Raw genomic sequence first — 57,671 nt, 5'->3', positions numbered from 1 at the left:
CATGACCATGCAAGGCCTCGCGAAGAACCGAGAACTTCACCGTAAAGCCGGTGGTGAACCTCTCCCGCAAAAGGTCGATGTATTTCTTTGCGAAATCCATCTCCTCCTGCAGGGGAACGACGATCTTATCCTCGTTCTGCAACATGTAGCGATAGGTTCCCGCCAGCTTGCGGATGAAGCTGCTGGCCCGCTCCGTCTCCCCCTCCTGCACCAGGAAATCGAGGATATTGAGCGAGTTGAAGAGAAAATGCGGATTGATCTGCAACTTCAACCGGTTGTACTGGTACTGAGCCATGCGCCGCTCGCCCCGCTCGCTGCGCAGCGCTGCCCTGGAGGTCGTAATATAGGCGGCCAGCTTGAACATCGTGATAATGACGATATTGAAGAGCAGGATCACCGCATAGAGCTTCAGGAAGGAGAAGGCCTCGAAAGCGGCGTTGTTGCCCGTCGGGATGTTGTAATAGGCCATGAGGGTGACAACGACCGAAAAGAGAAGCGCGAAAAGCATCGTTACGACACTCTTCACCACGGAGCTCCTGAACAGGCGCGAACAGAGGTTGACAAAGATGATGTCGCCGCACAGGAGGAGCATCACGGCAAACACATTGCTGAACGAACGCTGGATTTCGACATGAATCCCCTCGCTGGCAAAATAGGAGTTGCTGAACAGCAACGTATAGCTGATTCGCAACAGGAGGATGGCGGTGGCGAAGAGCAGCACCTGGAACACGGAGGGCGACCATCTGAACTGATTGTTCGAGGCCAGATTACGCATGCTCCCGAATCCATAGACGGCCCATCCGATCAGTTCCGTGACGATTATCGTGGTGATGGCAGCGGCGAGCGTCTCCTGAGGCACCAGAAGGCTGACCAGCCGCGCTCCGTAGTTGCCCAACAGGTAGCCGAAAAAGCATCCGGCCATGGTGAGCGTGGCGATAATCTCGCTTTGGAGCCTTCGTCTCAGGGAGAGGATGACGATCAGCGCAACGGTGAGGATGGTCAGGGGCACATCGTCTATATAGTTCACACACTGGCTGACGATCACCACCAGGGCATGGGCGAGGGCGAAAAGGTGAATAATGGCGGCAGGCGATATCGAAAACAGACGCATACGCAACAAATCTTAAGTTTCAAAGATGTGAAAAAAAAGGCATTTTTCCAAATTTTTCGTCACCGCCCCGAGGCGCTCCCCCGCGGCCGCGACACTCAACGGAAACTATCGCCCGTTCATCCCCCGAATATGACCGTTCGGCAAGGTCGGAGCCGGTTATTTTGCCTGTCCATATTTTTTTGATTTTCTTTGCAATACACCTGAACGACACTAAACCAAACGAATCCTGATCCATGAAAAAACCCAAACTATCCTTCTGGCAGATCTGGAACCTGAGTTTCGGATTCCTCGGCGTACAGATCGGCTACTCCCTGCAGAACTCCAATACCTCGACCATATTCGAATCGCTGGGCGCCGATGTCTCGCAGCTGAGCTACTTCTGGCTCGCGGCCCCCATTGCGGGTCTCATCATCCAGCCCATCGTGGGGCTCTTCTCCGACGAGACCTGGACCCGTCTCGGACGACGCATCCCCTTCATCCTCGGCGGCGCCGTCATCTCGGCCGTCGCCCTGGCCCTGATGCCCAATGCCAGCCTTCTGCTGACGCTGGCCCCGCTGGCCATGGGCGCCTGCATCCTGCTGTTCATGGACCTCTCCTTCAATGTCACCATGCAACCCTTCCGCGCCCTCGTGGCCGACATGCTGGACGACTCGCAGAAGACCAAGGGCTATGTCGTGCAGACCTTTCTGATCAACCTCGGAGCCGTGGCGGGCGCCGTTCTGCCGCTGATTCTGACCCGATTCGGAGTCTCGGAAGAGGCCGTGCCCGGCCAGGTGTCGGAACACATCGCCTGGTCGTACTACATCGGCGGCGCCATCCTCCTGCTCACGGTGCTGGTCACGACATTCCGCACCAGAGAGTATCCGCCCGAGGAGTTCGCCCGCTACAACGACGAAACCCCGGAGGAGATGCGGGAAAAAACCTCGTTCGTGGAACTGATACGCCACACCCCGAAGGTGATGTTGCAGCTGGGAGTGGTGCAATTCTTCTCGTGGGCGGCGCTCTTCCTGATGTGGACCTATCTGAAATCGGCCATTACGGGCGTGGCCGTCAACCACCAAACCGGTGAGCTGTTGAGCGAAGGCGAGGTGCAGACCTGGGTCGGGGTCCTCAACGGCATCTATCCCATTCCGGCCTGCATCGCCTCCTTTTTCCTGACGGGAGTAGCCTCGAGGTGGGGCAACAAACCGGTATATGCCCTCTGCCTGCTGTCCGGCGCCGCCGGATTCGCCGGGCTGTGCTTCACCAGCGACCAATATGCCCTCATGCTCCCGATGGTCGGCATCGGCATCGCCTGGGCCGGGATCCTGGCCATGCCCTACTCGATTCTGTCGCGCGCCGTGGAGGCCCGCAGGATGGGCGTTTACATGGGGATATTCAACTTCACCATCACCATCCCCCAGATCATCGTCGGACTGACCGGTGGAGTGATCGTCGAGCATCTTTTCGGCTCCTCGGCTTCGGCCATGATCGGACTGGCCGCAGCGTTCATGTTTTTGGCCGCAATATCGGTTCTATTTGTTCGTGATCGATAAAAATTACATCTTTACATCCTCTAACAAAACAAACGACATGCAGGGAGCAGGCCCACGGCATCCGTTCCGGCGCCTTCCCCTGCCAAAAACCGAATGACGGATTATGATTTCCTGCTGTATATTCGATTTGGACGGTGTCATTGTGGATACCGCCAAATACCACTACCTGGCCTGGGTGGAACTGGCCCGAAAACTCGGATTTGAATTTACGCCCGAACAGGGCGAGCTCACCAAGGGTGTGAGCCGCATGGCTTCGCTCGACATCGTCCTGCGCGCCGGAGGCATGGAGGACCGCTTTTCCGAAGAGGAGAAACTGCGCATGGCCGCCGAAAAGAACGAATGCTACCTGCGTTTCATCTCCCGGATGACGGCCGACGAGGTTCTTCCCGGAGTGGACCGGTTCCTCAAGGAGCTGCGCGACAAAGGCATCAAGGTGGTATTGGGCTCGGCATCGAAAAACGCCCGGGTCATTCTGGACCGCTGCCGCCTCACCCCGCAGTTTGACCGGATTGTGGACGGGACGCTGGTCTCGAAAGCCAAGCCCGACCCGGAGGTCTTCGCCAAAGGAGCCGAACTCGTCGGCATCGCTCCCCGGGCCTGTGTGGTCTTCGAGGATGCCGCGGCGGGCATCGAGGCGGCGACACGCGCCGGGATGCGCTCGGTGGGCGTCGGCGGCAGTCCCCTGCTGGACAAGGCCACCCTGCAATTGAAGTCATTCGAAGGATTCACCTTCGAACAGCTGCTCCGGCATATCGACCGATAAGTAAAAACCGTTAAAACAAAACCCCATATGAATGAATTTTTGAAGGTAAATCCCTGGCTTCTCGTGGAAGAGGGATTTGCACCCGAACGTATAAAGTCTTCCGAATCGCTTTTTGCCCTGGGCAACGGCGTCATGGGCGGAAGAGCTAACTTCGAAGAGAAATACTCCGGAGAATCGCTCCAGGGAAACTACATCGGAGGCGTCTACTATCCGGACAAGACCCGCGTGGGATGGTGGAAAAACGGATATCCCGAATACTTTGCCAAGGTGCTCAACTCGGCCTTCTGGATCGGGGTCGACATCCGGATCAACGGCGAGGAGCTGGATCTGGCCCAAACCGAAGTGCTGGATTTCCATCGCGAGATGGACATGCGCCGTTCGGTGCTGACCCGCAGGATGCGTGTCCGCATGCACAACGACACGGAGGTGGAAATCGAAGCCGTCAGATTCATCTCGCTGGACCGCCGCGAACTGGGAGTTGTCCGTTACAGCGTCATGCCGCTGAACCGCGATGCGCAGGTCACCTTCGCCCCCTATATCGATGCCGACGTCCGCAACACCGACGCCAACTACGACGAGAAGTTCTGGGAGGAGGTCCGCACGGAATCCGACGCCGTACAGAGCCGCACCAAAAAGAGCGGCTTCGAAGTCGCATGGGCGCAGGCCGTCACGCTGGAGGGTGCCGAATTCCAGGTTGAGACCCGTCCCGAAAGAGTCTGCCACACGGCCACGGTAAATTGCCGTCAGGGCGAGAAGAAGACGCTCTTCAAATACGTGGGCATCAGCTCGTCGATGAACCATCCCGGGGAGGAGTTGCTGGCAACGGCCCGCAAGGTGGCCCACGAGGCGCAGGAGACGGGATTCGACGCCCTGCTGGAGCGTCACGAAGCCGCCTGGGCTGCACGCTGGCACAGTTGCGACGTGACGATCGAGGGGGACGACGAAGCGCAACAAGGCATCCGATTCTGCATCTTCATGCTGCTGCAGACCTACACCGGCGTCGATACCCGGCTCAACATCGGCCCCAAGGGATTCACCGGCGAGAAATACGGCGGCGTCACCTATTGGGACACCGAGGCCTATTGCTTGTCGTTCTACATGGCCACGGCCGGGCAGGAGGTCGCCCGCGAACTCCTGAAATACCGCTACAACCAGCTGGACAAGGCGATCGAAAACGCTGGGAAGCTCGGGTTCGGGGAGGGTGCCGCCCTCTACCCCATGGTGACCATCAACGGCGAGGAGTGCCACAACGAATGGGAGATAACCTTCGAGGAGATCCACCGGAACGGGGCCATCGCCCACGCCATCGCAGAGTACATCCGCTACACGGGCGACAAGGCCTATCTGGCGCAATACGGTCTAGAGGTGCTGATCGCCATAGCGCGCTTTTGGGCACAGCGGATCACCTGGTCCGCGGCCAGAAAACAGTATGTCTTGCTCGGCGTGACCGGTCCCAACGAGTATGAGAACAATGTCAACAACAACTGGTACACCTCCTACATCGCCTGCTGGTGCCTGCGCTATGCCGCCGAGGCGGCCGAATGGGTCAGGCGGAACTACCCCGAAGAGTATCGGCGCATCGTGGAGAAGCGCAACTTCGACGCGGCGGCCGAGTGCGGGAAATGGAGCGAAATCAATGCGAAGATGTATCTGGGCGAGGACCGCGAGCTGGGGATCTTCCTCCAGCAGGACAACTACCTCGACAAGGAGCAGATGACGGCCGAGCAGCTCGATCCCGCGGAGCGTCCCATCAACCAGAAGTGGTCCTGGGACCGCATCCTGCGCTCCTGCTTCATCAAACAGGCCGACGTATTGCAGGGGATCTACTTCTTCCAGGAGGATTTCGATGTGGAGACCATTCGCCGCAACTTCCATTTCTACGAGCCCCGCACCGTGCACGAATCCTCCCTCTCGCCCTGCGTACACGCCATTCTGGCCACGAAAATCGGAGACATGGACAAGGCCTACGAGATGTATCTGCGCACCTCGCGTCTGGACCTCGACGACTACAACCGCGAAGTGGAAGAGGGCTGTCATGTCACCTCCATGGCCGGTTCGTGGAAATCAGTCATCGAAGGATTCGGCGGCATGAGCATGGAGGACGACACCCTCGCCTTCACGCCCCGTCTGCCCTGGGCCTGGAGGGCGCTGACCTTCAGAATCAACTATCGGGGACGCATCCTCTCGGTGAAAGTCACCCACGATGCGGTGCTCGTCGAGAACGAAGGCTCCCCCGTCACGATAAAACTCTGCGGAGAGACGCTGCTGCTGGACAAACAGGCAACGCGCTCCTTATGACCAACCCCGGGAAACCAAACTTCGAACAAAATGAACCTTCTTCAAAAAATCCATACCAGGATGGCCCTGTTGCTGGTGCTGTCGGTCCTGCTGTCGGCAGCGGCCTGCTCCGACGACGACCCGTTGGCCGACGGCGGAAAGGATCCGAACGGCCCGACGAGCGACATCGTGGACAAGGTGTCCCAATACGAGGCCCGCAAATTCGACGGGCAGAAACGCGGCGACGTATTCTATGAAATCTACGTCCGGTCGTTCGCCGATTCCGACGGCGACGGCATCGGCGACCTGAGAGGCGTCACCTCAAAGCTCGACTATCTAGACGATTTGGGTGTGGCGGGAATCTGGCTGATGCCGATCTACGCCACAGGCTCCGAACACGGATACGACGTCGTCGACTACCGGGAGGTGTGCCGCGACTACGGCAGCATGGAGGATATGGAGCAGCTGATAGACGAGGCGCACAAGCGCAAAATCAGAGTCATCCTCGATTTCGTGCCCAACCACACCTCCCTGCGCTGTCAGTGGTTCAGGGAGGCCTGCCTCTCCACCGACAACCCCTATCGCGGATTCTACCACTTCTCCACCACGAAGTACGACCGCTGGTACCCCGTCACCAAGGGCACCACCTCCTACTTCTACCAGGGCGAATTCGACCGCAGCATGCCCGACCTGAACTACGGACCTGCCGCAACCTGCGCATCCAGCCCCACCTTTAAGGCCATGACCGATGCGGCGAAATTCTGGATCGACAAGGGGGTCGACGGATTCCGGCTCGATGCCGTAAAGCACATCTACAACAACTCCACCTCCGACGAGAACCCGACCTTCCTGAACAGGTTCTACACCGAGATCAACCGCTATTTCCAGGGCCGCTCCGCCCTGGGATTCAAGGAGGTCTACATGGTCGGAGAGTGCTGGATGCAGACGGAGCAGGTCGCCCCCTACTACAAAGGCCTGCCGGCGCTGTTCGATTTCGACTTCTGGGACAAATACCTGCTCTACGCCATCCAGAACTCCCACGCCAAATGGTTCCCCAAGGACATGATAGACACCGAAAGGGCCTTTGCAGCATACCGCACCGACTTCATTCAGGCCTCCAAGCTCTCCAACCACGACCAGAACCGCACCCGCTCGGCCATCGGCGGTTCGGAAGCCCTCTCCCTCCAGAAGGCCAAAATCGCCGCGGCCGTGCTGCTGACCGCAAGCGGCTCGCCCTACATCTATTACGGCGAGGAAATCGGCATGCTGGGCGACAAGGCCCGGAGCGACAACGGAAACACCGGAGACCGCAATGTCCGCACTCCGATGCTGTGGGCCCCGTCGGCAAACGACCCCGTACGTCCGACATGGATCAAATCGGTGATCAACAACGACACCTCGGTCGGCAGCGTGAAGAGTCAGGCCGACAACGAAAAATCGATCTACAACGTATATCGCAAATTCCTGCGCCTGAGAAACACCTATCCCGCACTGGCCCAAGGCGACATCACCCTGCCGGAGGATTTCGATGTGGCCGACGCGAAGAACAAGCAGGTGATGGCCTTCTGCCGCAGGTCGGGCGAGGAACGGCTCCTGGTCATCCACAACGTCGCCGACCACCCCTCGACCTACACCATCAACCACGCCATCAAACAGCCGATTGCCGACATGAACCGCGTCACGGTGAAGCGCATCGACGACATGCGGCATGAGGTGGAACTGCCGGCCTACTCCTCCATCATCATCGAATTGTAATACCGACCGACAAAAAGATCCCAACCATGAACCTGTTACACCGCATGACACGAGCGGCCTCATTATGCGCCGCACTCCTCTTCACGGCCTGCTACACCGCCCCCGGGCCGCAATCGGCACATTCCCAATGGAGCTACCGGTCCGTAGTCTATGAGATGAACGTCCGCCAGCAGAGCCGCGAAGGCAACTTTGCCGCCGCCGAAAAACGGCTGCCCTTTCTCAAGGAGCTGGGGGTTGACATCATCTGGCTGATGCCCATACACCCCATCGGCGTCAAGGAACGAAAGGGAACATTGGGCTCCTATTACGCCATCCGCGACTATCGCGCCATCAATCCCGAATTCGGCACCATGGAGGACTTCGAACGGTTTCTGAAGAGCGCCCACAAGCTGAATCTCAAGGTGATAATGGACTGTGTGGCCAACCACACGTCGCCCGATGCGGCGTGGGTGACCGAGAAGCCCGCCGAATGGTATCACCGCGACTCCACCGGAAAACCGATCGTACAATACGACTGGACCGACATCTCAAAACTGAATTACGACTGCAGGGAGGTGCGCGAGGCGATGATCGACCAACTGGAGTTCTGGACCGCAAAAGGGGTGGACGGATTCCGCTGCGATGCCGCCGCCGAGATGCCCGACGAATTCTGGCAGGAGGCCATCCGTGCCATCAAGGCGCTGAATCCCGAAGCCTACATGCTGGCCGAGGGCGAGGGCACCCACTTCCATCGGGACGGATTCGACGCCACCTATGCCTGGGAGCTGCACCATCTGATGAACGACATTGCCCAGGGCGAAAAAACGGTCGACTCCCTGCGGACGCTGCTCGCAAAATCCGCCGGGGAATATCCCGAAACGGCATTCCGCCTGATGTTCACCTCCAACCATGACGAGAACTCGTGGGCCGGGACCGAATTCGAACGGATGGGCGATGCCGCAGCGTGCATGGCCTCACTGACCTATCTCCTGCCGCAGGGGCAGCCCCTGATCTATACGGGGCAGGAGGTGGGATTCAACCGTCGTCTGCAATTCTTCGAGAAGGATTCGATCGACGACTGGACGCCCAATCACTGGACCGAATTCTATCGGAAGCTCAACGACCTGAGGCACCGTCACCCGGCACTTCAGGCCGGGGAGGCCGGCGGCAAAATGGTGGAGATCGCCAACAACAACCCCTCCCGTCTGCTCTCCTTCGTCCGCGAGGCCGAAGGGCGCCGGGTCATGGTCCTGATGAACCTCTCGCCGGAGATTGTCGAGGCCCGTTTCGAGACCCGGGCCCATGCCGGAGAATATACCGACGCCCTGAACGGCGGAAAAGAACGTATCGGCGGGCAGCTGCTAAAGGAGATGCTCCCCTGGCACTATCAAATCCTCTACTTTTAACCATATGAAAATACACCATTATCTGACAGGGCTTATGATGCTGACCCTATGTTCCTGTTCCTCACAGGCCTCCTTCCAACCCGACGCCATCGCCGACGCGGGAGAGCGCATCCAACACGTGGAGCCGCTCTCCTGGTGGGTAGGCATGCAGACGCCGCTGCAACTGCTGATACACGGAGACGACATCGCCGCCTGTCAAGTCGGCATAGAGGGGCTGGACGGCGTGGAAATCACGCAGGTGCACACCGCGCAAAGCCCCAATTACCTGTTTGTCGATGTGCGAATCGCCGAGAATGCCCGGGCCGGAACGTGTTATCTGGTATTCTCGCGCGGCGAAGAGCGCTTCAAGGTGAAATACGAGCTGGAAGAGCGTCGGCCCGGCTCCCGCAACCGGGAGAGTTTCACCACCTCGGATGCCATCTATCTGCTCATGCCCGACCGCTTCGCCAACGGAGACCCCGCAACGGATTCGACGCCCGACACCGTCGAGAAGGTGGCCCGCGACGAATTTTTCGGCCGGCACGGCGGTGACATCCAAGGCATGATCGATCATCTGGACTACATCGCCTCAACGGGATTCACGGCCGTGTGGGCCACTCCCCTGCTCCTCGACAACGAGCCCCAGGGCTCCTATCACGGATACGCCTGCGCCGACTACTACCGCATCGACCCGCGCTTCGGCTCCAACGAACTCTACCGCGAGTATGTCCGCAAGGCACACGAAAAAGGGCTCAAGGTGATTATGGATGTCGTGCCCAACCATTGCGGCAGCGCCCACTGGTGGATGAAGGACCTTCCGTTTGGGGACTGGATACATCGGTTCGAGACCTACACCGGCTCCAACCACATCTTTTCCACCAACATGGACCCCAATGCCTCGGCATACGACCGGAACATCCACGAAAGCGGCTGGTTCGACTACTCCATGCCCGACATGAATCTCGACAATCCGTTCCTGCTCAAATACTTCCAGCAATGGATCGTCTGGTGGATCGAATACGCCGACCTGGACGGACTGCGGGTCGACACCTACCCCTACAACGAAAAAGAGCCCATGAGCCGCTGGTGCCAGTCCGTCATTAGGGAGTATCCCGCCATGAATATCGTGGGGGAATGCTGGACGACGGATGTCCCCCAGCTGGCCTACTGGCAGGGCGGAAACCCCAACAGGGACGGCTTCGACTCCCACCTGCCCTCCATCATGGACTTCCCGCTGATGGAGGCCATGCGCCACGGCATACCGAGCGACTCGCTGCGCTGGGACGAGGGCATGATCAAGGTCTACAAGGCGCTCTCGGATGATTTTGTCTATCACGACCTCTCGCGCATGATGATCTTTGCCGGCAACCACGACACGGAACGCATCGCCGACGAGCTGAAGGGCAATCCGGGCCGAATGAAGATTGCCATGACCCTGATTGGCACATTGCGGGGTATTCCCCAGATTTTCGCCGGCGACGAACTGATGTTCCACTCCAAGGACCAGTCGCAGGGCCACGGAGGGCTGCGGGTGGACTTCCCCGGCGGCTGGGAGGGCGACCCAGTGAATCTCTTCGACCCCGAACAGCACAGCGGCGACGCTGCCAAACTCTACCGGCACACCCGCCATCTGTTGAACTGGCGACGGAACCAACCGGTCATCCACAACGGCAAGACCCTCCATTTCGCCTCCAGAGACAATACCTATGCCTACTTCCGCTACGACGACCGGAAGGCCGTATTCGTCTTCATCAACAACTCCCGCGGCAGGAAGTCCATACCCTGGTCGCATTATGCGGAGATCACCGCGACACTTTCCGACGGCAGAAACGTGATGACCGGCGAAAGCTGCGAACTATCGGATACGACAAGCGTCCATGCCCGCGACGTGCTGATCGTCGAATTTGCGAGGAAGGGGCGCAACGATTAACTAATCGGATCCTCTTGCGGATCAATCGGAATGGCGGATAGTTTGTCTATCCGCCATTTTCCGTTTTCCAGAGCCTCCGGGCTGCAGGGGTGCAGGAGAGTCGGGGCACAGCGACGCAGAACGGTCGGGGCGCAGGCGGCTGTCGAAGCGCAGCGGCCGTCGGGACGCAGGCGGGGAAAATGCGGGGAGCATCCCGACAAAAAAAGAAGCCAAGCATTGAACAATCAATTGCTTGGCTTTTTCCATGGTACCCGGAGCCGGGGTCGAACCGGCACGACATTGCTGTCATTGGTGTTTGAGACCAACGCGTCTACCGATTCCGCCATCCGGGCCTTTCCGCGAACATTCCGCGGCAAATCGGTTGCGCAAAGATAGGCGATTTTCGTAACTTTTCAAAAAATACGGCTATTTTTCGAAAAAGAGTCTGATTTTTTTCGCCTTCGCCGCTCCGACCAGCGCCGAAAGTTCCTCGATATTGGCCGCACGGACCTTTTCCACCGTGCGGAAATGGCGCAACAGGGTCTGTATCGTCTTGTCCCCGACCCCTTCGATCTGCTCCAGTTCACTGTGGATAAACGCCTTGCTGCGCTTCTGACGGTGGAAGGAAATGGCGAAACGGTGCACCTCCTCCTGGATGTGCGACAGAAAGTGGAACAGGGGCGAAGTCGGCCGGATGCCCACCAGCACGGGCGGAAAGCCGTAGAGCAGTTCGGCCGTGCGGTGGCGGTCGTCCTTGGCCAGTCCGGCGACGGGAATCTCCAGCCCCAGATGCTCCAGCACCTCGTGAATGACGCCCATCTGCCCCTTTCCGCCGTCGGCGATAATGAGGTCGGGCATTTCGGCTCCTTCGGCCATCAGCCGCGTATAACGCCGAAAGACCACCTCCCGCATCGAGGCATAGTCGTCGGCCCCCGTCACGGTCTTGATGTTGAAATGGCGGTACTCCTTGCGGGAGGGTTTTCCGTCCCGAAACACCACGCACGAAGCCACCGGATGGGCCCCCTGCAGGTTGGAGTTGTCGAAACATTCGATGTGCCGCGGCTGTCTGTCGAGGCGCAACTCCTTTTGGACGGCATTCATCAGCCGCTCGGTGTAGCGCTCGGGATTCCTGATTTCGAGGTTTTTCAACTGCTCGGCGCGGTAGATGCGGGCGCTCTTCTGCGAAAATTCCAGCAATTCGAGTTTCTCCCCGCGCTTCGGGACCGTGAAAGTCACGCCCCCGAACAGCAGTGTCGTCGAGGGCAGGAACGGCACGATCACCTCGCGGGCCAGTTCGCCCCCGGCGATATTTTCGACAATGTGCTGGATGGCCAGCGTCAGCATGTCGCGCTCGTCGCCTCCGACGCCCGTCGCCAGTTTCACGGTCTGCACGCCCACGATCGAACCGTGGCGGATGCGCACGAAGTTGCACCAGGCCACATCGTCGTCGGGCAGCAGCGAGAAAACGTCGACATCGACGATCTTCGCACTGACGATCACCGACCGCCCGGCATAGTTGTCCAGGGCATCGAGCCGCTGTTTGTAGCGCTGCGCCAGCTCGAACTTCAGCTCCCCGGCCGCACGCTGCATCTCCCCTTCAAGGTATTGGCGCACGGGCCTCAGGTCGCCCTTCAGCACCGAAACGACCATGCCGACCAGCTGCGCATACTCCTCTTCGGACTGCAGCCCGACACACGGGGCCTTGCAGTTGCCCAGGTGGTATTGCAGGCAGACCGTATATTTGTCTTTGGCGATCAACTCCGGGGCGAGGTTGAACTTGCAGGTCCGCAGGGGGATCATCTCGCGGATGAAGTCGAGCACGCTGCGCTGCATCATCACCGATCCGTAGGGGCCGAAATACTGCGATCCGTCGCGCGTCAGGATGCGCGTCGACTGCACGCGGGGAAAATGCTCGTGCCGCACGACGATCCACGGATAGGTCTTGTCGTCCTTCAGCAGGATATTGTAACGCGGCTGGAGGCTCTTGATCAGCGAGTTTTCCAGCAGCAGGGCGTCGGTCTCACTCCCCACGACGATATGGCGGATCTCGACGATCTGCCTGACCAGCACACGCACCTTCGCGCTGTGCTCCTTCGACTGCACGAAGTACGACGACACCCGTTTGCGCAGGCTCTTGGCCTTGCCCACATAGATGATCGTCCCCGAGCGGTCCACAAACTGGTAGACGCCCGGCGACAGCGGCAGCAGGGCCACCTGCTCCTTGAGATCCGGTTTTTCCGTTTCAGCCATACGCCCGGCAAATTTAGCAAATATATTGCAAATCGGAAAGTCTGTAAAAAAGTCGCATTTTTTGTTTCATACGTCGGAAAATCATATCTTTGCACACCACTTTACACGACACACCAAGCCTATGAGAAAACTATTGCTCCTGCTCCTGTCCGGCATGCTCTCCGGTGCATGTGTGGACAATGACTACGACCTGACAAACGTCGACTCCGACAATATCGCCATCGGCGATGAAGAGTCCCGGTTCTGCATCCCGCTGGTCAAGGTGCTCGTCTCCAAGGACGAGATCAGAAACAGCAACGGCAACATCGAAGAGATCTTCCGCGAAGCCGACATCTGGTTTCCCGCGCAGTTGCCCGACGGCCAATTCGTCGACCTCGTCAAATTACGGAACGACTCCTCCTATGCAAACACGCTGTTCGAAACGCTGTGCGTGGAGATGCAGACCAGCGATGACAAGCTCTCATCGGTCGTCGATCTGATCTGGGTCAAATACGCCGCGAAATTTCTGCCGCTCCTCAACCTGACGGCCCCCGACGAGCAGACCTTCAAGACGGCATTCAAAACCGCCTACCGCAACAACGCAGCGCTGCGCGAACGGCTGGTGGCGGAAATCACCGCATCGGCCCGCGGCTACCTGACCACCGCGCTTCAAATAGACCGGCTCGAATACGAAGTCGGCCATATCGACATCAGCAGCGACATCGTGGACATGCTCGCCGACAACCTCGACCCCAAGGGCACGCCCAATGCCCGCAACACGCTGTTCCTCTACGGGCAGATCACCAGCGGACTGCCCCTTTCGCTGCACCTCAACCCGATTTTTTCGCCCACGGAGGTCTCGTTCCAGGTCGAAGTCGGCGCAAACAGGGCATCGAACGAAATTCCCGAAACACAACTTTTCGCCGAGGACCTGCGGCAGATCGTCGAGGGCATCACGATCCGGACTTCAGTGACGCTCACGGAATACTATCCCGGCAAAGGATTCAGCAACGACCAACACCAGATCGTCATCAGCCTGAGCCTGCTCAAGAACGGAGGTCTGAAATTCGACATCTAAACCGCACCCCATCATGAAAAAACTATATACCCTCGTCGCTGCAGCGCTCCTGGCGACCGGAGCCGCAGCCCAAAACCCCACAGCCTATTTCATGGAGGGATCGACCTTCCGCAGCCAGTTCAACCCGGCCTTCGCCCCGCTGCGCGGCTACGTCAACATCCCGGCCCTCGGTGGCATGAACATCAACGTGAGCGGCAACATCGCCCTGGACAACATCCTCTTCTCCCGCAACGGCAGGCTGGTGACGCTGCTCGACAGCTCCGTGTCGGCCACCGACGCGCTCTCCGGCCTCAAGCGGAACAACATGCTGGGCACGGACTTCCGCATGAACGTCATCGGATTCGGCGCCTTCACCGACAACCACAAGAATTTCTGGTCGTTCGACCTCAACGTGCGGGTCAACGAAGACACCAACCTGCCCTACTCGCTCTTCGAATTCATCAAACTCGGCAAGGAGAACCGGATCCGCGACTTCGGCGCCTCGATGGACTCCTACCTCGAGGCGGCTTTCAGCTACTCGTTCCCGCTGATGGACGACCGTCTCTACATCGGCATCCGCGGTAAATTCCTCGCCGGAATCGCCCGCGCACGGGTCCACTACGACCGCTTCGACATCTCGCTCCGCGAAGACCGCTGGGCGGTGCTCTCCAAGGGAATGCTGGACCTCACGGCCGCCGGGTCCGAAGTCGGAACAAACCCCGACAGCGAGAACTTCGAAATCGGCGACCTCAAAATCAAACCCACCCAACCCTCGGGATACGGATTTGCCCTCGATCTGGGCGCCACATACGACATCCTGCCCAACCTGCAGGCGTCGCTGGCCGTGACCGACTTGGGATTCATCAGCTGGGGCAAGAAACACTCCGTCAGAGGCATCTCGACGCGGGAAGCGGAATTCACGGGCACCACGGTGCCGGAAAACAGCGCGGAACCGGTTCCGGATTTCGACTTCGAAATGCTGAAATTCAACCAGGTCGACAAACAAAGCACGACCAAGATGCTCCACGCGACAATCAACGCCGGACTCGAATACGAAGTGTGGCGCCACAAAATCGGCATCGGTCTGCTCTACACGGCCCGCGTCTGGACCTACAAGACCCGCCACAACATCACCGGATCGGTCAATTTCCACCCCGTGCGCTGGTTCACTCTGTCGGGAAGCTATTCGCTGATCGACAACCGCGCCCGCGCCGTCGGCCTGGCGCTGAATCTCTGCCCCGGCTGGATCAACTTCTACCTGGCAACCGACATGCTGACGTCGAAGCACACGCCGCAGTGGGTCCCCATCAAACAGAGTTCGATGAACGTGACGCTCGGCATGGGTATCCCCATCGGCAAGCGAAGCCACCGCATCGCGGCCTACGTGCGCGAAGGCGACAAACACTGACCGGCTTTCCGCAAACGCCGGATCCCCGGCTCAATGAGCCGGGGATCTGACCTGCAAATACTTCCCGCAGCCGGGGCGGGCCCCCGGACAGGCGGCCACAAGGCGAAAAAAAGCGGATTTTCCGGGCAAAGCAGGTCCTACGCTTCGGATTTTTAGACGCACCCATATCACTTTCGGGCAAAGCAGTTGCAAATCCGGAAACTTTACCTATCTTTGCGCCGTAAGAAATTCGGAACTGTTTTCCGACATCTCCTCCATCCTCAAACATATTGCGGCGGCCCTGAAAATCTGTGTGAAGTTGCGTCACTACTTTTGAATTCTTCAAAAACGGGCCGTCGCAATCTTTTCTTCTGTCTCGCTCTCAGCAAAAAGCATACCGTTTTCACCGTCGGCCTCCAGCCGTTTCAGCGCCGCGCGCGTCGCCGCACGCCCCGCTTCGAGAATCTCCCTCGAGCGGTAGAACTCGAACATGCCGAAGCTGTCGGCGGGAAGTCCGACCATGATGTCGGGTTGGTACAGACGGCACATCAGCTGCGTGATGCGCTGCTGCATGATCTGCGACGAAGCGATCAGCACCTTGTAATAATTCAGCGACGCATTGGCCCGGTGGACGGAATCAGCCCCGAACCGGGCGCTGACATCCACGGCGACCAGCAGGTCGCCCTTCTCGCGCCGCACGCGGTTCAGCGGCAGCGGATTGACCGTGCCGCCGTCGATCAGCACCCGCCCCTTGCGGTGCACGGGCCTGAAAACCGAAGGTATCGAAATCGAAGCCCGGATAGCGTCGTACAATCCCCCACTGTCGAGCACCACCTCGTCGCCCGTCAGCAGATCGGCCGCCACGGCGGCAAAAGGTACGGGCATCTGCCCGATCTCCACATCGGGGACCAACTCCTTCATCGCCTCCATCACCCGATCGCCCTTGACCAGTCCTTCGGTGCTCATCGCAAAGTCAATCAGGCTGAAAACCTTGTATTTATCGAGTGCGCACATCCACTCCTTGAACGGCTCGAGATAGCCCGAGGCATACACGCCCCCGACCAGCGCCCCCATCGAGGTCCCGGCCACGGCACCGATCTCAAATCCCTGTCTCTCCAACTCTTCGATGGCCCCGATATGGGCCACGCCCCGGGCGCCGCCACCGGCCAGCACCAAAGCCACTCTTCTCTTTTTCATAGACTCCCATTCATTAAGGCTCCTTGTTCCACACGCAAGGTCCGAAAGCGGACCTGCACGCATCGTGCCGCACATCCCGTGCCGAGCCCCATCCGGACGACGCCCCGGCACAGCCGCCGCAAACAGACTTCGCACCGGCCCCGCCAGCATCCCGGACAGGGCAAAAACGACATCCCGCCGGCCTCACCGAAGGGCTCCCTGCCGACGAGGGGGGGGGCCTCCGCGGAGGGCATTCAATCCGTTATCACATAATCCATCACCACATCGTGCGGCTCCACGGGCAGCTCCCCGACCAGCCGGAAGGCAAAGCACACGCCGACTTTCACGGCATGCACCCCCGGCCGGGAGAGGTATCTGTCGTAGTAACCCCGGCCGCGGCCGCAACGGGCTCCCGCGGCGGTGAACGCCGTGCCAGGAACAACCACCAGGTCGATCTCCGACGGGTCGCACGTCTTCGCCTCCGGCCCCGGCTCGGCGATGCCGAAAGCCCCCGGGCGAAGTGTCTGCGGGTCGTATTCGCAAAACCGCATCACCTCCCCTTCGACGCGCGGAACCACGATGCGCTTCACGGCACTCCACCGCACCAGCGTCTCCGCCGTGTCCGGCTCGTCCGGAAGCGAGCAGAAAACGCCCACCGTCCGGGCCGCATCGAAAGCCTCCAGCCGACCGACCCGGTCGAATATCCGCCGCGAGGCTTCGGCACGCTCCGCAGCGTCCATTCCGAGATTTCGCCGACGCATCGCGGCGCGCAGTTCTTTTTTGGTCATAAAACTCTCCTTTCTGACATGAAATTCCCGCCTGTTTTTATTGTTATTCCGCAAACAATGGCTATCTTTGCGTGCGTAAACAGAAAAGCACCGGAACACAAATCATTAACAAATATACAAAATTAAAATCATTATGAGCTGTTTTCTATCTAATTCCTCGCTTGGCAAGAAGTTAGTAATGAGCGTGACGGGCGTGTTCCTCGTGCTCTTCATCCTCTTCCACATGTCGATGAACATCACGGCGATCATCTCGCCCGAAGCGTACAACATGATTTGCGAACTGCTGGGCGCAAACTGGTACGCACTGGCCGGAACGGCCGTACTGGCACTGGGCGTATTCGTCCACTTCTTCTACGCAGTCGTCCTCACGCTGAACAACTACAAGGCACGCGGCACGCAGCGCTACGCCGTGACGGTGCAGGAGCCCGGCGTGACGTGGGCCTCGAAAAACATGCTCGTACTGGGCTTCATCATCCTGGGCGGCCTGCTGATCCACCTGTTCAACTTCTGGTCGAAGATGCAGCTCATCGAGATCCTGGGCGGGCACGAGAACTCGCTGGGACTCCACCCCGCGGACGGAGCCGCACTGATCGCCTACACCTTCTCGAAATGGTACTACGTGGTGATCTACCTCGTATGGTTCGCTGCCCTGTGGTTCCACCTCACGCACGGCGTATGGTCGATGTTCCAGACCGTGGGCTGGGCCAACGACACGTGGTACCCCCGCCTGAAGTGCATCGCCAACATCGTGGCCACGATCGTATTCCTCGGATTTGCCGCCGTGGTGCTCGTCTACTTCTTCTGTCCCTGCATCGCAGGCGCATGCTAATCACTCCATTGTAGAATAATAAACACACAAACGATATGGCTTTAAAATTAGATGCTAAAATTCCTGCCGGTGCTCTGGCCGAAAAGTGGAGCAACCATAAGACAGCTATCAAGGTCGTAAGCCCCGCCAACAAGCGCAAGCTCGACATCATCATCGTCGGTACGGGTCTGGGAGGCGCCTCCGCAGCCGCTTCGCTCGGCGAACTGGGCTACAACGTCAAAGTATTCTGCATTCAGGATTCGCCCCGCCGCGCCCACTCGATCGCCGCTCAGGGCGGTATCAACGCCGCGAAGAACTACCAGAACGACAACGACTCGGTATACCGCCTGTTCTACGACACGATCAAGGGCGGCGACTACCGCGCCCGCGAGGCCAACGTCTACCGTCTGGCCGAGGTCTCGAACCTGATCATCGACCAGTGTGTGGGTCAGGGTGTTCCCTTCGCCCGCGAGTACGGCGGCCTGCTGGCCAACCGTTCGTTCGGCGGCGCACAGGTATCGCGTACGTTCTACGCCCGCGGACAGACGGGACAGCAGCTTCTGCTGGGTGCCTACGCAGCCCTCAACAAGGAGATTGCCGCCGGTTCGGTGAAGAGCTACCCGCGCCACGAGATGCTGGACATCGTCATCGAGGACGGCGAGGCAAAGGGTATCATCGCCCGCAACCTCGTGACGGGCGAGATCGAGCGCCACGGCGCCCATGCCGTCGTGATCGCCACGGGCGGCTACGGCAACGTCTTCTTCCTGTCGACCAACGCCATGGCATCGAACGGCTCGGCCGCATTCCAGTGCTACCGCAAGGGTGCCGGCTTCGCCAACCCCTGCTTCACGCAGATTCACCCCACCTGCATCCCCGTACACGGCGACCAGCAGTCGAAACTGACGCTGATGTCGGAGTCGCTGCGCAACGACGGCCGCATTTGGGTTCCCAAGAAGATCGAGGACGTCAAGGCGATCCGCTCGGGTGCCAAGAAGCCCTCGGATATCGCCGAGGAGGACCGCGACTACTATCTGGAGCGTCGCTACCCGGCTTTCGGCAACCTCGTGCCGCGCGACGTGGCTTCGCGTGCAGCCAAGGAGCGCTGCGACGCAGGCTTCGGTGTGAATGAGACCGGTCTGGCCGTGTTCCTCGACTTCAAGACCGCCATCGAGCGTCTGGGCAAGGATATCATCAAGCAGCGTTACGGCAACCTCTTCGACATGTATGAGGAGATCACCGACGTCAGCCCCTACGAGCAGCCGATGCAGATCTTCCCTGCCGTACACTACACGATGGGCGGCATCTGGGTCGACTACAACCTGATGACCACCATCCCGGGCCTCTACGCCATCGGCGAGGCCAACTTCTCCGACCACGGAGCCAACCGCCTCGGTGCCTCGGCCCTGATGCAGGGTCTTGCGGACGGCTACTTCGTACTGCCCTACACCATCGGCGACTACCTCTCGCACAAGATTCAGGCCCCGAAGGTGAAGACCGACACCAAGGCCTTCGACCAGGCCGAGAAAGACGTCAAGGAGAAGATCGCCAAACTCCTCGCGATCAAGGGCAAGCAGTCGGTGGACGACATCCACAAGAAGCTGGGCCACATCATGTGGGAGAACGTCGGCATGGCCCGCACGAAAGAGTCTCTCGAAAAGGCCATCACCGAGATCCAGGCCCTGCGCAAGGAGTTCTGGAAGGACGTGAAGGTCGTAGGCAAGGAGAACGAATTCAACGTCGAACTCGAAAAGGCGCTGCGTCTGGCCGACTTCCTGGAGCTGGGCGAGCTGATGGCCCGCGACGCCCTCAACCGCGAGGAGTCGTGCGGCGGACACTTCCGCTCGGAGCACCAGACCGAGGAGGGAGAAGCCAAGCGCGACGACGAGAACTTCGTATATGCCGCCGTATGGGAGTACAAGGGCATGGATCAGGCCCCGGAGCTCACCAAGGAGCCGCTGAACTTCGAGTTCGTACACCCCGCACAGCGCAACTACAAAGATTAAGGCCATTTGACGTTGAACTTTAATATCGAATCGAAACCATGAATTTTACATTAAAGATATGGCGTCAAAAGGACGCTAAATCCAAAGGAGCTTTCGAGAGCTACAAGGTGGAGAACATTTCGGCCGACACCTCGTTCCTCGAAATGCTCGACATCCTGAACAACAATCTCATTCACGAGGGCAAGGAACCGGTGGCCTTCGACCACGACTGCCGCGAGGGTATCTGCGGCATGTGCTCGTTGCACATCGACGGACAGGCCCACGGCCCCAGCCAGGGCGCCACAACCTGCCAGATCTACATGCGCAAGTTTAAGGACGGAGCCACGATCACCATCGAGCCGTGGCGCTCGGCGGCCTTCCCCGTCATCAAGGACCTCGTGGTGAACCGCTCGGCCTACGACCAGATTCTGCAGGCCGGAGGTTTCATCTCGGTGCGCACGAACTCGGTTCCCGACGCCAATGCCATTCCGATCTCGCAGGCCGACGCCGAGGAGTCGATGGACGCCGCCGCCTGCATCGGCTGCGGAGCCTGCGCCGCAACGTGCAAGAACGGTTCGGCCATGCTCTTCGTCGCCGCTCGCGTGTCGTCGCTCGCCAAACTGCCCCAGGGCCGTGTCGAGGGTGCACGCCGCGCCAAGGCGATGGTCGCCAAGATGGACGAGTTGGGATTCGGCAACTGCACCAACACGGGAGCCTGCCAGGCCGAGTGCCCCAAGCAGATTTCCATTGCGCATATCGCCCGCCTCAACCGTGAATTCCTCGCCGCAAAGTTCGAGGACTAACGACTGTCGCGAAAGCGAGAACCAGCAGGCCGGAGCATTTCGCTCCGGCCTTTTTTTGGACAGAGGCGGGTGATATGCGCGGCGCGCATCCCAGCAGACACTCCCCTCCCGAGCCCAAAATTTCAGCCATCCAAAATCGGGAAGCGAGAAAAAATCAAAAAAAATAAATACTTTGTATTGCATAATACTAAAACTATTCCTATATTTGCAATGTAATAATAGTAAAAACCCGAAAACAGAAAACCGCGACAATACTTTTACGACCATGAAAGAGACTGTAAACGTAAACATCGGCTCCGTGGCATTCACCCTCGACGAGGACGCCTACCGGGTATTGGGCAGCTATTTCGACGACATCCGGCGGCGCCTGCCGGAGGGTGACACCGAGACGATGAGTGACATCGAAGCCCGTGTGGCGGAGATCTTCCGCGAGCGGGTCGCCTCGCCCATGCGGGTCATCACACTCGACATCGTCCGTGCGACGATGGCCCAGATGGGCAACCCGTCCTATTTCGGCGAACCCCGCGATGCGGAGCAGTCCGGGCCCGCCCGGAAGCAGGACGAGACCGAATGTGCCGGCCAGCCGCCTCTGCGCAAACTCTACCGCACGCGTTCCGAGCGTTCGATAGCCGGCATCTGCGGGGGTCTGGCCGCCTATTTCGACTCCGACCCGACGCTGATCCGGCTGATGATGATCCTGCTGACCCTCTTCGGCGGACTCTCGATCTGGGTCTACATCATCCTCTGGGTCGTCATTCCCGAAGAGCCGGCCCCAAAGTTCAATATCAACAAAAAAAATCGATAAATGATGACAACGAACGAAAACAGACGGTTGCTCCGTTCCCAAGACAGCATGATCGCAGGCGTCTGTGCCGGTCTGGCCGAATTCTTCGGACTCGACACCTCGCTGGTACGCATTGCAACCCTGCTCCTGATCTTCTTCGGAGGTCTCTCGCTCTGGGTCTACATCATCCTCTGGCTGATCGTCCCCAAAGCCCCCAAAAGATTAAACGAATAGCACCATGGCTGAAGACAACGTAAAGGCGCAAATGCGCAAAGGAATTCTGGAGTATTGCGTCCTCGCCATTCTCTCCCGCGAGGACTCGTATGCTCCGAGGATCATCGCCGAGCTCAAACAGGCCGAGATGATCGTAGTCGAGGGTACGCTCTACCCGATCCTCACCCGGCAGAAGAACGCCGGACTGCTGACCTACCGCTGGGAAGAATCGCCCCAGGGTCCGCCTCGCAAGTACTACACGCTCACGGACAAAGGCCGCGAATACCTCGCAACGCTCGACGAAGCATGGGATGAACTCGTCGGACAAATCCAACTCATCCGCCACGGAAAAACCGAAAACAAGTAACCCTTATAAAACACAGTCATGAAAAAACTCCTGCTGATAACCGCTCTGATCGCAGCCTGCCTCTCCGTAACCGCCTATGTCACCTGCGTCGCAATGCCTCTGCTGGGCAAAAACATCAAGGGCAGCGGCAAGATCGCCACACGAACCGTTTCGGCCCCCAAATTCAACGGCATCGAAGCATCGCACGGCGTGAAAGTCGTCATCTCGGACAAGGTGTCGGACATCCACATCGAAGCCGACGACAATCTGATCGACCTGGTGGTGGTCCGTGCCTCCAAAGACAAACTCGAAGTCTCGTTCGATCCAAAGATAAACAGGATCCAGAACGCCAACGCCACGATCACCGTCCCGGCCAACCGGAAAATCCGCTCACTCGAAGCTTCGAGCGCCTCGAAAATCGTCGGCGAGACGACACTCAAAGCCGACAAATTCAGCATCGACGCGTCGAGTGCCGCCAACATCCAGGTTGCGGTAGAGGCCACCGCCTGCACCATCGCGGCATCGAGCGCCTCGAAGATCGAGGCCACGATCGAGGCCGAAAGCTGTTCGCTCGACGCTTCGAGTGCCTCGAAAGTCATCCTCGAAGGTTCCGTCGGGACGTTCCACGCCGACATGAGCTCGGCATCAAAACTCAATGCCGGAAAATTCACGGCCGTCACCGCCAAACTCGACACGTCGAGCGCCGCAAGCGCTTCGATCGACTGCAGCGGAGAACTCACCGCCTGCGCGTCGAGCGGCTCGTCGATCCGCTACTCGGGCGACTGCCAGACATCGCTGGAAAAGTCGAGCGGCGGCAGCATCCACAAACTCTGAATCCCGAAATGACGCGACAAGCATGAAAGAGGTTAAAAAATGCAGCATCTCGGGCGTGGCGTTCACGATGGACGCCGACGCTTACCAGGCCCTCGAAACCTACCTCGAAAGCCTCACGACAACCTATAAGGACACGGCCGACGGCGCGGAGATCGTCGCCGACATCGAAGCCCGCATCGCGGAACTGATCCTCTCGACGCAGGACAACACCCGCGTCGTGGAGAAACCGCTGATCCAGAACATCATCCGACAGATGGGCACGGCCGAGGACATCTCCCGGGAGAGCGTCGACCACGACCTGCACTGCGACACGCCGCGCATCCCCCGCCGGCTCTACCGCGACACGGAAAACGCCAAACTGGGCGGCGTCTGCGCCGGAATCGGCAAATATTTCGACATCGACCCCGTATGGGTGCGCCTCGGGCTGTTTCTGCCCCTGCTGTTCGTCGGCTTCGGGTGGATTCCCTTCCTGCACTGGTTCTCCCCGATGTTCGGCAACCTGTTCGGCATCTTCATGATCTGCTATTTCATCATGTGGTTCGCCGTGCCGGCAGCCCGTTCAGCGCGCCAGAAACTCGAAATGAACGGCGAGAAGATCACCGCGCAGTCCATCGGTCAGGTCACCGCTGCCTCGGCCACAGCCTGTACCGAACCCGACGCCATGGCCAAACCGATCATCGCCGAAGTAGTATCGGTCTTCGGCAAGATGGTGCTGATCCTGCTGAAAATCATCACCGGATTCATCGTCTTCGGTCTCATCATGGCGGCCTGCGGCCTGATCATCGGCCTCTTCGCCCTGATCGTCGGCGGGGAGGGATTCTTCACGCCTGCCGTCTTCGGCAACACGCTGTCGATCTGGACCGTAAGTCTGGCCATCCTTACCGCACTCATCCTCGTCATCCTGCTGATCTACGTACTGATGTGCCTGATTGCCTCGCGCAAACCCGGCAGCAAGACCGTGATGGCGATCTTCCTGCTGTGGCTGGCCTCGATCTGCGCCGTGTCGATCATGGCCATCCGTGAGAACGCCGGCGCCAAGTTCCAGGCAAAACACCGGAAGATCGAACAGGTGTTCCAAAGCAAAATCATCATCGACGGCGACACCACCACCCTCGAGCGCCTGCTGGAAGATTACGACGGCGAAAGCGTGATCGAGGAGGGGCAGAAGACACTGCACATCTCCATGCCCTCGAAATCCCTCAACATCACCGTCGACAAGAACCAGGGCGCACTTCAGGTCAACGCCAACGGCCGCAAGGTCTCGATCAAAGCCTCCGAGAGCGACGACGAGGCCCCGGCGGAGACGTCCGAACAGGAGGCCGACGACAGCGAAAGCCGAGAAACGCCCCGCGGCAGTGCCGCCCAATCCCGGTAGGCAAATCCGGAAACCGGCTGCGGCAAAATAAAAAAAGTTCCCCGAAATACGGGCGGCATCCATTTTTGGGCCGCCCGTATTCTTGAATTTTTTAAACTATTTTCGTACCTTTGGACGGTTTAGTTTTTAACAAATGAGAGTATGAGCGGAATCAAGAGCATAGGCATTCTGACATCGGGCGGCGACGCGCCGGGCATGAATGCCGCAATCCGCGCGGTAACACGCAGCGCCATCTACAACGGATTTACCGTAAAAGGAATCATGCGCGGATTCAAGGGTCTGGTGTTAAACGAGATCGTTGAATTCAAATCGCAGAGCGTGAGCAACATCATCCAGCTGGGCGGCACGATCCTGAAAACCGCCCGCAGCGAGGAGTTCAAAACCGCCGAAGGCCGCAAAACGGCCTACGACAACATGGTGGCCGCGGGTATTGACGCACTGGTGGTGATCGGCGGCGACGGATCGCTGACCGGCGCGGGAATTTTCGCCGATGAATACAACGTTCCGATCGTGGGCCTTCCCGGAACGATCGACAACGACCTCGGGGGCACGGACTCGACGATCGGCTACGACACGGCGCTGAATACGATCATGGAGTCGGTCGACAAACTGCGCGACACGGCCTCGAGCCACGAACGTCTCTTTTTCGTCGAGGTAATGGGCCACACGGCGGGTTACCTGGCACTCAACAGCGCCATCGCGACGGGTTCCGAGGCGGCAATCATCCCCGAGATGGAAACCGAAGTCGACCAGCTGGCGGAACTGATCAACCACGGATTCCGCAAGAGCAAGAACTCGGCGATCGTGATCGTCGCGGAGAATCCCAAGACGGGCGGCGCCACGGCTCTGGCCGAACGTGTGAAGAAGGAGTTCCCGCAGTACGACGCACGGGTGACGATCCTAGGCCACATCCAGCGCGGCGGCTCGCCGACGGCCGTGGACCGCATCCTCGCCTCGCGCATGGGCGAAGCGGCCATCGAGGCGATCCTCGACGGACAGCGCAACGTGATGATCGGCACGATGAACGGCAAGATCGTCTACGTGCCCTTCGCCAAGGCCATCAAACACGACAAAGGCATCGACCGCGGAGCCCTGGAGCTGGTGAAAATCCTGTCGATCTAAACAGTTCCACCCTGCCGCCGAACGGCGCCAAACAACCGAAATCAACAAAAACCCGAACATAAGCGAATGAAACACGTACTTGGCATCGGCAATGCCCTGACCGACATGCTGGTCAACCTGAAAACCGACTCCGTGCTGGGAAGGTTCAAATTAGCCAAAGGCTCCATGAGTCTCGTGGACACCCGGCTCCAGACCGAAATTTCGAAATCGGTGGCCGGACTCCCCTATTCCCTCTCGCTCGGAGGATCGGCCGGCAACACCATCCGCGCCATGGCGCAGCTGGGCTGCAGCGTCGGCTTCATCGGCAAGGTAGGCCCCGACACCACGGGCGACTTCTTCATCCAGGCGCTGGACAACCTCGGCATCACTCCGATCATCTTCCGGGGCCGGGAGCGTTCGGGCAAATGCGTGTCGCTGATCTCCGCCGACGGCGAGCGCACGATGGTCACCCACCTCGGCGCGGCGCTCGAACTCGCGTCCGAAGAGATCGAACCTTCGATTTTCGAGGGCTACGACTGCCTCTACGTCGAAGGCTACCTGGTGCAGAACCACGACCTGATTCTCAAGGCTGCCCGCACGGCCAAGGAGTGCGGGCTGAAGGTGGCCATCGACCTGGCCAGCTTCAACATCGTGGCCGAAAACCTCGAATTCCTGCGCAACCTGGTGCGCGAGCATGTCGACATCGTCTTCGCCAATGAGGACGAGGCCAAGACCTTCACCTGCGAGGCCGAGCCGCTGAATGCCCTTCAGGCCATTTCGCAGATGTGCGGACTCGCCGTCGTGAAGATCGGCACGAAGGGCGCGCTGATCAAGCAGGGCGAAGAGGTCGTTCACGTGGGCATCATGGCCGCGGCCAAGCGCGTGGATACCACGGGAGCGGGCGACTTCTATGCGGCCGGATTCCTGGCGGGACTTTGCGACGGGCTTTCGCTGCGCCAGTGCGGCACGATCGGCGCCATCACGGCCGGCAAGGTGATCGAAGTCGTCGGCACAACCTTCGGCGAGGAGGCCTGGGACGAGATCCACCAGTTGGTGAACAAAGTCAAAAACGAGAAATATCTGTTTTAGGAACAAGGGGTTGGACGATCGTCCAGCCCCTTGTTTGTAAAATATCGGTCCCGCATTCGAAGCATGCGCTGCCGGTCCTCGCCCCACGGACGCCCGCCGCATCCGCAATTCCGACCCGCTGCGGGTTCAACGCTTGATCTTCGAGAAGAGCCCCCGGCTGATTTCCAGACGCATGCACAGCAACCACCGCGATTTGCGGGGCGGCATCGTACAGCACAACAGGAGTGTCGCCACCCATTTGGCAATCTCCAGCACGAAGGTCTTCGGCAGCCGGCGGTGGATTTCGGCCCGCAGCCGCTGGCTCACCCCGACGTTGTAACTCAGCCGCCGGAAATAGGCCCCGGTGAGCTTCGACGGCGGAATGATGTGCCACATCACCGCCCCCGGCACGTACCAGATCGTCTCGCCGCCGAGCAGGAGCCGTTCGAAAAAGTCGTTCTCCTCGCCGCCGATCAACTCGCCGTTCACCCGCCCCAGCGTCGGGTCGAAACCGCCGTAACCATCCAGTCCCGCACGCCGGAAGGCCATATTCCCGCCCCCCGGAACGCGTCCCGCCGGAAACGGGCGCACCCGCTCTCCGAAATCCATCGGATTGGCAATCGGCATTTCGACATATTTCGACATCCACGCCGGACGCCCCGCGGGGTATTCGGCGACGATGCGTCCCCCGGCCACAACGGCCCCGGGGCGGGATTCGAAGAGGTCGAGATAAGCGCGCAGAAATCCCGCGTTGACCCGTTCGTCGTCGTCGATGAAGGCCACCAGCGGCGCCTGTGCCTCCCGCAATCCGCGGTTGCGGGCATACGACACCCCCGGACCCTGCTCCGCGACGAGGCGCAGGCTGCAGTCGGGATGCGCCGCGGCAAAGGCGGCGAAACGCGCTTCGGTGTCGTCCGTCGAATTGTTGTTCACCACCACGCACTCCCACTCGTCGTGCGGAAGGTCCTGACACACGACGGATTCGAGCGCCGCAACGAGTTGTGCGGCACGGTTGTGCGTGGGAATAACGAGCGAGATTCGAATCATCGTGCGAATGTAGCAATTTATCCGTAAAAAACTGTATATTTGTCCGAAATATAAAACGCGATACGACTATGTACAAACTGATTCGTAGCCTCCTGCCGGCTCTTGCGGCAATAATCGCCACGACCGTCTCGGCGCAGAGCGTCAGTTGGAAAAGCTCGGTGCAGCACCTCGACGGCCAGAACTACCGGATCGTACTGGAAGCCTCCATCCCGGCTCCCTGGCACATGTACGACATGGGCCCCTATGAAGACGGCCCCAATGCCACGACAATCACCTTCACTCCGGGCGAAGGCGCCCAACTCGAAGGAGACGTCGAGCAGTTGACCCGCCCCGAACGCCACTACGACAAAACGTTCGAAATGGAGATCGGAACCTTCGCCCAAAAGGCGCAGTTCGCCCAGAATGTGAAACTCACGGCTCCGCAGGCCACCGTCCGGGCGGAACTCGCATGGATGATCTGCAACGATACGAGCTGTCTGCCGCCCGACGACACGGAACTGACGATCACCCTGCCTGCAGGTGCGACACCCGCCGTACAGTCGGCGGAAACTCCGGACAAGGCGGGTGCCGCAGCCCCGGAAACCGTCCCTGCGGCCGAAATCGTCCCCGCACAGAAGCAGGCCGCGGGCGGCTCGCTCTGGGGGCTGATCATCGAGGCTATTCTGTGGGGCTTCGCCGCCCTGCTGACCCCCTGCGTCTTCCCGATGGTCCCGATGACGGTCTCGTTCTTCATGAAAGGCTCCGGAAGCCCCGCACTGGGCCGCATCCGCGCCGGCATGTACGGATTCTTCATCGTGGCCCTCTACACCCTGCCCATCGCGGCGATCATCCTGATCACCCGCATCGTGGGCGGCGATGCCGTGACGGCCGACATCTTCAACTGGCTGGCCACGCACTGGCTCCCGAACATCCTCTTCTTCCTGGTCTTCATGGTCTTCGCCGCATCGTTCTTCGGAGCGTTCGAGATCACGATGCCCTCGTGGATGGTCAATAAAACCGACTCGAAGGCCGACTCCAAAGGCTTTGCCGGCATCTTCTTCATGGCTCTGACCCTCGTTTTGGTGTCGTTCTCGTGCACCGGACCCATCGTCGGCTCGGTGCTGATCAAATCCACCGCCGGGGAGTTCTGGAGCCCCATCGTGACGATGCTGGCCTTCTCCATCGCCTTCGCGCTGCCGTTCACCCTCTTCGCCTTCTTCCCCTCAATGCTCAAGAAGCTGCCCAAAAGCGGCGGATGGCTCAATTCAGTGAAGGTCGTGCTGGGATTCATCGAAGTGGCGCTGGGCATGAAGTTCCTCTCGGTCGCCGACCAGACCTACCACTGGGGAATACTCGACCGGGAGATCTACCTCGCCGTGTGGATCGTGACCTTCTCGCTGCTGGGCCTCTACCTGCTGGGCAAAATCAAGTTTGCCCACGACAGCGACATGCCCTACCTCGGCGTAGGACGCCTGGCGATGGCCATCGTGACGTTCTCGTTCGTCGTCTACCTCGTCCCCGGCATGTGGGGCGCCCCGCTCAAAGGCCTTTCGGGCTACCTGCCTCCCCTGCACACGCAGGACTTCGTACTCGGGAAGGAAGGATCCGGAACAGTCCCGGCGGGCGACGATGCGCGCATGCTGCTGACCGCCGACGGCCGGAAACCCAAGCACAGCGACTTCCTCCACCTGCCGCATAACCTCGAAGGATTCTTCGACCTGGAAGAGGCCGAGGCATACGCCGCCAAGGTCGGCAAACCGCTCTTCATCGACTTCACCGGCCACGGATGCGTCAACTGCCGCGAAATGGAGGCCCGTGTATGGTCCGATCCGCAGGTGCTCGACATCCTGCGCAACGACTACGTGATCGTAGCGCTCTACTCCGACGACAAGAAGGTGCTCCCCGAAAGTGAATGGGTGACCACCGATACGGGCAAGGTGCTCAAGAGCCTTGGCAAGATCAACTCCTACTACGCGTTGAAGACCTTCGGAGTCAACGCCCAGCCCTACTACGTATTGCAGGGGCGCGACGGGAAGGAACTGGTTCCGCCCCGCGGCTACGACCTCGACGTACAGGGATTCGTCGACTTCCTCCGCCGCGGAGTCGAAGCCTTCGACAAACAGAAATAGGGATTCACCAAACAGCGACAGGGATTCCCGACCCGGAAAAAGCCTGCACCCGAAAGGGGCGCAGGCTTTTTCCGCATTCCGGACAAGGATTGCCGGCCGGCTTCCGGGGCAATCGTCATGCGGGTATCCCACCTACGGCCGGGCCTCCAAGCCCGGGATTCGGAATCGGAATCCCTGCAGGATCCGAACAGCCCACACGGCTCTCTCCTACAAGTCAATGCGCCTGCACGATGCCGCCGCAACATCAAAAGGCTGCTCCACCCCGGGCAACGAAACCCGATGCCGGACATCGTCCATATTGACCACCAGGTAGACCCGCGAACCGTCGGGCTTGCGCCACTCGGCCGCCAGCACCCGCGTATCCCGGCCGAAACCCGGAATCTCCACCTCGGGATTGTCGCCCGAAGGCGTCAGCTCCCGGAGGAAAAGCCCTCCGTAGACCACATCGTGCACCCCGCGGCGGAACTGCATGAGATTTCTCATGAAACGGGCCTCGCGCTCCACCCTCTTGTCCATCAGTAGAACGGGATCGACCCATCCGATCTGGGCCCCCCACAACAACGCCTTGGCCAGTTCATAGCGGAAATCCCCCGCCCCCATCTTTTCGACCCGGGTCGGCGTATAGGTGAAGGCACTCATTACGGCCCGGTCGGAGTAGACCATCGGGAAAACCGGCCGGATCACACACCGCTCCGCTTCATGGGGCGTATTGACCACCAGCAACATGTCGAACAGGTCGATATAACACTCTGCATTCTCCTCGCTGGTCAGGATCCGCCCCTCCGACAGGTGGCCGGCACGGATCTTCCCGATCAGACGGCGGTAACCGTCATACCAGAAATCGCCTCCGCCCAGCGGATGGCCGTGTCGGGGATTCCAGCAGGGTTCGGGCGCGGCGGCAGCAATCTGATCGATGTAAATACCGTCGACACCAATGCCCTGTTGCAGGCTGTCGATCAGTCCGATGATCTTCCGATGCCAGATGTCGGTCGAAGGACAGGTCACCGTATTGAGCACCCTGGAGGTAGGATAGATCTCGGTATAAAGCGAACCGTCGGGCTTGCGGCACGAAGCCTCGAAACCCCGGTCCCGGCGATAGCTCCCGGCCGCAGGATCCCACAGGCGGCCGTTGATATAGGGCGTAACCCGTGCCCCGGCCTGCTGTGTCTGATGCACCATCTCCGCAAACCGGCTTTGGGCAGGCAGGTAGTCGGGATAATGCGTGTCGTAGGGATGGTTGTGCCAAAAGTACCAGTGCACGCCCAGCCCCGGGCCGAAAAATTCGGCGGCACGCAGCACGGCATCGAGTGTCGCATCGGTAACATGCCGGGCCCGCACCCACGCATCGGCATCATAGCACCACTGCGGAATGGCGCGCACAGCCAGCGGCTTGGAGCCCCACTCGGTCGTGAAGGTAAACGGGCGATACCATCTCACCACGGCATCCTCCCACCCCCTGGGGTTGAAGCCCGTAAGCGAACGCCACGGCAGACGGAACGTACCCCGACTGATCCATCCGGCCGACGCGGGAATGGCATTGCTGAAGGTCACCGTCGAAGGCGAACATTCGGCTGAGTAGGTCTTGCCGCAACCGCGGCGGTCCTCCGTACCGTAGTAGAAGGCTCCCTCGGGATTGTGCACCAGGATAAACTGCATGGAGGAGGCGTGCGACGGATAGCGCGCCTGGAAGGTCCCGATCTCCAGCTTGCGCTCGACACCCCATCCCTCGGTGGTGATGACCCGTGCCCCGGCGGGACGCCCGACCACCAGGCGAGGAAACTTCAGATCGGTAACCAGCCATTTTTCGGGCAGATCGGCTTCCAGATCCCACGCCAACAACTCGCCCTCATCGGGCAGGGTGACGGACATGCGCACGGGATACTTCGCCGAAGAGTAATCGAGCGTCAGCTCCCAGGTAAACACCAGTGTCTTGGCCCCGGGCTCCTCGCGCACCTGCACCCCCTTGTAGACGGCATGCTCGGGCTTGAGTTCGGGGTTCTCGCCCTGCACTCCTTTATATATAAGGATCCAGGGGGTCCTGTTCATCCCTTCATGCACGACCGACTTGCCCCCCAAGACCAATTTGCGGATATCGAAGAAGTCCTTACCGCTGAATACCGCCTCAACCGCAGCATTCGAAAGCGTATACAGCCCGTCGGCCGACGTTACAACCGTCTTTTCCGCCGCGAACACTCCGGCAGGCAGTAGAAAAAGGGCCACGAAAACAGTTAGTCTCTCAATCATAATCCATTGCTGTAAGTTTATCATACGATCCGACCGCCATGCAACAACCCAGGGAAGCCGCTCCGCCACCGGATCCTTGCGGGCAACGGGCGGAGGCGAGGATAAAAGTAACAAAAATATTTTACATATTAATTCTTTATGAATATATATTTTTAACAAAAAAATCCAATCTACTCCAAAATATTCAAATAAAATCTTTGCCGACCGGCAGCCGCACCACAACAGGCGATTCACCCCAATCATTTCACTAAAAGGGGAATCAAGACCCGACTCAGCCCCATTCGGGAGTAATAACTTCAAGCCGAAAGCATCAGCCACAAAGATTCGAAAGAGAATAATCGTAAAAATAATTACGAAAAATAGCATTAATAATAATTTTATTACTACATTTATCACCGATATAGGGAATGGTTTCATCCCGAAAGCCGACAAAAGGGCATCCGAGGAGGTCCAGGACCGGGATCACAACCTAAAAATGCACATTTACTCCTAAAAGATGGCTTATGAAAAAATCGACCTCAACCCCCTGAATCCGTCCGATCCGGCCCCTTGCACCGATGCGGCCCGGAATCCCAAGCGAAAAACCCAACGCGTATGAAAAAACCGGGCCCCGACCAAGGGCTATTCATACCCACTACCACCTAATCTAAATGAAGCAAAACTACAATGACGAAACAAAAACTCTTTCAAGTAATGCTCCGGTCATTCGTATGGATCATGGGGCTTATAGCTGTTACGGAGTTGCGTGCAAATCCCGAAATCGAATACTCCGCCAACGATTCCGGGTCGGTCTCCGCGATTCAGGAGCCAAAAGGAGCGTTCCAGTTGACGGGACGCGTCCTCGATGAGACCAAGGCCGGAATCCCGGGCGCAACCGTGGTCGTCAAGGGCAGCACCCGAGGCGTCATCACCGGCAACGACGGCAGTTTCACGATCGAGGTCGCCCCGACCGATGTGATCGAAATCTCCTACCTGGGTTATGAAACCCAGTCCGTCCCGGTCGGAACCAAGACCGGCATGGTCGTCGAACTGGCCCGCAAGACCTCGGAACTGGAGGCCGTAACGGTCGTAGCCTACGGCAAGCAGCGCAAGGAGAGCATCATCGGAGCCATCAACACCATCGACACCAAAGAGCTGAAGATGTCCACGGGACAGCTCTCCTCGGGACTGGCCGGTAAACTGGCCGGTATGGTCGTAATGCAGCGTACGGGCGAGCCGGGTGCCGGTGCCGACTTCTGGATCCGCGGCGTCAACACCTTCGGCGCCAACAACAGGCCGCTGGTACTGGTCGACGGCATCGAGCGCGAAATGGACCTGGTCGATGTCGACGATATCGCCACCTTCTCGATCCTCAAGGATGCGACGGCAACGGCCGTGTATGGCGTGCGCGGAGCCAACGGCATTGTCCTGATCACCACCAAACGAGGCGCCGAATCGACCCCCAAGATCAATGTCAAGGCCGAATTCGGCATGACCCAGCCGGTCAAGATCCCCGAAATGGCCAACACCCGCCAGTGGCTCGACTACTTCGACGAACTCTATCGTGATGCCGGCGCCGAGTCGCCCATCTCGCCCGAGGCCCGCGAAAAGTATCTCAACGGCAGCGATCCCGACTTCTATCCTTCGGTCGACTGGACCAAGACCATCTTCAAGGACCTGGCCATGACCGGGCGCATCAACGTCAGCGCCACGGGCGGCGGCAAATCCGTCCGCTACTACATCGGCGGATCGTACTACACCGAGGGCGGCATATTCAACATGGCCGACAACAGCCGCTACGACGCCCAGATGAACTTCAACAAGTTCAACTTCCGCTCCAACGTCGACATCAACATCACCAAATCGACCGAGCTAGGCCTCTCGATCTCCACACAGTATACCATGAAGAATACGCCCGGCACAAGCCTCAACGACCTCTACAACTACACGCTCTACGTAACCCCGATCGCCACGCCGACCGTCTACTCCGACGGCACGCTGGCCAGCCCGCCCGAAAGCGGCAGCTACAACCCCTACAACATGCTGAACCATACGGGGTACAACCGCACGAACAGAATCGTGGCCCAGTCGCTCATGTCGCTGACCCAGGACTTCTCCGACATCATCACCCCGGGCCTGAAGGCCAACGTGAAATTCTCGTGGGACGCCGACAACAGCACCGTGCTGAATCGCAACCTCGTCCGCTCGACCTACGCCGCGCTGGACCGCGACGAAAACGGCAAGATCAACTACCAGGCCGTCAACGAAGGTACCAACTACATGACCTTGAACCGCTCCAATGCCGGCTGGACCACCATCAACTTCGAGGCTTCGGTCAACTACGAGCGCATCTTCGCCGACAACCACCGCGTAGGGGCCATGTTCCTTTACAGCCTCCGCAGCAGGAGCAACAACGTCCCCGGCAACTACATCCTCGCCTACCCCTACCGCAACATGGGTATTGCCGGACGTTTCACCTATGCATTCCGCGACAAGTATTTCGCCGAATTCAACTTCGGATACAACGGCTCGGAGAACTTCGCCCCGGGCAAACGCTATGGATTCTTCCCCGCATATGCCGTCGGTTACATGATCAGCAACGAAAAGTTCTGGGAGCCGCTGCGCGACAAGATCAACATCCTGAAGATACGCGCCTCCTACGGCAAGATCGGCAACGACCAGATCGGCGGCAACCGCCGTTTTGCCTACAACACCACGATGAACACCTACGCCCCAGGGTTCAACTTCGGAAAAAACTGGAACGATCCCTCGGACACGGGCGGCCACCCCAACAACGGCATCACCACGGGTGATTACGGCAATCCCAACGTATCGTGGGAAGAGGCCACCAAAGCCGACGCGGGTATCGAGCTGGGGCTGTTCCACAAACTGAAGATCCAGGCCGACTACTTCTACGAGGAGCGCGAAGGCATCTTCATCCAGCGCGAATCGACCCCGTCGATCGTAGGCACCAAGGTCGCACAATACGTCAACCTGGGCCGCATGAAGAATCAGGGTTTCGACGTGTCGCTGGAATTCGACCACCACTTCAACAAGGATCTCTACCTGTCGTTGCGCGGCAACTTCACCTACAACCGCAACAAGAAACTCTACGACGACAAACCCGATCAGATCTGGAAATACCAGAATCAGGCCGGCTTCGCCTTCAACCAGCAGTTCGGTCTGATAGCTGAGGGGCTATTCGAATCGGAGGAGGATATCGCCAACTGGCCCAAGCAGGACTTCGGCAACGTACGCCCGGGCGATATCAAATACCGCGACATCAACGGCGACGGTCTGGTGAACACGTATGACAAAGTGGCCATCGGCTACACCACCGTCCCGGAAATCAATTACGGATTCGGCTTCAGCCTCGGATGGAAGGGCTTCGACCTCTCGGCCTTCTTCGCCGGGGTTGGCCATGTAACCCGCCTGATCAGCGGACAGTGTCTCTTCGGGGCATCGTCGAACATCATGCGCATGGGGCAGATCTATGCCGACATCGCCGAGAAGCGCTGGACGCTGGAGAATCAGAATCCGCATGCCCCCTATCCGCGTCTGTCGCTCAACAAGGTGGAGAACAACCAGCAGCCCTCGACCTACTGGCAGCACGACATGAGCTTCCTGCGCCTGAAGAATGCCGAGATCGGATACACGCTCCCCAGAAGCCTGACCAAAAAATGGGGACTATCGACCATCCGGTTCTACGTACAGGGAGTCAACCTGCTTACGTTCAGCGATTTCGAACTATGGGATCCCGAGGTCGACGCCAGCTTTGGCAACGTCTATCCTACGGTACGCACCGTAACGCTCGGTGTGAACGTCAATTTCTAAACAAAATACCGAAAACAACATGAAATCAATAAGGAACATATTAGCTGCGGCGATCCTGATGGCGTCCTTCACGCTGAGCTCCTGCGACTCCTATTTCGATGTTGAGCTCGACGACCAGGCGAACATCGACGAAATCTTCAGCGAGAGCAAGACAACCAAGAAATACCTTTCGCACCTCTACTCCTACATCCCTATGGAAGAGGAGATCGTCGGCAGCCACGGCTGGGTCGTACCGCGTTCGGACGAAGGCCAATATTCGTTCTACCAGTGGGTCTACTACCTGCTCTACAAAACGGGGAATTACAGCAGTGCCACGCCGGTGGATGCACAGTACTTCAACTACTGGCCCGAGTTCTATGTCGCCATCAACCAGTGCTCGATCTTCATGGCCAACGTAGACAAGAACAAGGAGGACAACGAGAAGACAATCGCCTGCATGAAGGCCGAGGCCCGTTTCCTGCGTGCCTACTACTATTTCTGTCTCTTCCGCCAGTATGGCCCCGTCTTCATCTGGGGCGACCAGGTCGCCGACGAGAACATCAAGGCTTCGACCATCGACCGCCACACCGTCGATCAGAACATCCAGTTCATCAGCGAGGAGCTGAAGAAAGCCGCCGAAGTCCTCCCCGCGGACATCAAGGACGTGGGTGAGTCGGAAGACCGCTGGATGGGCCGCGTCACCAAAGGTGCCGCCCTGGCTCTCCGCTCGCGCGTGCTGCTCTATGCCGCCTCGCCGCTCTACAACGGCTGCGACCTCTACATCGGCAAGATGCAGAACATCCGCGGCGAATTCCTCTTCCCGCAGAGCAAGGACGAGAACAAGTGGCAGTTCGCCGCCGACGCCGCCAAAGAGGTGATCGACATGAACAAATACAGACTCTGCAAGAGCTCCTCAACGGGAGACAAATTCAAGGATGCAGCCGCTTCGTACCAGAAGGTGATGTTCGAACCCTGGAACGAAGAGACGATCTGGGGCTGGTGGTTCCGCACCTCCAACGCCTATGCCTACATGGGCACCGTCGGCGGACAACTCGGCCCGGGGCTCCCGCCCAACTTCGGATTCCTCTACGGATTCGGCGGTATCGCCCCCTCGCTCAAGCTGATCGACAGCTACCCCATGTGGGAGAGCGGCCGCTACCCGGTCAAAGGCTACAAAGGCCAGAACAACCTCTCGACGCCCGACGTGGACGCATTGTCGGGCTACAAGGCCTCCGGCTTCACCGACAACTACAAACAACCCGTCGATGCAGACTGGGCCGCCCCCTTCAAGGCCCACAACAGCTGCGTCGGCCGCGATCCCCGCTTCTACGTCTCGGTCGTGCCCAACGGATTCTGGTGGCCCTACAAGTCGTGGAGCAAGAAATTCACCTGCTACAACAACAAAGAGTGCACCTCGAAATGGGACGCCGCGCAGAGCTGCATCCGCTCGGGATACGCATGGCGCCGCCTCTACAAGGCTGACACGCGTCTGGAGAGCCAGGAGGAGTACAAGGCCATCCGCTACGTCTTCCCCGCCTTCCGCATGGCCGAAATCTACCTCAACTACGCCGAAGCCTGCAACGAGAAGCCGCAACGCGACGAAGCGGCCGCTCTGATGGCGCTGAACGAAGTGCGCAACCGCGCAGGGCTGAATAATATCGAAGTGGCCTATCCCGAAATCAAAGGCAACAAGGAGCTGCTCCGCTGGTGTATCCAGAAAGAGCGCATGGTGGAATTCGCCTTCGAGGCGCAGCGCCACTACGACGCCTGCCGCTGGATGGTTGCCAAAGACGAATATCCGGGCGACAACTGGACGCTGAACCTCAGCGCCACGACCTACGAAGAGTCCTATAACCGCACCAACAAGGATTTCATCGGATCGCCCAACGTCTTCCGCGACAAGGACTACCTCTTCCCCATCAGCTCGCTCCAGATGGCTGAAATGACCAACATAACCCAAAATTACGGACATTAAAACAGGCTCGAACCTATGAAAATCAATATGTATAAAGCGTTGCTTGCCGGTCTGATTGCCGCAACAACCCTGGCCGGCTGCGAGGACGAGCGCAACAACTTCATGGTAGACGATACGCTTTCGTTCGTCAATGCGACGCAATATGCCGATGTATCGGTCTACAACGAGCACTACGCTCTGGCCGTTCTGAAGAACGGCAAGGGGTTGCAAGAAGCCAAAGCCTGTGTCGAAGTATCCCCCGCAGCCATGGAGGAGTACAACAAGGCGCACCAGACCCAATTCGTACAGCTCCCCGAGGAGTGCTACACGATTGCCAAACCTCAGGTCGGATTCCCGGAAGGAGCCGTCCGCAAATTCGTCGAGATCACCTGGAAGACTGCGGAAGTGATCAAACTCGACGCAACGAAGGACTACGTCATCCCACTGCAGCTCAGCGCGGCCAACAATGCCCTGAAAGTGGATGAGAACCGCGACGTGATGCTCATCAACCTCAAGCGTGCAACGCTGAACATGGAGAAGGAGACGGCAGCCTTCTATCCCTCGGCCGACCGCTCGTCCGCTCCGTTCGAAGGCAGCATCGCCATCAACAGCGCATTGGCCGACATGGATGTAACCGTCAGCTACGAGATCGACAACAAACTGATCGAAGCCTACAACAAGGCCCACGCGACGTCGTTCACGGCCGCACCCGAAGGATTTGCCACACTCGATGCCAGGGAGTCGCAGCTCCCCGCCGGCAATCTGTCGACCAAATTCTCAGGCAAGATCAACTCCGCTGCCCTCTTCTCGGGCAACACGCTCCAGACGCAGGGTGCATATCTGATTCCGATCCGCATCACAGGCTCCTCGCTCGAAGGGGTGACCATCGAAAAGAACATCATGTACATCACCATCACGATGGACAAGGTGCTCAAGGGCCCGTGGACGGTGCTGGAGGGGCAGAAGAACTGCTTCGCCGAGGACCCCAACGCGCCCGCATGGGCAAAGAAATACACCTCGGACAAGCTCTTCGACGGCGAATTCGACGACAACCACTGCTGGATCTCGTCGTGGGACAACGGACCGATCAAGTTCCCGATGGACTTTGTCGTGGACATGGGCAAGACGCAGGTCTTCACCAAGTTCTACATCAGCGACTACACCACCCATCAGGGCAACCTGCGCGATTACAAGATCTACACGGCCGAGGAGTACAAAGGTGCCGACACGAAGTGGAATCTGGTTGCCAGCGGCATGCGCGACTACGCATGGGCCGCACAACCGGCTCCCTACGCATATCCGGTACAGAAATACATTGCCGGCCGCTACCTCAAGTTCAGCATCATAAAGCCCGAAAACCCCATCGACTCGAAGGACTACCTCAACGGACGCGGCAAGCTGGCCGATGTCCAGGGTGTGGGCTTCTGACAAGCCGTATCGAATGATTAATCCCGTTGTGACCAGCCACTTCTTCTCACAACGGGATTCATTCGACACGCCGTCCGCACAAGCATCACCGCCATGTGCAACCGACACGCCGCACCTCCGGCCGCCAGGAAACACGGCGGATACCCGACAAGAAAAGAGTCCGGTAAAACCCCAAACGAACAACAAGCATGATACGATCCATCCACCGATACCTGCTGTCTGCACTTCTTGTGCTCTTTGCGTCGGGAGGCTGCACAGAGGCGGGTTCCGACAACGACTCGGGACACCCCTCCCTGCACCTGCAGCTCAAGAGGATCGACGCCCGATCGGTGACCCTACAGGCGACAAGCCGCCGTGCCACGCAGATCCGCTACATCTGCAAGACCACCGGGGTGCTCTCCTCCGAAAGTGTCCAAAGCGTCATGGAGCACGGCGAAATGCTGCCTGCCGACCCCGAGCTGGTCATCGAGGGGCTCGAAGCCGAAACCTTCTACACGCTCTTTGCCGTGGCATGCGATCAGGCGGGACGCTGCAGCACATTGCAGCACATCCAGTTCACGACGGGAGAGCCGGCATCCTCGATGTATCCCTGGGAGTCGGAGCGCGACGGACTGCCGACCTTTACGGATCTGGTCCTCTGCTACGGCGGCAGCCACCACCGCATCCCCTTCCGGTGGGACAAGGAGCGCTTCGCACCGATGGTCAGCTACACCGACCCCGACGGCAAGGAACAGTGGCTCTTCGACGCCTTTCTCTTCATCGAATTTCAGGACACGCCCGGCAGCGACAATCGGAACTATGCCTACATGACAGGACTGCTGCGGGAGAACGGCTTCTCGGCCGGCAAGCGGCAGTGGCAGGAGCTGATCGACTACTGGTTTCAGGGCAGCAGCGGATTCGAGGCACTGGATCAGGCCATCGCCGAGGCGGCGCAACGGCTGGGGACTCCTCCCTCGAAGCGCAAGGTCGTGATGACGCTGCCCGACCCGATTCTCCACCGGGTCTTCGACAAGAAGGGCAACGGAAGCGGCGATCCGGCATCGACCGTCTACTGGGGCGAGCTGGAGGGCCGGACACAGGATTTCAGCAATAGCGAACACCGCGTCGCCGCCTGCAAATGGTATATCAACGAAGTGCGCCGCCGCTTCGACCAGGGCAAGTTCCGCAACATCGAATTGGCGGGGTTCTACATCCTCAGCGAGGAGATCGCCACTCCGGACGAGGGTTGGGACTACGAGCTGAAGCAGACCGACAAGGTGATCCCCCATGTGGCCGCATACCTCCATTCGCTCAACGAATCGCTCAGCTGGATCCCCTACAACCGGGCTGCCGGCTACACCAAATGGAAAGAGATGGGCGTGGACTATGCCTACATGCAGCCCAACTACTTCTGGAAACCGGAGTTGTCCCTGGAGCGTTTCTTCGCCGACATCCGGCAGCATGGTCTGAACATGGAATTCGAATTGGACGAAAACGTCTTCAACGGCAAAGCCGACTGCGAAGCCTACCGCAAACGGTTCCGCCAATACCTCTCAGAAGCCAGAAAGCAGGGCATCTACGGATCCCGCCCGTTGAGCTACTACCAGGGCACCAACGCCTTCTACGACCTGTCGCGGTCACAATCGCCCGAAGAGCAGGCTCTATACCATGAATTCTGCCAATTTGTCATCAACAACCCCATGCGTAAAAACTAAAACCATGAGAAACCTCAACCTACTGGCAGGCTGCCTCCTGTTTGCGGGGCTGACGGCGGGAATCCTCCCCGGACAGGCTGCCGACAAACGACAAAACAAGCCTCCCAAGGGAGAACCCGCAATGTACCGTTGGGAGAAGAACCGCAAGGAACGCCCCTCCTACACCGACATGGTGCTCTGCTACGGCGGCAGCCACCACCGCAATCCCTTTCTGTGGGAGAAAGAGCGGCTGATCCCCTATGTCAGCTATGTAAATCCCGACGGCAAGGAGGAGTGGCTTTTCGACAGTTTTCTCTTTCTCGAATCCCAGGATGTGAACCGTCCCGACAAGGGGGCCTACTCCTTCATGACCGGCGTTCTGCGCGGCACGGGTGTTTCGGCCGGCAAGGAGCAATGGCAGGAACTGATCGACTACTACTTCCGGAAAGGAAACTGCGTCGATGCGCTGGAAGATGCCGTCGGGGAGGCTTCCAAACGGATGGGCAAGCCGATCGGGAAGCGCAAGGTGATCCTCATGATGCCCGACCCCATCATCTACTACCGCTACGACATCACCACCGAATCGACCACCTATTGGGGAACTCTCGACGGCCGCACACTCGACTTCTCCAAAGGCGAGGACCGGCTGGCCGCCTGCAAGTGGTACATCGACCAGGTCCGCCACCGCTTCGACCAGGGCAACTTCCGCCACGTGGAGTTGGCCGGCTTCTACCTGATCTCCGAGGAGATCGTGACCCCCGGCGACGGATGGTGCCACGAGCTCAAGCGCTCGGAGGAGACCGTTCCCGCCGTAGCCCAATACCTGCACTCGATCAACAGCAGTTTCTGCTGGATCCCCTATAACCGGGCCGCCGGCTACACCAAATGGGAAGAACTGGGCGTGGACTATGCCTACATGCAGCCCAACTACTATTGGGACGACAAGGGCATCCGCCCCTTATCCCGATACTTCGAGGATATCCTCAGTCAGGATCTAGGCATGGAGTTCGAATTCGAGGAGAGCCTGCTCGAAGGGGCCGGGCGCTGCGAGATCTACCGCCAGCGCTTCATCGAATACATGGAGGGCGCCGTAGAACACGGCATCTACGGCACCCGGCCCCTGAGCTACTACCAGGGCAACAGCGGGCTCTACAAACTGGCCCACTCAACCCACCCCAAGGATCGCGAGCTCTACCACCGCTTCTGCCGCTTCGTCATCGACAACCCGTTACGCAACAAACAGCAACAAACCGAATAAAGAGATGAAAAAACACAACCTTCTTGCATGCGGAATGCTCCTTGCCGCATGCGCCTTCTTCCGATCGCCGGCCGTGGCCCAAGAGTATAACACGACAGGCATTCAGGATCTGGTGCTGATTTATCAGGGCGGATCACACCGTCTGGACTGGACGGTCGACCAGTTCCGGCCCCACGTCGTGCACCAGTTTGCAGACGGATCGCGCGACTGGCTCTTCGACGGATTCCTCTTCCTGGAATTCAAGAACGGCTCGGGACGCCACTACACGGTCGGCTACGAGAAAAACAACGCCCGCAAAGAAGAGTGGGCGTGGCTCATCGACCGCATCTTCGAAGAGGACAAGTCCCTCGCGGCTCTGGACCAGTGCATCGCCCAAGAGATCCGGAATCTCGGCAAGCCGGCCTTCAAGCACCAGGTGGTACTGGGTCTTCCCGAAGCCATCCGCGGCCAGAAAGACTGGGGCGAGCTGGACGGCAGGACGATGGACTTCTCCGAGCGGGAGGACCAGATTACCGCCACCAAGTGGTACATCGACGAATTGACCCGCCGCTTCAAGGCCGCTAAGTACCGGCACATCGAGCTTTCGGGCTTCTACTGGGTCGCCGAGCACACCAAACACTGCGCCGATCTGACGATTCCGCTGAGCGAGTACATCCATTCGATCAACAAGCTTTTCTACTGGATCCCCTACTGGGGTGCCGTAGGGCATCAGGACTGGAAACGTCTGGGCTTCGACATCGCCTACCAGCAGCCCAACCACTTCTTCAACCACTCGATTCCCGACAGCCGTCTCGACGCCGCCTGCGCCGAAGCCCGCCGCCACAGCATGGCCATGGAGTTCGAATTCGACGAAAAGGCCACCGTCGCCCACCCGAAAAGCTCGCACGAGCGCATGGTCGCCTACATCAACCACTTCGAGAAGAACGACGTCTTCAACTCGTCGGCCGTCGCCTACTACTGCGGCAACCGCGGCGTGCTGACGCTCAACGACTCGAAGGAGCCCAAGGACAAGGCCGTGATGGACCGTCTGGCCCGTCTGATCCAGATGCGCCACTACAAAAAATACGGTCTCCCAATGAAAAACAGGACGCGGGTCATCGCCCACCGCGGATTCTGGCACACGGAGGGTTCGGCCCAGAACTCGATCGCCTCGCTGGTGAAGGCCGACAAGCTGGGGGTCTATGGCGTTGAATTCGACGTATGGATGGCCTCGGACAATGTGCCTGTGCTGAATCACGACGGCAAAATCCAGGGCCATGTCGTAACGCAGACCCCGTCAACCACGCTGACCCAACTCAAACTCGAGAACGGCGAGCCGCTCCCGACCCTTGCCCAGTATCTGGATGCGGCTCTCGGCACCAAGGTGGAGTTGATCCTCGAGCTGAAGCCCCACGCCACGCCCGAAGCCGATGCCAGGGCCGCCGCGGCCGCAGTCAAGGAGGTCGACGCGCGCAAACTCACCAGGCGCACCACCTACATCACCTTCTCGCGCCACGCCATGCTGGAGCTGATCCGCCTATCGCCCAAAACACCCGTACTCTATCTGGGCAACGACATATCGCCCGAAGAACTCAAGGCTCTGGGTGCTGCCGGCGGCGACTACAACCACGGGGTCTACCTCCGGAATCCCCAATGGCTGCAGGATATGAAACGGCACAAGATGATTTCCAACGTCTGGACCGTCAACCATCCGGTAGACATGATTTGGGCCATCCGCCAACAGATCGACTTCATAACGACGGATCATCCCGACCTCTTCCTGGAGCTGACCAAATAACGGTCGGCCCCGGCCCGAACACCAAACAAGCGATATATCCGATTCAGAGCGGATATATCGCTTTCCCGTCAGATGCAACCATGAAAAGACTCCGATTCATCATCATAGCCCTTCTGCTGTACGGTCCCTGCGACGCCCCGGCCCGCCAAACGCGCATCCCTGGGAAAGAGGCGGCAAAACAGCCGTCCGCAGAGCAGACGATCAGCGACAGGATGTTCGTCAAGCTGCAGGGCGAGGATCTCTACATCACGGCCAAACTCGACCCGCAGAACGACATCATCTACCTGTTCAGGAGGTGCATGTTCAACCGGCTCTACACCTTCTACCGGGTGAGCAGCATCCCAAACAGCGACCCCGAGCCGACGACCAAGCCCGAAACCACCCCTCAGCTGCTCCTCAACCGGGCATACAGCGACAACATCGGTCCGTTCAACATTGCCGGGCACGGATGGTGCGGAGCCAACCACAAATACCTCGAACGCACGGCTCCGACGGCCTGCAACGAGGGATTTACGATCCACGTCGACAACCGGGAGCTCAGGGGCGACACCCGGATGTGGGCCCGAAGCGTCAGCGTGACATCGGAGAACACGATTCTGGACCCTACGCGTCCCGGCACCGACCCGGCAGGGCGGGAGGAACTCCACGACAAATTGTGTCACGAAACGGCAACCTATCACATCTTCCGCAACAGCATCGAGGTGCAGGTCTCCCACCGGTTCTGCAACCCCACGCCGGTATGCGTGGCGATCTACTACGGCATGCAGTCGATGTTCGAGGGCGAAAAGCAGGTGCTCACCGTCGACGGAGCCTGTGCCGACTGGACCGACACCGGGCAGGTGACGAATTTCACCAAACAGGAATATCCGCACTTCCGCCGCTACATCGAACGCAGCGGCCACAGCTACCAATCCACCTACCTGCTCCCCGAAGGGCTGGGCGACCACGCACAGATCGACGAAGACGACTACCTCTTCGTCTACGCCTCCTACGGCAAAAGCTATCACAAACTGATCGGCAACAAGGAGCGTGTCGATGGCGACACGACCCGCTGGCGAGGTCTCTACACCTGGTTTGCAGAGGCGCTGACCGATGATGCGACCCTGCTCTGCTACGACGGTTGGCTGCGGGACGGGCACCTGCTCTTCATCGCCTGCAAGGGAGCCTGCGAGCGTTCGATCGAATTTCCCCCGTACATCGACCTGAACCACTTCGAGACGGTCGAATCCTCGGCCGGCATACAGGTCGTACAGGCGGCGAAACACGCCCTGAAGATCCGCGCCACACAGGCGGGCGGCTGCATCCTCCGTCTGAAGCGTTAGTCGCAAGGCGCATGCGGGGCGGACAGCTGTATCCTCCGAACCGGGAGAAACCCTTCGCCAACAGCCCGAGAAGTGCCGCTACACGCCGCAAACAGCCCGGGGAACAGCCCGGGGAATGACCCGAGGGAGGAACAGCCCGGAATGCCCCGAGGAACGACCCGGATGCAAAGCCCGAGGAGAAACTCCGGCCCCGAGGAGCGCACCATAGCGCAAAACTCCCGAAGAGACGCTCTGTCTCTTCGGGAGTTTTCAGTGTGACGACGAGGTCTCCGTCCGCCCGGGTCAACTTGCGGCCCGGCTTATGCTCCGGCCTGCAGATAGTGCGGCCCGGTCTACAGGCCCACCCTACTTGCGGCGAAGTTTTTTCGAGGCCTTGAGCGCCTGCTCCACCACCGGGACCAAAGCCGCCTCCATGACATCGTAACCGGCCGATACGGGGTGCACCTCATCGTCGGTATAGGCGCGGTTCATACCTCCGTCGGGATCGGCCATGGGGGTATAATAGTCCACATAGGGGATCTTCTCCCGTTCGGCATAGGCGCGGATCATCCCGTTGAGCTCCCGCACCAGCGGAGCGGGTTTCACCTCCTTGCGCCAACGGTATTCGCGCGTGGGCGGCACGGCGCACAAAACCGGCTGTATGCCATTGGCTCGGGCCAGTTCGACCATCGAAATGAGGTTTCCGAGAATATGGGGCAGAGAGATGTAGCCCGTATTCCGGGCAATGTCGTTGGTTCCGGCACAGATCACCACCACCCGGGGACGGAGGTCGATCACGTCGGCACGGAAACGCACCAGCATCTGCGAAGTGGTCTGCCCGCTGATGCCGCGGCTCACATAACCGTGCGAAGCAAAGAATTCGGGGTGCGTCCTGACCCACAGTTCGGTGATCGAATTGCCCATCAGCACCACCTGAGGCTGGCACACCTCCCGATTCTCCTGCTCAAAGCGGCCGAAATTGGCCCAATCGTCCGTTTGGGCATGCACTCCGAGCGACAGGCCTGCAAGGGCCAGCACGGTACACAAGATCTTTTTCATGATTCGCAACTTTTTTATCGAATGATACGCATCGGCATCTCCCAGCCCGTAATCGTCGCCACATAGGGGATAATAGCCGCAGCCATCTTGCGCTGGCCCAACAGGTTGGGATGATAACCCGCCCCCAGGTCACCGGCCCAGTTGGTGATCCCGCCGAAATGCATGATACAATGCAGGTTCTCCACCCCGGGACGCTCCTTGAAGCGCTGCAAGTAGCCGTAGAAGGCCGGAGCCACCTCCGGCACGACATAGAGAACGGGCACTTTGCCGTATTTCTCACGCAAGACTCCGTACATCTGTCCAAAAGCCTCGCAAAAAGCCTCTTCCGAAGGGACGATGTCCGTACTGCAATCATTGGTGCCGAGTTTGATCACCACCAAATCGGGCACATACGCGGTGAAATTCCACGCCGGCGACTCCTCCATGTCGAAGGTGCGCGAGATGCGCTGGCGCATGGTGAGATCGGAAGTCTCCTTCGTGTCGGCCCAGTTACGCACCACACCCTGACCCGAATGGGCCGTAAGCACATAGTCGGCATCGAAATGGCGGGCCAGGATGCAGGCCCAGGCCAAGTCGCAATTCTCGGTCTCGGGGCTAAAGGGCTCGGTGGGCGCCTTGCCTTCGGTGCCGTAGCCGCAGGTGTGGGAATCGCCGATAAACTCGATCAGGCGCCCCGACGCAGGCGGCAAGGCGAGCAGCGGACCGTCGGTCTCAATGCCGTAGAGCGTCGTGCGGCCCTGCTCGGCTTCAGTGCGTTTCTGCACCAGAACGGTGTGCGGGCCCTTCTCCAGCCCGGAAACAAGTTCGACCGACGAGGGCTCGCCCTCGACGGCAACCTTGCCGCAGGGCTGTCCGTCAACAAAGACATTGTAGTAATTGCGCTTGGTGTCGGCGACACGCATGGCACAGCGGCTTCCCTCAAAACGGAAGGTGAAATGACAGCCGCTCCAGTCGAACGACAGACTGCCGTCGTCGTGTTCCGCAGCACGCCCCGTGAAACGGATCGCGTCGTCGGTTGCCTTATGGAACCGGAGCTCCTGCCCGGAGGTGCACCCTCCCGCCACAAACAGCATCGTCATGGCCACGAACCAACCTTTCATTCCGACCAACTATTTGATGTAAGAGGAAATCGCCTCGATCCACACGGCGTAAGCCCTGGCATTGAGGTGGATGCCGTCGACGGTGTACTCCGCGGGCAGTTCGCCGTCGCGCTGCATGGCGCTCCAGATGTCGATGTAGACCAGACCGCGACGCTCGGCCATCTTGCGCAGCAAGGCATTGTACTCGGCCAACCGCACGTTCTGATCCTTCAGCAGCTCCCGATTCATCGGCTCATTAACCGGCAGGGCGCTCTGAATATAGACCTTGGTGCGGGGGCTCCCCTTGGCGATGATGTTCAGCAGGCGCTCGTACTGCTGCAGCAGTTTCTCATACGAGATTGCCGAGAAGAGCAGGTCGTTGACTCCGGCCATGACAAACACCGCCCTGGGCGCCCCGTCGACGATCGGCTGCACGCGGTTGATCATCCCCGAGATGCAGTCGCCTCCGATACCGCGGTTGAGCACCCGCCTGTCCGGAAAATACTCCGACCAGAAACCGCGCTCGGTCAGGCTGTTGCCCAACATCACGATATTCTTCCGGGTGACGGGCACCAGTTCCTCCACATTGCGCTTGGCCAAATAGTAACCGTTGTGGAAAGTCAGCGTATCGCGTTTCGGACCGGCCAACCCCGTGATGGCCACGACCGAAGCCAGAATCAGGAGAATCAGTTTTTTCATAATGGGTTATTCTATCAGGTTTCCTTCAAAATCAACGAGGCGGTCAAACGGATGCAGTGCCTCCTCGACCATACGGGCCAGTTCGCGACGCGTGACGGGACGTTGCGAAGCCTCCGCGGACGGATTGCCTCCGGCCTGCCGGAGCAGTTCGGCGGCACGGGCGACGGTCAGCAGGGTCTCGTCGTCCACCGGTTCGATCTGCGGGGCATAGTCGTGCAATCCGCGGCAGAACTCGCCCACCGTAATCTGCCCTTCGGGATAGAACCACGAGCGGTTGGCCCACTGATAGGGTTCGCCGGTCATCCGCAGGATTCCCGTGGCGGCCACACGCTGCAAAAGTTCGAAATCGGGATCGTCGGGCTTCACATCGAAAAGGGGCGCGATATAGGCCTTCTGCGCCAGCAGCGCCGCCTGCAACGCACGCACGGACACTTCCCGCGGCAGGCAGTGCTGCCTGACAGCCAGCGCCGCCAAGGTTCCGGCCGCCTGTCCCGTCAGCAGCACCACGGGCTGCAGACGGGTCGACCCGTTGATCAGATTCGAGACCGAGATGGCCTTGTCGGAGACGATCAGATTGTCCGTCCGGGCAGGGATCATCACCCCCATCGGAATCGAAAACGAGGGGATGGCCGGGAAGGGAATCTTGCCGAGGCTGGGATGGCACGCATGGTGATGATCCACGGGATAATCCCCCACCGAAATTCCCGTGCGGTAACGGGGCGCGCGAGGACCGTAACGGTCGGCCACATCGTCGAGCGTCATGCGGATCACGCCATCGAGCCGGCGGCCCTCGCGGTGGTAGGGCAAACAGGCCAGGCCGTCGGGTGTGCCGAACTCATCGTCGGCTATACCCAGATGGGCATAACCCAGTTCATGCTGTATGTAGTAGACGAAACGGAGTGTCTTTTCGCGGGCTGCCAGCAGAACCCGTTCGCGCTGACGACGCGGCATCTCCACGACATTCAGATAGATGTCATTGCCGTTCACCGGCCAGTTGATCATATATTTGCCGTGGGGCAGACGCCCGTAGTCCAGCATCATCCGGCTGGAGATAGGCGCCCCCTCAGCGGTTTCACACGACTTGGAAAACTCCGCGGGACAGTATCCGCGCGGACGCGGAATCGTCTTGTCGGCACCGGCGCCGTAATCCTTGAGGATCGCCACCACCGTCAGGTCCTGCACAATGTCGTTGGCCGTTTCGGGGGCAAGTTCCTCTCCGGTATCGGCCCGTGCATCCATCCCCATCCGGTAAGGGGTGCCGCTCAACGGCAGGGCCTCGCCCAGATCGGTGGCATCGACCGTAATCCGGGCCGAAACTTCCAAACGGCCACCCGCCCGGTTCTCGAACAGCGCCCCCAGCACGCGGTTGCCGCGCTTGTGGACCTTCTCCAGATGATAGCCGTAGAGGACTTCGAGAGTGGGTTCGGCCGCAGCCATCGCCTTGAAGATACTGTCTGCCACATGGGGCTCGAAAAGCGTATTGCTCACCCAACCCGTAGCCAACGCCCCCGCACCCCCGTAATGGGCGCGCAGCGCCTCGCGGAACTCGTTCCAGATACCCGAAGGCAGATTGTGGTTGCCGTCGGTGGCAGGTACGCCCTGTGCCGAAAACATTCCGCCAAGCATGGGGGTCGGCTCCACGACCAGGGTCCTGACGCCCTGACGGGCCGATGCAATGGCAGCCGAAGTGCCCGAAGTCGTGCCTCCGATCACCAGCACATCGACCGTGCGGCGCATAGGCTTGGCCTCGGCCAGAGCCGTCTGCACAAAGCTCCAGGCCCATATGCCCGCGAGTAATAATCCGATTATTCGTCTCATATCCGATCTGTAAAATTTACGACAACGATCCCTGCACTCAGGCTGAAGATCGTCTTATTTACACTGTTCGAGGATCTGCCACAGCTGGTACAAGCCGCGCGGAACGTGGAAGCAGCCCTTCCACTTCCCGCCCTTGAGCGGCAGAAGGACCTCGCCGCGGCGGTTCAGGTAACCGAACCACTCCGGATACTCTGGATCCTTGAAGTGGCTCCACATGTACGAATCCAGACGCTCGAACCACGACAGACACTCCGCGTTACCCGTGAGCCAGTAGCCCTTGAGCATCGCAATGGCCGATTCCAGATGGACCCACCACAACTTCTGGTCCCACTCCAGCTGCTGCTGAGGATGACCCAGACGATCCATGAAGTAGAAGATGCCGCCGTACGTCTTGTCCCACCCGTACTCGATCGTACGGAGAGAGATCCGAACCGCCTTGTCGATCAGGTCCTGACGCCCCAGACGCCGGCCCATGTCCATCACGAACCACATCGCCTCGAGCGAGTGGCCCGGATTGATCAAACGACCCTCGAACGAATCCACCAGCGAATTGTCGACCGCAGAGACATTCTCGACGATCAGACCCAGATCCGGCTGGTAGAAGACATCCAGCACCTCGTGCAGACACGACTCGATCGTTGACTCGATCTGCTGCGGGTCCAGCAGGTGCTCGATCTCGAGCATCAGGTTGCAGAGGATCATCGGCAGCGCAAAATCCTTGATCGGGCGGGTACCCGCATGGGACTTGCACCACTGCCCCTTCGGATTGGAGCGCTTCTCCAGAATCCGGTCGAACGTCTGCTTGGCGATCCGGGCGTACTCCGGATCCCCTGAGGCCTTGGATAGCTGGGCGAAGGCCATCGTCGCAAAGGTGTACGAGAAGATGTTGTAAGGCTCGATCAGCGGCTTGCCTTCGCGCGTGAGCGAGAAATACCAGTTGCAGGAGCCGTCGTGCCCGTACTTCTTCAGAAACTCGCCTCCGCGAAGGGCACAGTCGAGCCACTCCCGGCGCACCTCCACCTTGTTGTAGAGCATCGAGAAAAGCCAGACTTCGCGGCCCTGGAGCCAGACGAACTTGTCCGTATCGTAAACATTCCCTTTGCGGTCCAGACACGTATAGTAGCCTCCGAACTCACGGTCCTGAGAGAAATCAAGCCAGAAGGGCAAAACATTCCCTAATAGCTCCTCCTTATAGCGTTTCGACAATTGTCCTAAATCCATGATTCTATCTATTTTTTTGATTTGCCTGTTTTCCTTCATGCAACCAATAGCGCTCGATCTCCTCCAGGGATTTGCCCGTCGTTTCGGGCACGGCGCGCCACATGATCAGCATGTAGGGCACACACATTCCGGCAAAGAGAAGGAACGTTCCCGCAGGTGTCAAATGCTCCAGCATCCACGGTGTGAGTTGGCCGATCAGGTAGGTTCCGATCCACAGCGAAAGTCCGGCGATCGACATGGCCAGTCCCCGCACACGGGTCGGATACATCTCCGAGAGCAGGACCCATACCACGGCGCAGATCGAAACCGCACAGCAGAAGATATAGGCCAGGAAGAAGACCAGCAGAAAGAGGTTCGACAGTCCCGACGCCTCGCCGGAATGGAAATAGAAGGCGATGCAGAGCAACGAAACGATCATGCCCGAAACGCCCCAGTATACCAACTGCTTGCGGCCGACGCGATCAATGATCACCAGGGCCAGCGCCGACGTCAGCATGTTGACCATCCCCACCAGCACCTGAGAGAAGAGCGAATCCCCGCTCGACAGACCGGCATTCTCGAAAATCGTGGGGCCGTAGTACAAGACGGCATTGACCCCCATGAACTGGCCCAGGATGGCGATGCAAACTCCGATGACAACCGCCATGCGGATGCCCGGTTCGAAGAGCACGCGCCACTCCGCACCCGAAGCCAGAGCGGCGGCACTGCGCACCGAGGAGATCTCCCCTTCGGCCGCCTCGGCCGAGCGGTAGATACGTTCCAGCACACGCCGCGCACGGGATTCGGCACCGCGAAGGACCAGCCAGCGGGGGCTCTCGGGAATAAAGAAGATCACCACGAAGAAGAGGAATGCAGGCAACGTCTCGGCACCGAACATGCCGCGCCAGAGCTCCGTAACCCATATTTTCTGCATGAAGGCCGAGGTGTGGACCGCGGTTTCGGCCGACTTCAGGATCTGGAAATTGACCAGATAGGCCATCAGGAATCCGACCGTAATGGCCAACTGATAGAGCGAGACCAGTGCGCCGCGCCAACGGGCCACGGCCACCTCGGAGATATACATCGGCGAAACGATCGAAACCACACCGATGCCCACTCCGCCGATGATGCGGTAGACGACCAGTTCCGTGAAGCTGCCGCAAACGGCACACCCCACGGCCGAGACCGTGAAGAGCACCGACGAAAGCGACATCGTCAGTTTCCGGCCGAAGCGGTCGCTCAAGACGCCCGCAAAGGCGACTCCCGCGATCGATCCGACCAAGGCACAGCCCACAAACCAGCCCTGCTGCATCGCATCGAGCGAGAATTGGGCCGCCACGCCGCTGATCGTCCCCGAAATCACCGCCGTATCGTATCCGAAGAGGATGCCGCCGATCGCCGCCACAAGCGACAGAAAGGCAACATACCCCGCATTTGCCTGCGATTTCATCGGCTATCGAATGTTAAAGTACTCTTTGTAGCGGTTGTAGAGATGGCCCGCCTGAAGGTAAGCCGACTGGGGAGACATGAAGTGCGAGAACTCGAAGGTGATCGCCTTGTCGTAACCCGCGCGTTTGGCCGCCTCCAGCTTCATCCGCAGCTTGTCGAACTTGATGGGGAGAAACTTGATCGGCATGTCGCGGTCGAACGACTCGGCATTCGTCCAGCACTTCATGCCGTATTTGTCGGCCAGTTTCTTGTTCACCGAGAAGAAGGCGTCGAGTTCGTCGTAGTCGATATGTCCGTCCTGAAAAGCGCAGGCATCGACCACATCGTGGATGCCGTCGAAAATCTCGTCCCACTCGCGTTCGTGCTCCTCGACCGAAACGGCCTGCTCCTTGGTCAGTGTCGCCGAGCTGGCCCAGACCGCCTTTTTGCCGTCGATCCACGGCGAGATGAAGGTCGGCAGCCCGTTCGAGACATCCTTGCACTGCTTGCCCAACGCATGGATCACACCGATCGCACCCTTGGTCGCACGGCTGATCTCGCGGCTCAGATACCAGCCGCCGAAACTTTTGTAGTGGCCGTAGCGGGCCCACACCTCGTCGATCACATAGAGGTTGTGGTCCACCTCTCCCGTCATGCTTCCCGGATCATAGAGACCGAAGTAGAACTTCATGCCGTACTTCTCAGCCAGACGCAGGTAGAGATCGACCAGGTCGACCGAAGGCCGGTAACAGCCCTGTTTAAGCAGGTACTCCGAAGGATAGGTGATGAATTTGCGGTAGCCCGAACGGATCATGATCACCGTGTCGATGCCGATGGCCTTCATGTGGCGGAAATCCTGATCCCACTCCTTCTCGCCCCAGTTCTGGTGCGGGATGTCGTGCGAAATCTCATCCAGGAACGTTCCGGTGATCCGGAGACCGCCCTCACGCGGGACCAGAAGGCCGCTCTTGTCCGATGCATGCGAGCCGTAGAGTTCGGCATGCTCTTCCGACCCGAATTCCGAAGCCGCCTTCACCAGGCTCGGACCCGCGACCACCGAGGCAGCGGCCGCAGCTATGTTTTTCAGAAAATAACGTCTGTTTGAGGTTTTCATATCAGGTTGAATTTATAGTTTAGCTCCGCAAAAGTAAATTTTATCCTTTTTCATGCGCAAAAATAATAAATAAATTTACAATGAAATAAATTTACGCCTCTTTTATTGCCCTAAAATGAAAAAACGAAAAAAAAGATGTCCGGAGCAGCGATTTCCGCCCCAGGGTTCTTTCGCGACGCAGCCTCCGCATCCGGCACGGCTTCTCGCCCCGGGACGGCGCAGCCATTCACCGCTCACGGCGCCCCACCCAACCGACAGAATTCGACCGCCGCATCGGCATCGACCCGCCCGGCTGCATCAGAGAGGCAAAAAAGAAAGGCCCGTCGCAAAAAAGACGGACCTTTATAATATAAAACATCCCCCACCCCGTCAGAAACGGAATCCGAGTGTCAGCGCCACGTTGTGCCGGTTGATGTCGGTCGAATAGACAGCGCTCTCGCTATACCCGCTGTCATCCTCGGCATAGAACAGGTAGTAGTCCGAGGTCTTCGACGACATGTACTGATAGGCCAGATCGAGCCGCACACTCCGAGACAGGGCGAGGCCCACGCCCGCGCCGTAACAGGTCGTCTGCGTGATGATGGGCGATGCCGGCGGGAACTTGTCGTCCCGGACCATCGAGTCACTGAAGCCGAAGCCCGCGCGCAACGCCAGAATCGGCAGGGGTTTGAACTCGGCACCCACACGCACGATGTTCGAGCCCTTGAAATTCTGACGGAACGAATCATTGTACCACGACTGCGAATCCAGCCCCGAGGGGTTGTCCTTGATACGGATGCCGTTGTACCAGTCGCGCTCGTAGTCGACCGAAATCACACCCCGCTCGCCGAACGTGTACGACGCGCCGAACATCAGCCGTGTCGGCGAGACGAACGACCAGCTGTTGGGCCCGTCGTCGACCAGCAGCGGCGAAGTCATGTTCGGATCGCCGGCCGTCGAGATGTAACCCTCCGCATCGGGCTTCACGTTCGGATCACTATCCCTGTTGGCATAGGCCAGTCCGGCCGCGGAGCTCTGGAATTTCCGGTCGAGCGAATAGTAGGTCGGGGTATGAATCGCCGCACCGAGACGCAGGTTCGCCGTCGGACGATAGACGATACCCGCCTTGAAGTTGACGCCCGTTCCTTCCACAATCACGCTCTGGTTGAGCTTCCAGCGCAGCAACTGATAGTCCAGCCCGGAGTTCCCGAAATCGGGCGTATTCTGGCTCAGCGCATCGTAGAAATACTCCTCGACATAGTCGATGTACTTGCGCTGGTAGACGCTCTGGATGCCCAGCGACGCACCGATATAGATTTTATTGTTGATATTGGCACCCACCGACAGCACATACTCGCCGATCGAGCCTTTGCTCCGCAACATCGTGTAGTGGTCGACAGCCGCATCATTCCCGACCCAGGTCGGCTTCCACGTCTTGGGATTGTCGGGATCGGTCTGGTCGATCAGAAACCCGCGGTAAGCCAGCGCTGCGTTCCAATATTCGGGCGAAAAGTTGTTCCAGTTCCAGGAACCCGAGCCGCCTCCGTTGTAGAAGGCGTTCTTCGAAAGACCTCCCCAGTCCAGCTGACGCGCATAGACGTCACCGATCGTACCGCCCTGGTTCTGACGCACGAACCCATAGTCGTAGTTGAAATCGGCGATGCGGTTGTACCCGAAGCCGACATTGAGGCTGATGAGCGAGCGCGAACCCTCGTAAGCGTTGATCACGACGCCGACGTTGGCCATCGAGAAACGATCCCGCGAATTGCGTCCGTACTCCGGAGCGTTGCTCTTGCTCCGCGCGAAGGACATCATCGGCGTGATCGAGATGTCGCCCTGGCGGTACATGCCCAGACCCGCCGGGTTGATCGACATCGACGAAAGGTCGGCCCCCAGCGAGGTGAAAGCTCCCGTCATGGCCATGGCACGCGCCGTGCCGAAGTTGAACTGCGTCTGCGAGAGTTCGATCATATCGGTCGGCATCAGCAGCTCCTTGTCCATCAGGAGACCTCCCGATTGCTGTGCCGAAGCCCCGACCGCCGTCACAGCGGCCGCAAGCGTGATTATCAGTCGTTTCATAGTCATTTACCCATTAAGAAAATCCACCGTTAACGGCCGCCGGAGTTGCGGTAGCTGCCTCCCGACGAAACCGTGCCCGAACCGCCGTGCGAACCTCCGCCGCCACCCGACGAGAACGAACCGCCGCGGTTGTAGGACGACGAACCGCTGCCGCTGTTGTAGCTTCCGCCGCGGTCGAAGGTGTTGCCGCCGGAATTGTGGTAATCCCCGCCGTTGTAACGGTTGCCGCCTCGCGACGGGAAGCCCGAATTATAGCGTCCGCCGGACGAATTCCGACGGCTGTTGTCGCGCACGCCGAAGGTGTTCCGGCCGCCGCTGCCGCCGCGCATCGACCCGGTCGATTTCGACCCGGAGCGCGGTCCCAGACCGTAGCGGGTTCCCGAAGGCGACGAGTAGGGATTGGGCCGGCGCACGATGTTCGACTGATAAGGCCGTCCGTAGCAGCCCGACCCCCAGCCCGGGCAATGATAATGGCCGTACCATCCGGGGCCCCAGCCCCAACCCGGTCCGTACCAGGGATCGTACCACGAACTGTACCACGGCCCCCAACCAGGTCCGTACCAGGGATTGTGCCACGAGTTCCACCCGAAGCTCCAGCCCCAGCTGCCGAACGAGAAACTCGGCCCCCAGGGTCTGTTCCAGCCGTAGTACCACGGATCGGAATAGATCACCGTGCCCCACGATCCGAACATCGAGGTGATGTACTTGGGTTCAACCCACACCTGGTCCCCCATGACCACGATGTTGTAAAACGCCGGGTCGTAGGCCGACACGTAGTTGAAGGACGAGCCGTAGCGCGCATTGATGTAGCTCGACGGCATTTTGTAGGTCGGCGACTCGAATCCGCGCAGGCGGCGCGCATAAGCACTTTCGTAGTCGTCGGCCAGCACGCTCTCGTAGGGATTGACAGCGGCAGAGCTGTATTCGTAATAGCTATTCTCCGCGGCCGCGGCCTTCGCTTCGGCGATCCGAGCCTCCCATTCGGCCTTGCGGGCTTCGGCGGCAGCACGCTGCGCCTCGGCCTCGGCCTGCTTCCGGCGCGAGATCTCCGCACGGTCATGCACGGCGTAGAGATCGTCGGAAGCATACCCCGCCGAGGCGTAGTAAGCCGACGAGCAACTTGCAAGGCCTGCGGAGAGGATGAGGGTTCCGAATAAAATATTCAACTTTTTCATAGCGCACCTAAAATGTTTGCGTTAGTTCTTCCATATAACAAACGAAAACCGTACCGGTTTTAGTATCGTTCACCCTTATAAACGGCCGCACACGGAAAATACTGCACGGGCAGGGCGGATCCGTCCGTTGGCAAAGATACGAATAGGCTCCAGCAAAAGCAAACTTGCCGTCATTTTTACCGGTCGGGCGCATCTTCGCCGGAGCCAAAGGTACGAATAAATCCGAAAAAGCTGCGGCCAGAGGGTCTCTGAAGGCTTTTTTAGATGCAAAAGTGATTTTTTTCGCACAAAAATGTGTAGAAACAAAAAATATGTCTATATTTGCAGTCCCAAAACAACGGTTTTGGATCGGGAGAAGGGGTGAAATCCTCCTCCCGCGACCGAAAAGGAGAGGTGCCGGAGTGGTCGATCGGGCCGCACTCGAAATGCGGTGTACGGGCAACTGTACCGGGGGTTCGAATCCCTCCCTCTCCGCAATAAAGGGTGTAAATCAAGCGGTTATGAGATTTACACCCTTTTTCACACCCAAAAATTAAGTTTGGTGTATTTTTTTGATTTTTAAGATAAATGCTGGCGAAAAAAGAAGAATGAGTATCTTTCTCTTTTCGTCAGCATCTTTTTTAAGAAAATAAGTAGGGTGTCCAGTTTAACGTTCCCAATTTAGCCCACATTTTTGAGCTGTTTGGTACGTTCTGTAACCCAATTTATAGACATGTGCTTTTTTGCAAAAGCATCAATGTCCTTTAGTTTAACATTACATAAGCGCTCTTTGAAATTAAATGTTTTAGTAGCAG

The 57,671-nt window shown here is 59.0% G+C and carries 41 protein-coding genes and 2 tRNA genes (1 of these 43 running past the window's edge); 27 read left to right on the top strand and 16 right to left on the bottom strand.

Annotated elements, in window-relative coordinates; genetic code table 11:
- Positions 1-1,111: the 5' portion of a sensor histidine kinase gene (locus tag QZ460_RS07865; protein WP_290541027.1), read on the bottom strand. 263 nt of this gene lie to the left of the window's left edge; 1,111 of the gene's 1,374 nt are visible here — the first part of the coding sequence; its start codon is at positions 1,109-1,111; its stop codon lies beyond the left edge, outside the window.
- Positions 1,112-1,344: 233 nt separating this feature from the next.
- Here QZ460_RS07865 and QZ460_RS07860 point away from each other — a divergent pair, with 233 nt between their 5' ends.
- From QZ460_RS07860 to QZ460_RS07835, 6 genes are all read left to right on the top strand, one after another.
- A complete protein-coding gene (locus tag QZ460_RS07860) occupies positions 1,345-2,646 on the top strand; it encodes an MFS transporter (RefSeq protein ID WP_290541026.1) in 1,302 nt (433 codons plus the stop codon).
- 103 nt (positions 2,647-2,749) lie between these two features.
- Positions 2,750-3,409 (top strand): beta-phosphoglucomutase, encoded by a 660-nt coding sequence (pgmB, locus tag QZ460_RS07855; protein WP_290541025.1) that lies wholly within the window; start codon positions 2,750-2,752, stop codon positions 3,407-3,409.
- Positions 3,410-3,436: 27 nt separating this feature from the next.
- Positions 3,437-5,707, top strand: coding sequence for a family 65 glycosyl hydrolase domain-containing protein (locus QZ460_RS07850; protein ID WP_290541024.1), 2,271 nt, complete (start codon positions 3,437-3,439; stop codon positions 5,705-5,707).
- Positions 5,708-5,737: 30 nt separating this feature from the next.
- Positions 5,738-7,441, top strand: coding sequence for an alpha-amylase family glycosyl hydrolase (locus QZ460_RS07845; RefSeq protein ID WP_290541023.1), 1,704 nt, complete (start codon positions 5,738-5,740; stop codon positions 7,439-7,441).
- 155 nt (positions 7,442-7,596) lie between these two features.
- Positions 7,597-8,826 (top strand): alpha-amylase family glycosyl hydrolase, encoded by a 1,230-nt coding sequence (locus tag QZ460_RS07840; protein WP_290541045.1) that lies wholly within the window; start codon positions 7,597-7,599, stop codon positions 8,824-8,826.
- Between the two features lie 34 nt (positions 8,827-8,860).
- Complete coding sequence (locus tag QZ460_RS07835; protein ID WP_290541022.1) at positions 8,861-10,735, top strand: glycoside hydrolase family 13 protein; 1,875 nt, start codon at positions 8,861-8,863, stop codon at positions 10,733-10,735.
- A gap of 245 nt (positions 10,736-10,980) precedes the next feature.
- Here QZ460_RS07835 and QZ460_RS07830 read toward each other — a convergent pair.
- Positions 10,981-11,067: transfer RNA gene (locus QZ460_RS07830), tRNA-Leu, on the bottom strand.
- Between the two features lie 73 nt (positions 11,068-11,140).
- The gene (uvrC, locus tag QZ460_RS07825; protein ID WP_290541021.1) at positions 11,141-12,964 is read right to left on the bottom strand and encodes an excinuclease ABC subunit UvrC; all 1,824 of its coding nucleotides are present in this window, start codon (positions 12,962-12,964) and stop codon (positions 11,141-11,143) included.
- 121 nt (positions 12,965-13,085) lie between these two features.
- Between uvrC and QZ460_RS07820 the strand changes: the two genes are divergently transcribed.
- A complete protein-coding gene (locus tag QZ460_RS07820; RefSeq protein ID WP_290541020.1) occupies positions 13,086-14,021 on the top strand; it encodes a hypothetical protein in 936 nt (311 codons plus the stop codon).
- A 13-nt stretch (positions 14,022-14,034) separates the two neighbouring features.
- Complete coding sequence (locus tag QZ460_RS07815; RefSeq protein WP_290541019.1) at positions 14,035-15,408, top strand: DUF5723 family protein; 1,374 nt, start codon at positions 14,035-14,037, stop codon at positions 15,406-15,408.
- Between the two features lie 321 nt (positions 15,409-15,729).
- Here the strand turns inward: QZ460_RS07815 and QZ460_RS07810 are convergent, their stop codons facing one another.
- Both QZ460_RS07810 and QZ460_RS07805 read right to left on the bottom strand, forming a co-directional pair.
- Positions 15,730-16,584 carry a patatin-like phospholipase family protein gene (locus QZ460_RS07810; protein WP_290541018.1) on the bottom strand — a complete coding sequence of 285 codons (855 nt, stop codon included), beginning with the start codon at positions 16,582-16,584 and terminating at the stop codon, positions 15,730-15,732.
- A gap of 233 nt (positions 16,585-16,817) precedes the next feature.
- Positions 16,818-17,351: a 5-formyltetrahydrofolate cyclo-ligase gene (locus QZ460_RS07805; protein WP_290541017.1), complete on the bottom strand. Its 534-nt coding sequence runs from the start codon at positions 17,349-17,351 to the stop codon at positions 16,818-16,820.
- Between the two features lie 133 nt (positions 17,352-17,484).
- Between QZ460_RS07805 and QZ460_RS07800 the strand changes: the two genes are divergently transcribed.
- From QZ460_RS07800 to QZ460_RS07755, 10 genes are all read left to right on the top strand, one after another.
- On the top strand, positions 17,485-18,180 hold the full coding sequence (locus tag QZ460_RS07800; RefSeq protein ID WP_290541016.1) for a succinate dehydrogenase cytochrome b subunit: 696 nt from the start codon (positions 17,485-17,487) through the stop codon (positions 18,178-18,180).
- Between the two features lie 35 nt (positions 18,181-18,215).
- Positions 18,216-20,162, top strand: a complete 1,947-nt coding sequence (locus QZ460_RS07795) for a fumarate reductase/succinate dehydrogenase flavoprotein subunit (RefSeq protein ID WP_290541015.1) — start codon at positions 18,216-18,218, stop codon at positions 20,160-20,162.
- Between the two features lie 38 nt (positions 20,163-20,200).
- The gene (locus QZ460_RS07790; protein ID WP_290541014.1) at positions 20,201-20,944 is read left to right on the top strand and encodes a succinate dehydrogenase/fumarate reductase iron-sulfur subunit; all 744 of its coding nucleotides are present in this window, start codon (positions 20,201-20,203) and stop codon (positions 20,942-20,944) included.
- Between the two features lie 265 nt (positions 20,945-21,209).
- Positions 21,210-21,749 (top strand): PspC domain-containing protein, encoded by a 540-nt coding sequence (locus QZ460_RS07785; RefSeq protein WP_290541013.1) that lies wholly within the window; start codon positions 21,210-21,212, stop codon positions 21,747-21,749.
- The gene (locus QZ460_RS07780) at positions 21,750-21,962 is read left to right on the top strand and encodes a PspC domain-containing protein (RefSeq protein WP_290541012.1); all 213 of its coding nucleotides are present in this window, start codon (positions 21,750-21,752) and stop codon (positions 21,960-21,962) included. It abuts the gene before it with no gap.
- 4 nt (positions 21,963-21,966) lie between these two features.
- The gene (locus QZ460_RS07775; protein ID WP_290541011.1) at positions 21,967-22,308 is read left to right on the top strand and encodes a PadR family transcriptional regulator; all 342 of its coding nucleotides are present in this window, start codon (positions 21,967-21,969) and stop codon (positions 22,306-22,308) included.
- Between the two features lie 18 nt (positions 22,309-22,326).
- The gene (locus tag QZ460_RS07770; RefSeq protein ID WP_290541010.1) at positions 22,327-23,121 is read left to right on the top strand and encodes a head GIN domain-containing protein; all 795 of its coding nucleotides are present in this window, start codon (positions 22,327-22,329) and stop codon (positions 23,119-23,121) included.
- Positions 23,122-23,143: 22 nt separating this feature from the next.
- Entirely contained in the window at positions 23,144-24,496 is a 1,353-nt protein-coding gene (locus QZ460_RS07765) for a PspC domain-containing protein (protein ID WP_290541009.1), read from the top strand.
- Positions 24,497-24,637: 141 nt separating this feature from the next.
- Complete coding sequence (gene pfkA / locus QZ460_RS07760) at positions 24,638-25,618, top strand: 6-phosphofructokinase (protein ID WP_290541008.1); 981 nt, start codon at positions 24,638-24,640, stop codon at positions 25,616-25,618.
- A gap of 66 nt (positions 25,619-25,684) precedes the next feature.
- Complete coding sequence (locus QZ460_RS07755) at positions 25,685-26,686, top strand: adenosine kinase (protein WP_290541007.1); 1,002 nt, start codon at positions 25,685-25,687, stop codon at positions 26,684-26,686.
- A gap of 126 nt (positions 26,687-26,812) precedes the next feature.
- Here QZ460_RS07755 and QZ460_RS07750 read toward each other — a convergent pair whose 3' ends face one another.
- Positions 26,813-27,712 carry a glycosyltransferase family 2 protein gene (locus tag QZ460_RS07750; RefSeq protein ID WP_290541006.1) on the bottom strand — a complete coding sequence of 300 codons (900 nt, stop codon included), beginning with the start codon at positions 27,710-27,712 and terminating at the stop codon, positions 26,813-26,815.
- 68 nt (positions 27,713-27,780) lie between these two features.
- Here QZ460_RS07750 and QZ460_RS07745 point away from each other — a divergent pair, with 68 nt between their 5' ends.
- The gene (locus QZ460_RS07745) at positions 27,781-29,820 is read left to right on the top strand and encodes a cytochrome c biogenesis protein CcdA (RefSeq protein WP_290541005.1); all 2,040 of its coding nucleotides are present in this window, start codon (positions 27,781-27,783) and stop codon (positions 29,818-29,820) included.
- Positions 29,821-30,027: 207 nt separating this feature from the next.
- Here QZ460_RS07745 and QZ460_RS07740 read toward each other — a convergent pair whose 3' ends face one another.
- The gene (locus tag QZ460_RS07740; protein WP_290541004.1) at positions 30,028-32,064 is read right to left on the bottom strand and encodes a DUF6259 domain-containing protein; all 2,037 of its coding nucleotides are present in this window, start codon (positions 32,062-32,064) and stop codon (positions 30,028-30,030) included.
- Positions 32,065-32,730: 666 nt separating this feature from the next.
- On the opposite strand from QZ460_RS07740, the gene QZ460_RS07735 reads away from it, so the two are divergent.
- The 7 genes from QZ460_RS07735 to QZ460_RS07705 all read left to right on the top strand — a co-directional run bounded on the left by QZ460_RS07735 (position 32,731) and on the right by QZ460_RS07705 (position 45,268).
- A complete protein-coding gene (locus QZ460_RS07735; protein ID WP_290541003.1) occupies positions 32,731-35,877 on the top strand; it encodes a TonB-dependent receptor in 3,147 nt (1,048 codons plus the stop codon).
- A gap of 19 nt (positions 35,878-35,896) precedes the next feature.
- Positions 35,897-37,831, top strand: a complete 1,935-nt coding sequence (locus QZ460_RS07730; RefSeq protein ID WP_290541002.1) for a RagB/SusD family nutrient uptake outer membrane protein — start codon at positions 35,897-35,899, stop codon at positions 37,829-37,831.
- 15 nt (positions 37,832-37,846) lie between these two features.
- Entirely contained in the window at positions 37,847-39,238 is a 1,392-nt protein-coding gene (locus tag QZ460_RS07725) for a DUF1735 domain-containing protein (RefSeq protein WP_290541001.1), read from the top strand.
- 188 nt (positions 39,239-39,426) lie between these two features.
- Complete coding sequence (locus QZ460_RS07720) at positions 39,427-40,932, top strand: DUF4855 domain-containing protein (protein ID WP_290541000.1); 1,506 nt, start codon at positions 39,427-39,429, stop codon at positions 40,930-40,932.
- A 4-nt stretch (positions 40,933-40,936) separates the two neighbouring features.
- The gene (locus QZ460_RS07715) at positions 40,937-42,169 is read left to right on the top strand and encodes a DUF4855 domain-containing protein (protein ID WP_290540999.1); all 1,233 of its coding nucleotides are present in this window, start codon (positions 40,937-40,939) and stop codon (positions 42,167-42,169) included.
- Between the two features lie 4 nt (positions 42,170-42,173).
- Positions 42,174-43,946 (top strand): DUF4855 domain-containing protein, encoded by a 1,773-nt coding sequence (locus tag QZ460_RS07710; RefSeq protein ID WP_290540998.1) that lies wholly within the window; start codon positions 42,174-42,176, stop codon positions 43,944-43,946.
- Between the two features lie 80 nt (positions 43,947-44,026).
- A complete protein-coding gene (locus QZ460_RS07705; protein ID WP_290540997.1) occupies positions 44,027-45,268 on the top strand; it encodes a hypothetical protein in 1,242 nt (413 codons plus the stop codon).
- Positions 45,269-45,613: 345 nt separating this feature from the next.
- Here the strand turns inward: QZ460_RS07705 and QZ460_RS07700 are convergent, their stop codons facing one another.
- From QZ460_RS07700 to QZ460_RS07660, 9 genes are all read right to left on the bottom strand, one after another.
- Positions 45,614-46,306: a GDSL-type esterase/lipase family protein gene (locus QZ460_RS07700; protein ID WP_290540996.1), complete on the bottom strand. Its 693-nt coding sequence runs from the start codon at positions 46,304-46,306 to the stop codon at positions 45,614-45,616.
- Between the two features lie 14 nt (positions 46,307-46,320).
- On the bottom strand, positions 46,321-47,406 hold the full coding sequence (locus QZ460_RS07695; protein ID WP_290540995.1) for an SGNH/GDSL hydrolase family protein: 1,086 nt from the start codon (positions 47,404-47,406) through the stop codon (positions 46,321-46,323).
- Between the two features lie 9 nt (positions 47,407-47,415).
- Positions 47,416-48,084 carry a GDSL-type esterase/lipase family protein gene (locus tag QZ460_RS07690; protein WP_290540994.1) on the bottom strand — a complete coding sequence of 223 codons (669 nt, stop codon included), beginning with the start codon at positions 48,082-48,084 and terminating at the stop codon, positions 47,416-47,418.
- Positions 48,085-48,090: 6 nt separating this feature from the next.
- Positions 48,091-49,902, bottom strand: coding sequence for an FAD-dependent oxidoreductase (locus QZ460_RS07685; RefSeq protein WP_290540993.1), 1,812 nt, complete (start codon positions 49,900-49,902; stop codon positions 48,091-48,093).
- Positions 49,903-49,956: 54 nt separating this feature from the next.
- A complete protein-coding gene (locus QZ460_RS07680) occupies positions 49,957-51,123 on the bottom strand; it encodes an AGE family epimerase/isomerase (RefSeq protein ID WP_290540340.1) in 1,167 nt (388 codons plus the stop codon).
- Between the two features lie 4 nt (positions 51,124-51,127).
- On the bottom strand, positions 51,128-52,552 hold the full coding sequence (locus QZ460_RS07675) for a sugar porter family MFS transporter (RefSeq protein WP_290540992.1): 1,425 nt from the start codon (positions 52,550-52,552) through the stop codon (positions 51,128-51,130).
- A 3-nt stretch (positions 52,553-52,555) separates the two neighbouring features.
- Positions 52,556-53,644, bottom strand: a complete 1,089-nt coding sequence (locus QZ460_RS07670) for a DUF4434 domain-containing protein (RefSeq protein ID WP_290540991.1) — start codon at positions 53,642-53,644, stop codon at positions 52,556-52,558.
- Between the two features lie 369 nt (positions 53,645-54,013).
- Entirely contained in the window at positions 54,014-55,702 is a 1,689-nt protein-coding gene (locus QZ460_RS07665; protein WP_290540990.1) for an outer membrane protein transport protein, read from the bottom strand.
- Between the two features lie 29 nt (positions 55,703-55,731).
- The gene (locus tag QZ460_RS07660) at positions 55,732-56,877 is read right to left on the bottom strand and encodes a hypothetical protein (RefSeq protein WP_290540989.1); all 1,146 of its coding nucleotides are present in this window, start codon (positions 56,875-56,877) and stop codon (positions 55,732-55,734) included.
- Positions 56,878-57,264: 387 nt separating this feature from the next.
- Between QZ460_RS07660 and QZ460_RS07655 the strand changes: the two genes are divergently transcribed.
- Positions 57,265-57,351, top strand: a tRNA-Ser gene (locus QZ460_RS07655).
- Positions 57,352-57,671: the final 320 nt, after the last annotated feature.

This window comes from Alistipes sp., assembly GCF_020026455.1.
Classification (GTDB): domain Bacteria; phylum Bacteroidota; class Bacteroidia; order Bacteroidales; family Rikenellaceae; genus Alistipes.
Note: the sequence above shows the minus strand (reverse complement) of the source record. Positions and strands in the feature narration are given on the sequence as shown.

Bases quoted from the DNA above. Each gene is read 5' to 3' on its own strand.
- QZ460_RS07860 (WP_290541026.1), top strand. From the start codon at position 1,345: ATGAAAAAACCCAAACTATCCTTCTGGCAGATCTGGAACCTGAGTTTC.
- pgmB (WP_290541025.1), top strand. From the start codon at position 2,750: ATGATTTCCTGCTGTATATTCGATTTGGACGGTGTCATTGTGGATACC.
- QZ460_RS07850 (WP_290541024.1), top strand. From the start codon at position 3,437: ATGAATGAATTTTTGAAGGTAAATCCCTGGCTTCTCGTGGAAGAGGGA.
- QZ460_RS07845 (WP_290541023.1), top strand. From the start codon at position 5,738: ATGAACCTTCTTCAAAAAATCCATACCAGGATGGCCCTGTTGCTGGTG.
- QZ460_RS07840 (WP_290541045.1), top strand. From the start codon at position 7,597: ATGAACGTCCGCCAGCAGAGCCGCGAAGGCAACTTTGCCGCCGCCGAA.
- QZ460_RS07835 (WP_290541022.1), top strand. From the start codon at position 8,861: ATGATGCTGACCCTATGTTCCTGTTCCTCACAGGCCTCCTTCCAACCC.
- uvrC (WP_290541021.1), bottom strand. From the start codon at position 12,964: ATGGCTGAAACGGAAAAACCGGATCTCAAGGAGCAGGTGGCCCTGCTG.
- QZ460_RS07820 (WP_290541020.1), top strand. From the start codon at position 13,086: ATGAGAAAACTATTGCTCCTGCTCCTGTCCGGCATGCTCTCCGGTGCA.
- QZ460_RS07815 (WP_290541019.1), top strand. From the start codon at position 14,035: ATGAAAAAACTATATACCCTCGTCGCTGCAGCGCTCCTGGCGACCGGA.
- QZ460_RS07810 (WP_290541018.1), bottom strand. From the start codon at position 16,584: ATGAAAAAGAGAAGAGTGGCTTTGGTGCTGGCCGGTGGCGGCGCCCGG.
- QZ460_RS07805 (WP_290541017.1), bottom strand. From the start codon at position 17,351: ATGACCAAAAAAGAACTGCGCGCCGCGATGCGTCGGCGAAATCTCGGA.
- QZ460_RS07800 (WP_290541016.1), top strand. From the start codon at position 17,485: ATGAGCTGTTTTCTATCTAATTCCTCGCTTGGCAAGAAGTTAGTAATG.
- QZ460_RS07795 (WP_290541015.1), top strand. From the start codon at position 18,216: ATGGCTTTAAAATTAGATGCTAAAATTCCTGCCGGTGCTCTGGCCGAA.
- QZ460_RS07790 (WP_290541014.1), top strand. From the start codon at position 20,201: ATGAATTTTACATTAAAGATATGGCGTCAAAAGGACGCTAAATCCAAA.
- QZ460_RS07785 (WP_290541013.1), top strand. From the start codon at position 21,210: ATGAAAGAGACTGTAAACGTAAACATCGGCTCCGTGGCATTCACCCTC.
- QZ460_RS07780 (WP_290541012.1), top strand. From the start codon at position 21,750: ATGATGACAACGAACGAAAACAGACGGTTGCTCCGTTCCCAAGACAGC.
- QZ460_RS07775 (WP_290541011.1), top strand. From the start codon at position 21,967: ATGGCTGAAGACAACGTAAAGGCGCAAATGCGCAAAGGAATTCTGGAG.
- QZ460_RS07770 (WP_290541010.1), top strand. From the start codon at position 22,327: ATGAAAAAACTCCTGCTGATAACCGCTCTGATCGCAGCCTGCCTCTCC.
- QZ460_RS07765 (WP_290541009.1), top strand. From the start codon at position 23,144: ATGAAAGAGGTTAAAAAATGCAGCATCTCGGGCGTGGCGTTCACGATG.
- pfkA (WP_290541008.1), top strand. From the start codon at position 24,638: ATGAGCGGAATCAAGAGCATAGGCATTCTGACATCGGGCGGCGACGCG.
- QZ460_RS07755 (WP_290541007.1), top strand. From the start codon at position 25,685: ATGAAACACGTACTTGGCATCGGCAATGCCCTGACCGACATGCTGGTC.
- QZ460_RS07750 (WP_290541006.1), bottom strand. From the start codon at position 27,712: ATGATTCGAATCTCGCTCGTTATTCCCACGCACAACCGTGCCGCACAA.
- QZ460_RS07745 (WP_290541005.1), top strand. From the start codon at position 27,781: ATGTACAAACTGATTCGTAGCCTCCTGCCGGCTCTTGCGGCAATAATC.
- QZ460_RS07740 (WP_290541004.1), bottom strand. From the start codon at position 32,064: ATGATTGAGAGACTAACTGTTTTCGTGGCCCTTTTTCTACTGCCTGCC.
- QZ460_RS07735 (WP_290541003.1), top strand. From the start codon at position 32,731: ATGACGAAACAAAAACTCTTTCAAGTAATGCTCCGGTCATTCGTATGG.
- QZ460_RS07730 (WP_290541002.1), top strand. From the start codon at position 35,897: ATGAAATCAATAAGGAACATATTAGCTGCGGCGATCCTGATGGCGTCC.
- QZ460_RS07725 (WP_290541001.1), top strand. From the start codon at position 37,847: ATGAAAATCAATATGTATAAAGCGTTGCTTGCCGGTCTGATTGCCGCA.
- QZ460_RS07720 (WP_290541000.1), top strand. From the start codon at position 39,427: ATGATACGATCCATCCACCGATACCTGCTGTCTGCACTTCTTGTGCTC.
- QZ460_RS07715 (WP_290540999.1), top strand. From the start codon at position 40,937: ATGAGAAACCTCAACCTACTGGCAGGCTGCCTCCTGTTTGCGGGGCTG.
- QZ460_RS07710 (WP_290540998.1), top strand. From the start codon at position 42,174: ATGAAAAAACACAACCTTCTTGCATGCGGAATGCTCCTTGCCGCATGC.
- QZ460_RS07705 (WP_290540997.1), top strand. From the start codon at position 44,027: ATGAAAAGACTCCGATTCATCATCATAGCCCTTCTGCTGTACGGTCCC.
- QZ460_RS07700 (WP_290540996.1), bottom strand. From the start codon at position 46,306: ATGAAAAAGATCTTGTGTACCGTGCTGGCCCTTGCAGGCCTGTCGCTC.
- QZ460_RS07695 (WP_290540995.1), bottom strand. From the start codon at position 47,406: ATGAAAGGTTGGTTCGTGGCCATGACGATGCTGTTTGTGGCGGGAGGG.
- QZ460_RS07690 (WP_290540994.1), bottom strand. From the start codon at position 48,084: ATGAAAAAACTGATTCTCCTGATTCTGGCTTCGGTCGTGGCCATCACG.
- QZ460_RS07685 (WP_290540993.1), bottom strand. From the start codon at position 49,902: ATGAGACGAATAATCGGATTATTACTCGCGGGCATATGGGCCTGGAGC.
- QZ460_RS07680 (WP_290540340.1), bottom strand. From the start codon at position 51,123: ATGGATTTAGGACAATTGTCGAAACGCTATAAGGAGGAGCTATTAGGG.
- QZ460_RS07675 (WP_290540992.1), bottom strand. From the start codon at position 52,552: ATGAAATCGCAGGCAAATGCGGGGTATGTTGCCTTTCTGTCGCTTGTG.
- QZ460_RS07670 (WP_290540991.1), bottom strand. From the start codon at position 53,644: ATGAAAACCTCAAACAGACGTTATTTTCTGAAAAACATAGCTGCGGCC.
- QZ460_RS07665 (WP_290540990.1), bottom strand. From the start codon at position 55,702: ATGAAACGACTGATAATCACGCTTGCGGCCGCTGTGACGGCGGTCGGG.
- QZ460_RS07660 (WP_290540989.1), bottom strand. From the start codon at position 56,877: ATGAAAAAGTTGAATATTTTATTCGGAACCCTCATCCTCTCCGCAGGC.